This is a genomic window from Asanoa siamensis, from assembly GCF_016862555.1.
GTDB lineage: Bacteria > Actinomycetota > Actinomycetes > Mycobacteriales > Micromonosporaceae > Asanoa > Asanoa siamensis.
On the sequence record NZ_BONE01000009.1, the window covers coordinates 57,484 to 115,154 of the forward strand.

The window sequence follows — 57,671 nt, forward strand, 5'->3', positions numbered from 1 at the left end:
CGACCGCAGCGTCGCCAGCGTGTGGACGACGTCGGCGAAGATCTCGCCGACATCGCCCGCCACGATCAGCCAGTCGTCGTCGGAGCCGGGTCGGAGCCGGTCGACGATACGGCGGTTCTCCGGGTACGCGACGTGCAGGTCACTGATCGCCAGCAACGAACCGGTCACCGCAGCGTGATGGCCTGTTCCGGGCAGCTCGCGGCACCCAGTTGGGCGTCCGCCTCGAGCTCGGCGGGCACCGGGTCGACGATGACCATGGCAAGGTCGTCGTCGGACAGCTCGTACACCTCGGGTGCGTTCATGGAACAGACGCCGTGCCCCTGGCAGACGGCGAGGTCGACGGTGGCGCGCATCGTGTGCTCCTCTCAAACGGGATAACGACGGACCCGGCGGCCCGCAGCCGGGTGGCTGTAGCTGGCACCCCCGAGCCGCCGGGCCGTCACCTGCAGGGCGGCGTTGGCGCGCCGCATCCGCGCGAGCGCGACCCGATCGCCGGCCGGCGCGGTCCGCTGCACGCCGAACACCACCGTGACGGGGTCGTCGGCCTTCGGCATCCGCGGCGCGGCCAAGCGCGCGGTCGGGATCGCATAGATCAGCACGCTCCCGCCCGGGCCCAGATCGGCGGGCGTCAGCTCGCGCACCACGGCACCGATGACGCCCGCGGCGTGCCGTCCCGGCAGGAAGACGTTGGCCCGCGGGTGGGCGTCGCCCTGCCATGAGCCGGTGGCCCGGGCCTGGTCGACGAGCGGATCGAGCCGGTGTACGAACTCCGCCGCCGACACTTTCTCGGTCGTGACCTCGGCGGCGGCGAGATCGTCCAGCGGCGCGGGATCGGCGGCCGCCGCGTCGATGACGAAGCTCCAGCCCTGGCCGGCCCACAACGCCTGGCCGACGAAGTGGTCGAACCGGGGCGCCGCGATCAACCGGTGCTGGTCGTCGAGAAAGGGACCGAGACTCGGGTACGCGAGCCGGTGGCGCACGACCGCCGCGGCCACCGGATGCAGGGTGAGGGTGGCGGCGGTGATGATGCCGTGGGCGCCCTGGGTGCCGCGGACGGCGTCGAACAGCCCGCCTGCGGAGCAGGTGACGAGGTCGCCGGCGGGCGTCACGACATCGAGCGCGATAACGTTGTCGGCCACGCTCCCGTGCCGATGACTGGCGCCACCCACACCACCGGCGGCGATGGTGCCACCGACGGTGAGGTCGAGATAGTCGGGCAGCACCGGGGGCGCGAGACCCAGGGGCAGGGTGACGGCGACGACGTCCCGCCAGCGCGCCCCGGCCTCGACACGCACGCTCGAAACCGGCGGCGCGGAACCTGCCGCCGCCGACGTGGGCTCAGAGATTACGGAACCGACCGACGCCAAGGCCGTCAGGGAGATCACGACACCGCCGGCAGTCAGGGTTTGGGCGTCGACCGTGTGGCCCGCACCCCGTACCACGACCGGCACCCCCGTCGCGCGGCCGCGCCGGACCATCGCCGCGACATCGGCCGCGTGCGCCGGCTCGAAGACCGCTCGCGGCCGCCGCACCGTCTGCCGGCCGAAGTCCACCGACGCCGCGTCCAGCAATGCCGCGTCCGTGTGGAGCTGGCCCACGAGCCGGGGCACGGCTTCCCCACCCTGCCCCGGCCCGTGGGTGGCCATCTCAGCTACCGAACCCGTACGAGCCGATGATCTTCGCCTCGTTCGCGTCCGGGGCGCCGGCCGCCCGCTCGCCGAAGCCCTTCTGGAACTCCTGGAACGCCGGGAAGTCCGTCAGGGCCGCGCCTTCCGCCATCTGTCCGACGTGGACAAAAGTCACGCCATCACCCAGGCGGAAGGAGGCGTACGAGATGCCTTCCGGTGCTTTCGATGCAAGCTCCGCGAAGACGCCCTCGATCAGGCGCTGGTTGTCGTCGGCGGTGTCCGGACGCATCTCGTAGCGGATCACGAATGCCTTGCTCACGCTGACCTCTTTCGTCGACGGTCGGGTCGCGGTCAATTATCCGTGCCCTGTGGACGGAGGCTCTCCGTGACGTGCTCCGAGAGCGCCGCCACCGTCGGTTTGGCCCAGAGGATCGTCGGCGGCAGGTCCAGGCCGTACCGACGCTGCAGGCGGACCCGCAGCGCCACCGTCATCACCGAGTCGACGCCCAACTCCACCAGCGGGCGCTTCAGCTCGATGTCGGCCGCCTCCAGGTTGAGCTCGGCCGCGACCTGCTCGCGGACGTCGGCGGTGACCCGCTCACGGGCCTCGGCCTCAGGCAGGCTGCCCAGGTCGATCGTGAACCGCTGCCCGCCGACCTCGGTGTCGACCGGGTCCGCCGTGGTCAGCTCGCGGAACATCGGCAGCCGCGGCGTGTCCGCCGGCAGCGGCAGCACGTGCAGCACCGCCTGGTAGCTCGCCTGGAACCGGTCCGCGAACGACCAGGCCCGGAACGCGTCGGTGACGCTGACCGAACCCAGACCGCGGGAGTTGGCCTCCACCATCGTGGTGGCGATGTCGGCCGACATGCCGACGCCGTGCCACGCCGACCAGCCCATGCTGCGCGTCTCGTGGTGCCCGCCGCTGTTGCGGTGGGCCGCGAGCGCGTCCAGGAACGAGTTGCCCGCCGCGTAGCTGGCCTGGCCCGACAGCCGGGCGAACTGGCCGCACGAGGAGAACAGCACGAAGAAGTCGAGCGATCCCGGCGGGAAGAGCCGGTGCAGCACCATCGGACCGTTGACCTTGGGACCGAGCACGTCCCGCAGGCCCGCCAGGTCGACGTTGTCGACCAGGTCGCTGTTGACGACACCGGCGGCGTGCACGATGCCGCGGATGGGTGGCAGGCCGAGCGCGCCGGGCGCCAGCGTCGCGGCCACCTGCTCGGCGTCGGTGATGTCGAGCGCCACGACGGCGACCGTCACCCCCAGCGCCTCGATCGCGAGGACGCTCTCGATCTGCCGCCGCACCGCCGGATCCGTGACCGCCGGCCACTCCGCCCGCGGCGGCAGGCCACGCCGGCCGGCCAGCAGCAGCCGCCGGGCGCCCCGGTCGACCAGCCACTTCGCCACCTCGAGACCGAGCGCCCCGAGACCGCCCGTGATCAACACGGTGCCGGACGGCGAGCACTGCAGCGGTGTGCCGTCGGCGCTGCGCTCGATCGGGGTCAGCCGCGCCGCCTCGGCGCCGGAGTCCGTCAGCGCGATCACGTCCTCCGCGCCCGCCGCCGCCCGCATGATCTCGAGCAGCGCCGGCCCCGTGGCGGCGTCGACACCGGCCACGTCGACCGCGCCACCCCAGATCTCGGGGTGCTCGCCGGCGATGATCCGGGCGAGGCCCCAGAGCGGGCCGTGCGCGACCGACCGCTCGTCGGTGGCGTCGCGCACCCCCTGCGTCAGGCACCAGACCCGCTGCGGCGCGGCCGTACCGACCTCGACCAGTTGCTGCACGGTGCGCAACAGGGTCCGGGACACCCGCTCGGCCGCGGCTTCGAGCCCCTCACCGTCGCGGTCGAGCGCCGGCACGACCAGGACCACGCCGGGCTTCGTGAACAGGTCCGGCCGCAGGTCGACCTGACCACTGACCGGGTCAGGCTCCGGAACCACATGCACCACGGGTACGCCGGCCGCGGCGAACTGGCTGGCGAACGGCCCGGCGTCGCCGACCAGCACCACCTGCTCGATGGTGTGCGAGGCGGTGTCGGTCGGCAGCGGCCGCCAGGCGATCTCGTACACCAGGTCTCGGGGAAGGACGGCCGCGCCCAGGTGCTCGACAGCCGCGAAGCGCAGGCCGATCACCTCGCAGACGACGGTGCCGGACTCGTCGGCCACCCGGACGTCGACGGTGTCGTGCGGCGACTTCCGCGAGCGGGTGCTGTGCACGATGATCCGGGCCGGCGGTACGCCGTCGAAGGCGACCTTCTCGATCGACCGCGACATCCACAGCGTCTCCGCCCGCGGCGGCGCCACCACGACGGCACTGATGGTCAGCGCGCCGTCGATCACGTGGGCCCAACTGCTGGCCCGGTCGGCGTCGCGCTCGATGGTCAGGATGGCCAGTTGCTCGTCGTCGTCGCGGCGCAACTCGTCGAGATCCCACGGGAACGCGTACCCCTCGACGCCCATCTGCCGGAAGTTGTCGTCGACGTGCTGCCAGGAGCCGACGGGCAGGTTCGACCGCAGGGCCTCCGCGTCGACGAAGCCGCTCGGGGGCGGTGCGGTCGAGTCGAGCGCGGCCGTCGTGTGGGTGATCCACTCGTCGCCGTCGTCGGCACCGCTGGGCACGCGGGTGGCCAGCGAGATCGTCCGGCCCTCGCGGACGATCTGGACGATCCGGGGAGGTTCCACGGCAAGCGGCGTACGCAGCATCACGTCGGTCACGGTCGCCGGGCGGTCGTCGTCGCCCGCCGCGGCGAACGAGTTGATGATCGACGCCGCCGGCGTGACCTCGACGCCCACCAGGCCGTGGCTCTGCGGGTACGGCCGGCTGTCGAGGTCGAGGTAGGTCTGCCAGACCTGCCGCGACGGCGCGCCGCTGACCGTGATCCGCCCGCCGAGCAGGCTGTGGCTGGCCGGGTCGTGACCGCCGCCCAGGCCCGCCTCACCGTCGGCGCCGTCCGGGAAGATCCAGTAGGCCCGGTGCTGCCAGACCGCCGCCGGCAGGTCGAGCAACGCCCCGCCGCCGTGCTGCTTGGACCAGTCGACCACGGCGCCGTACGCGAAGAGCTTGGCGAGGTTTCCGAGCAGCGTCTCCCCCTCGGGGGCGTTGCGCCGCAGCGTCCCGGTGACGACCGCCTCGTCCAGGTCGCGCTCGTGCAGCGCCTCGCTGATCGAGTGGGCGACCACCGGATGCGACGAGATCTCGGCGAACAGCCGGTGCCCGTCGTCGATCGCCGCCGCCACCGCCGCGGCGAACCGCACCGGCTCCCGCAGGTTGGCCACCCAGTAGAGGCTGTCCCGGGGTACGCCGGACCGGGCGTCGGCCAGCGCGGTCGAGTAGAGCGGCACCGCCGGCGGCCGCGGCAACAGCGCCCGGGCCGCCGCCCCGACCTCGTCGACGACGGCGTCGACGTGACGGCTGTGGAACGCGACCGTCGAGTCGACCACCCGCATCTCGACACCGTCGGCGCGCCAGCGCTCGACGAGCGCGTCGACAGCGTCCTTGTCGCCGGACACGACGGTGGACTGTGGACTGGCTGAGATCGCCGCCTCGACGCCGTCGACGCCGACCAGCCGGCTGACGACCTCGTCGAACGGCAGGCTGGCCATCGCCATCGCGCCCAGGCCCTCCAGGCGCTGCAGGGCGGCGGCGCGGCGGCAGGCGAACCGGGCCGCCTCGTCACGACCCAGCGCGCCTGCCGCCACGGCCGCGGCGATCTCGCCGACCGAGTGGCCGATCACCGCCGCCGGCTCGACGCCCCGGCTGCGCCACACCTCGGCCAGACCGACCTGGATCGCGAACGTGAGCGCCTGGATGTGCGCGGCCGTCCACGGGCCGCCGGACACGATCGCCTCGCGCGGGGTCCACCCGAGCTCGGCCCGGAAGATGTCGCCCAGGTCGTCGATGGCGGCCGCGAAGACCGGCTCCTCGGCCAGCAGCTCGCGGCCCATGCCGGACCACTGCGCGCCGTGGCCGGAGAACACCCAGACCACCCCGGACTCCTGACCGACACCGGTACGCGCGACCGTCGCACCCGGCATGCTGCCGCCGTCGGCGACGAGGCGGAGTCGCTCCTCGAGCTGGGCGGTGGAGCCGGCCACGACGGCGGCGCGGTGGGACAGGTGCGACCGGCGGTGGGCCAGCGTGTGGCCGACAGCGGCGAGATCCGTCTCGGCGGTCAACCGGTCGGCCACCTCGCCGGCGAGCGCCCGCAGCCCGGCATCGGACATCGCCGACAGCGGGTACACCGCGGGCCCGGCCGGCGCGGTCTTCTGCTGAGGTGGCGGCGGAGGCGCCTCCTCGAGGATCAGGTGGGCGATCGTGCCACCGACGCCGTAGCTGGAGACGCCGGCCCGGCGCGTCCGCTCGCCCGCCGTCCACGGGGTGTTCTCGGCGACCAGGTGCAGGCCCGTTCCCGGCCCCGCCACCTCTGCGATCGGCTCGCGGTGCAGGCTCGGCGGGAGTTGCTGCTTCTGCAGGGCCAGCACGGTCTTGATGACGCCGGTGATGCCGGAGCCGCCCTCGACGTGGCCGACGTTCGGCTTCACCGAGCCGATCAGCAGCGGGCGGTCGGCGGGGCGACCCGGGCCGAACACGTTGGCGATGGCCTCGATCTCCTTGCCGTCGCCCATCGGCGTACCCGTGCCGTGCGCCTCGATGTAGTCGACCGTGACCGGATCGACACCGACCCGCTCGTACGCCGAACGCAGCATGTGCTCCTGTGCCTCGGCGTTGGGCGCCATCATGCCGTCGGAGCGGCCGTCCTGGAACACGACGCTGCCGAGGATGACCGCCTTGACGGGGTCGCCGTCGCGGACGGCGTCGGAGAGCCGCTTCAGCACCACGACGCCCGCGCCTTCGCCCCGCCCGTACCCGTCGGCGTCCTTGTCGAATGCCTTGCTGCGGCCGTCGGGCGAGAGCGCGCCGGTCGCCTCGAGCGCCACGTTCAGCGCCGGCGTGGCCATCAGGTTCATCCCGCCGACGATGACGACGGGCGTCTCGCCGGAGCGCAGGCTCTGGCAGCCCACGTGCAGGGCGGTCAGCGAGCCGGCGCAGGCCGTGTCGACCGCGACGCTCGGGCCGCGCAGATCGAGGAAGTACGACACCCGGTTGGCGATGCCGTAGTACGTGGTCCCGTTGACCGCGTACGCCCCGGTGCGCGGGATGTCCTCGAGCAGCCGGCGGCCGTAGTCGTTGGAGTTGGCGGCGACGAACACCCCGGTGTCGGTGCCGCGCAAGGCGAGCGGCTGCAGGCCGGCGTCGGCCAGCGCCTCCCACGACAGCTCCAGCATGAACCGCTGCTGCGGGTCGAGGTATTCGGCCTCGCGCGGGGAGATGCCGAAGAAGTCGGCGTCGAAGCCCTCGATGTCGTCCAGATAGGACCCACGCGTCGTGGTGTCCCGCATGAGGGCGGTGGCTTGTGGGCTGGCAGCGGCGTAGGGCTTCCAGCGCTTCTCCGGCATGTCGCCGATGGCGCTGCGGCCGTCGACGAGGAACCTCCAGAACCTGTCCAGTGTGGTCAGGTCCGGGGCGAACCGGCAACTCATACCGATGATGGCGATGGCCTCGTCGGTTGCGGCGTTCTGCGTCAAGTCGCGCACCTCTTCAATTCACCCGAACGGCATGGAAGGCGGGCCGCCCCTCTACCGCAACAGATTCGGCCGCGCCGCGTGGAGCGGACAACTTCTGTCGTGCGGCGCGGCCGGTCGGCGCTGGTGACGCCGCCGCAGACCGCATTCCGCAAGACGACGGGGGCGCTCGGGCGTCCATACGCTGCGGCCATGACGGAGCTCTCGACCATGTCCGGATTCGTGCCCTGGCCCGCCGAAGCGGCCGCCCGGTACGTCGCGGCGGGCTACTGGGAAGGTCGCGCGATCGGCAGCCACATCGCCGACTCGGCGCGCGCCCGGCCCGACGCGGTGTGTCTGGTCGACGGCCCGATGCGGATGACGTACGGGGAGCTGATGGCGCGGGCCGACGGCGCGGCGGCCCGGCTGGCCGGGCTCGGCATCGGTGCCGGGGACCCGGTGGTGATCCAGCTGCCCAACCGCTGGGAGCACACCGTGCTGACGGTGGCGTGCTTCCGGCTGGGGGCGCTGCCGGTCTGGACGATGCCGCAGCACCGCGAGCACGAGCTGGCGGGAGTGCTGGGCCACACGGGGGCGCGGGCGATCGTCGTACCCGATGTTTACAAGGGATTCGATCACCAGGAGCTGGCGCACTCGCTCGACGTGCCGCACGTTCTCGTCGCGGGCTCCGAGGTGCGGGCTGGCAGCGTCAGTGTCGCCGAGCTGTGTGCGCCGGGCGACGTCTCCTTCGACGCGGACCCGCCCGACGGCACGCACATCGCCACGTTCCTGCTGTCCGGTGGCACCACGGGCCTGCCCAAGCTGGCGCCGCGGACGCACAACGACCTCAGCTACTCGGTCAAGCGGATGGTGGAGCTGTGCGGGTTCGGACCGGAGACGGTGTATCTCGCGGTGCTGCCGCTGGGGCACGGCTTCGTCAACACGGGCCCGGGCGTGCTGGGCACGCTGATCGCCGGTGGCCGGGTGGTGCTGTCGCCGTCGCCGGCGCCGGAGGTGGCGTTCCCGCTGATCGCGCGCGAACGGGTGACCGCGACGTCGACGGTGCCGGCGATCGTGCAGCGCTGGCTCGCGCACGCCGGCGACGCCGACCTGTCGTCGCTGCGGCTCGTACAGGTCGGCGCGGCCCGGCTCGCGCCGGAGGTGGCGGCGCGGATCCGGCCTTCGTTGGGTGGGGCGCAGCTCCAACAGATCTTCGGGATGGCCGAGGGCCTGGTCTGCGTCACCCGGCTCGACGATCCCGACAAGATCGTGCACCACACGCAGGGCCGCCCGATCTCGCCGGCGGATGAGATCCGGGTGGTCGACGAGGCCGGCGCCCCGGTGGCGCCGGGCTCGCCCGGCCTGCTGCTGGCCCGCGGCCCGTGCACGCCGCGCGGCTACTACGGCTCGCCAGAGATCAACGCCCGCGCGTACGTGGGCGACGGCTGGTACAACACGGGCGACGTCGTGCGCCAGGTGGCGGGCGGCAACCTGGTGGTGGTCGGCCGCGAGAAGGACGTGGTGAACCGCGGCGGCGAGAAGATCACGGCGGAGGAGGTGGAGACCTTCGCGCTGCGCTTGCCGAGCGTGGCCCAGGCGGCGGTGGTCGCGATGCCGGACCACGACTTGGGCGAACGGATCTGCCTGTTCGCGGTGGCGACCCCAGGCGAAACGGTCCGGCTACCGGACATCCGCGCCTCCCTGTTGGCGTCGGGGTTGGCGCGCTTCAAGCTCCCGGAGCGCCTGATCGTGGTCGACACACTCCCTCTGACCGGCGTCGGCAAGGTCGACAAGAAGGCCCTGCGGGGCCGCCTTTAAGCCGCAGCGACCCCACCTCGTCGAGCTACCTCCAGGCGGGGTCGCCGTAGACGGACCAGCGCACGATGGTCCCGTCGGCGCGACGACAGCGACGGAGTTATGCGCCGTCGCGCCACGCCCGCCGGTTCAGTTTTATACATCAACTTCGGCTGACTGCTAGAGTTCGCGACGTGACCGAAGAGGAAAGTGTGGTCTCGGCATTGGCCGAGGGCGGGATCATTCCCGTGCTGCAGTGGGCCGCTGGGTCGGCGCACGCGCGGGCGTGGGCGGATTTCGATCCCGAAACTGGCCACGACCAGGCCGTGCTCGGATACACCGCGCACAAGCTTCTGGTCGACCGGCAGGACCGCGTATTCCGGCTGGGTCGCTACCTCCTCACCGACGGCGAAGACTCAGGCAACGAGGACACCGGTCAAGACGTACTGCGCGCCGGCTTGGCCCCGACGGAACAGGACGGTCTGCCGCACCGCGACGGCGTGGAGCGGGCGGACGTCAGCGGCTCGCCTGCGTGGCGGTTCGGTCGGTATCGGTGGTTTCCGACCGCATTCGACTTCGGCAAGGTCAACGAGCTGTCTTGGGCTAGGAAGAGCCCCACGAAGCAACGGATCGCCGCTCAGCTGAAGTCGGCGAACCCGGATCAGATCCTGCTGCCGTACACCTATGACCAGCCGCTCGGGCAGGCCCTTGACGAGATGACTCTCGGCGAGCTGATGGCGGCGAACGCCGCCGCCATGATCGATGTGATCCTCGCCCACAGCGTCGACCCGCACACCGGCGCGACCGAGCTCTACCTGGGGCGGGCGCGGCTCAACTCCGATGGCGGGCCCGCCTGGCACTGGCTACGGCCCCTGCACCGCACCGACGGCGGCGACGGCGCCCGCGCGACCGCGCCTCAGCAGACCCCGCCCACCCGTGGTGTCGAGGTCCCGGACGCGCCCGTGCGTCTGCGGCCCCGTGTCGCTGGTGGCGAGGCCTCCGGGGAGCCGACAGGCGCATGAACAGCGCACCACCGCCGCCCGCGCGGCTCGCCGACGCCGCGCGGCTGTTCAACGGGCGCCGCCTCACCCTTGCCCGGCAGGTCGCCGGGCTACGCAAGAATGGGTTGGCCGACCTCATCGGGAAGACACCGACCGCGGTCGCAGGGTACGAAAACGGCTCGAAAAGGCCGGCTTCGGCGACCGTCGCCCAGCTCGCCCTGGCGTTGAAGGTCGAGCCGTCGTTCTTCATCGGCGGTGACTCCCCTCAGAACCCGGTGCCCACGCCACACTTCCGATCGCTGCGCTCCACGACACAGCTGATCCGCGACCAGGCCCACGCCTACGGCTGCCTGGCAGCCGACGTCGCCGCGTCCCTGGAGAAGTACGTCGAGCTGCCCAGTCGTGACGTCCCGCGATACCCGGTGCCGCCGGAGGAGATCGCCGTCGGGCAACCAGAACACGCCGCCATGCAGCTCCGCGGTGACTGGGGACTGGGTAGCGGGCCGGCGGGACATCTGATCCGGCTGCTGGAGAACCACGGCGTCCTGGTGGTCTACTCCCTCGCCCAGTCCGCAGCCGTGGACGCCTTCTCCATCGAGGCCGGCAACCGACCGATCGTCCTGCTCAATCCGGTCAAGCAGGACTACTACCGGCAACGCTTCGACGTCGGCCACGAACTCGGCCACCTGGTCATGCACGGCGACTCCGAACCCGGCAGCAAGATTGTCGAGGACCAAGCCCACCGGTTCGCCGCCGAATTCCTCATGCCCGCCGACACGATTGTCGACGAGCTCCCGACCCGGGCCGACTGGACCACCCTGTTCGACCTCAAGGAACGGTGGGGCGTCAGCCTCCAGGCACTGCTCATGCGCTGCCGCCAGCTCAAGGTGATGACCGAGACCACTTACCAGAAGGCGATGGTCACCCTCTCTGCCCGCGGGTGGCGCCGCCGCGAGCCCGGCGAAGGGACCGCCACCGAACACCCGTCCCTGCTCGCGCGAAGCGTCGAGCTACTCGAAGAAGCTGGCTATGCGACCCGCACCCTCGCCGCCCAAGCGCGGGTACCGATCGACATCTTCAGTACCGCCACCGCGCGGCGGCCGGCACTAGATCAGATGCACCTGTCGCATATCCGGGCCGCTTCCACAGACAGCACTAAACCCTCCGGCGCTGATCAGGCGGCCGACGTCACGAAGCTCCATCTGGCAACGATGCAACGCGGAGAACACGTCCAACCAGAACGTCAACTCTCCTAGATCGCGGAGGGCCACATGGCTACGGGAGACATTCACACCAGCAAGAACGGCGACCGGTGGGCCAACGGGACATGGCGACCGACCGGGAAGTTGAACACGTGATTCACACGCAGAACGGAACGATCGCCGAGCGCAACACGTACCCCTGGAGCCGCGACCCGCACCGCTCGAAGGGTTGACAGGCAACTTCGCAGCAAGCCCGGCTCTCTAGGAAACCGGGCCTTCGCCTGTAAAGGCGAGCGCGCAGTGCCGAGTCAGGGGCGGTGGGCGCGCAGGATCAGCGATACACCCGGCAGGGAGCGCACCGGCAGCACCCGTTCCGCCGCTACGACTGCGCCCAACAGTGCGTTTACCGGGGCGATGGGTGGGTCGTCGATGTCGCTGCCCGTCGAGCGCGTGCGGTAGAGCGCGATCAGCGGTCTCAGCAGCACGTTCCAGCTCCACACCTCGTCGACCACCAACCCCGACCCCGCGATCACCGACGTCAAACCCGCGCGGTCGTAGCGCCGGACGTGGTTTACCGCCTCGTCGTGGGGCGACCATAGGCGCATGTCCGCCGGCACCGTGATCAGTGCCGTGCCGCCCGGGCGGAGCACCCGAAACATCTCCGCCGCCGCCACCCCGTCCTCCTCGATGTGCTCGAGGATCTCGAAGGCCGTCACCAGGTCGAAGCTTTCCGCGGCCCATGGCAGGTCGCGGGCATCCGCCACATGGGCGTCCAGGCCGCGGGCACGGGCGATCTCCACCGCCGTCGGCGAGAGGTCGGCCACCACCGTGCGCCAGCCGTGCGAGACGAGCACCCGGCTGTTGCCGCCGCCGGCCGCGCCGATGTCGAGAGCACGGCCCGGCGGCGGCCCCAGGCGGCGCAACTCCCGGGCGAGGATCCGGCGCTTCTCCCGGAACCACCAGTGCCGGTCCTCCACATCGGACAACCGCTGGATCTCCGTCGACCTCATCGACCCGCCCCGCACGAGTAGAGCATCGCGTCGGCGAAGTTCGGGATCGGCAGCATCTGCTCGGGGTCGAACTCGCTGCCGCCGTAAGCAGACGGGGGCACGACCGCGCAGTTCGACTCGACCCAGGCCACCCTCTGCTGCTGGATCTCACCACCCATGCCGGCGATCCCGCCCAGCCGCGGACCACCCGGCGCGGCCGAGACCACGAAACGGAGGTCCCCGTCGGCCACCAGCCGGTCCAGTTGCGCCACCGACGGCGCGTTGTCGGCGCCGAGATAGCCGCCCATCCCGATGACCATGTGGTCGCTCTGGATGATGAACGCACCCGCGACCAGCCCGCCGCCCTCGACCGCCAGCTTGATCTCCGCGTCGCCCGAGTTGGCCACGGCGTAGTCGAGCATCTGCCGCATCAACGGATACAGCGTCGGACCGCCGATGCCACCACCGCGCGGCGGTCCCGTCGGCAAATTCGAGAAGTCGGGCAGCTCGACACCCGGCGGCAGCAGCAGCCCCGGCGGCGGCTCCATCCCGGGCGGCGGCTCCATGCCCGGCTCGATGCCGGGCGGCAACGACGGGAACTCCACGTCCGGGCCGAGCTCACCCCGGAGCAGCGCCATGAAGGCGGTGTTCGGCGGGCCCGCGGACGGGAAACCGCCGTTGGTGCCGTGCTCGATCGCTGTGCCGGCCGACCACACGGCCGGAGTGAACAGCGCGGCGACGACACCGACCGCCAGCCCGCCCCGCGCCAGGCCCGGCCGGGCCCGCCCGAGCACCAGACCCACGACGGCGACCGCGCCCAGGCCCACCACGACCCACCGCGTCCACCCGTGCCAGTGCGCGTCGCGGCCGCTCAACGCCACCGCCCAAACCACGGTCACGGCGACACCCAACGGCAGCAGCAGCCACCCGCGCCCGGCAGAAGACCGATAACGGTTCCACAGCAAGGCGATGCCGGCGGCCGCCACCACCGCGACGGGCGGGCCCAGGAACGCGGTGTAGTAAGGGTGCCAGATGCCCTGCACGAAGCTGAACACCAGGATCGTCACCAGCAGCCAACTCCCCCACGTCAGCCAGCCGTTGTTGTCGAGGCGGTCGCCGGGCACCCGGTCCCAGATCCGGCGGTAGCCAGCCGCGCCCACCAGCGCGAGCACCAGCAGGCAGAGCGGCAGCAGCCAGGAGATCTGCCCACCGACCTCGTGGATGAACATGCGGCCGATGTCGGCGTTGCCGCCGGACATGCCGACGATGCCGAGCGCCACGTTGATGCCCGACCCGTTGTAGGTCTGCCCGAAGTCGAAGATCTTGCCGAACCCGTTGTAGCCGAACACGACGTCCAGCGCGGTGCCGTCGAGGCTCGCGCCCATGTAGGGCTTGCGACCCGGCCACACGTCGTGCAGCACCGGCCACCAGAACGAGGCGACCGTGAGCACCCCGCCGGCAGCCAGCAGGTCGGTGATCCGCCGCCGGATCGAGCCGGTGCTGGCGAGCAGGAACGCCAGCGCGAAGCCCGGCACGATGATCCAGGCTTCCATCCACTTGGTGACGAACCCGCACCCGATCAGAAAGGCCGAGAACAACAGCCATCGGGTACGACCACCCGCCGATCCACTGTAGATAGAGCGCGTAAAGGCGTACGTGGCCGCCACCATCAGCAGCACCAGCAGCGCGTCGGTGTTGTTGTCGCGGTTGATGGCCACCGTGATCGGCGTGAGCGCGAAGATGAGCGCGGCGAGCAGCGCGACGTTCTCGCCCTTCCACATCCGCACCGTGCGGTGCAGCAGGAAGACGGCCAGCACACCCTCCAGCACCTGCGGCAGGATCACCGACCAGGGCGTGAAGCCGAAGATCGCGATCGAGATCGCCTGCGGCCAGAGCGCCATCGGTGGCTTGTCGGTGGAGATGACGCCGTACGGGTCGAACGCCCCGAACAGGAAGTGGTTGAAGCTCTGCGTCATCGACTTGGCCGCGGACGCGTAGTAGGAGTTGCCGTAGTCGCTCGCCCCGATGTCCCACGCGTAGAGCAGACCGGCGAGCGCGCAGATGCCGACGAGCGCGCCGATCTGGGCCGGGCTCGCCCGCCGCCGTGGTGCTGGCGCGGGTTCACCGGTCGGCGTCGGCGCCAGGGGCGGGCGCTGGGCCACGGACGTCATCTTCAACTCCATTCGACATTGGGTGAGGCGGAGGGCGTCCAGGCCGGCTCCCGCCAGAGGTCGGCCAGCGCGGTGCGCAGCGAGAGCCGCGGCTGCCAGCCCAGTGCGGAGCGGGCGGTGCCGACGTCGGCGCACTGCCACGGCACGGCGGCCGTGCGGGCCGAACCGCCGCCGTCGTGGTGCACCTCGCCGTGGTAGCCCGCCACGGCGACGAGCGTGTCGACCAGTTCCTTCACCGCGGTGGCGCGGCCGCTGCCGACGTTGACCACCGGCGCGGTCAGCGCGTCGGCCTCGGTCGCGGCGACGACCGCGTACGCGACGTCGCGCACGTCGACGAAGTCCCGGACCGCGTCGGTCGGTCCGACGCGCACAGCGCCGATGCCCGCACCCGTGCGCGCCCGCCGGACCTGGGCCACCAGGTCGCCGGCCAGGCTGCCCGCCGGCGCACCGGGACCCACCGGGTTGGTGACCCGGAGCACCACCGCGTCGACCCCCAGCGCGCGGGCCGCTGTCACCACCCGGGTTCCGGCGAGCTTCGACAGGCCGTACGCGCCGACCGGTGCCGCCGGATCAGTCTCGACGCTGTGCCGGCCCGGCTCCACCCAGCCGTACTCGGCGGCCGAGCCCACGTGCACCAGGCGGACCGGCCGCCCGGCCGCGGCGGCGACCAGCCCGGCCGGGATGTCGATGTTGGCGGCCGCGAGGGTGGGCAGGTCGGCCCGGGTCGCGCCGGCGCAGTTGACCAGCACAGCCGGGCCGCCCGCGCCGAGCAGCGCGCCGAGGGCGGCACCGCCGGGATCCGCGAGGTCGAGGCTGTGGTGCCGCGGCGACCAGGACGGCCGGCGCCGGCCGACGGTGGTGACCCGCGCACCCCGGTCGGTCAGCGCCTGCCAGACGTGCCGCCCGAGGAAGCCGGTCGCGCCGGCCAGCAGGACGCGCATCAGGCCCCCTTCAGCAGGGTGCCCTTGACCGAGTCGAACTCGGCGTTGGCCCGGTCGTAGTCGTCGGGTCGCCCGATGTCGAGCCAGTAGCCGTCGAAGGGATATTCCCCCGGCGGCTCCGACCGGGCCAACAGATCCAGCACCAGGTCGTCGAAACCGAACGGCATGCCCAGGGTGTACGGCTCGAGCGTGCGCCGGCTCAGGCCGTACACGCCCATGCTGACCCTGTAGTTGATCGTCGGCTTCTCGACGAAGTGCACCACCCGGCGGTCGACGGTCGAGAGCACTCCGAAGTCGATGACCACTTCCCGGGCGTACGTCGCGACCGTCAGCGGGGCGTTCTGGGCGCGGTGGTGGCGCAGCACGTCGGCGAAGTCGATGTCGGTGAGCACGTCGCCGTTCATGACGAGGAAGTGCTCGGGCAGCCGGTCCAACATCGTGCGGACCGGGCCCATCGTGCCGAGCGGGGTGTCCTCGGTGACGTAGTCGACGGACATGTTCCACCGGCTGCCGTCGTTGACGAACGCCCGGATCAGGTGGCCGAGATAGCCGATCGCCAGGGTGACGCTGGAGAAGCCCTGCTGCGCGAGTTGGGCCAGGACGATCTCGAGGATGGAGAACTGGTCGCCGATCGGCACGAGCGGCTTGGGCAGCCGGCTGGTGTAGGGCCGCAGCCGCACTCCCTTGCCACCGGCGAGGATCACCGCGTGCAGGCCGCTCACCGCTCGTACCTCCCGGGCCGGTAGCCGGCGAGGTTGGCCGGGTCGCGGAACCAGGCGATCGTCGCCCGCAGGCCGGCGGCCCGGTCGACGGCCGGCGCCCAGCCGGTGCGCTCGCGCAGCTTGGTGGCGTCGCTGACGAGGCGCAGCACCTCGGAGTCCTTGGGACGGACCCGGCGCGGGTCGGCGACGACCGTGGCGTCCGCGGCCATCAGGCCGACGATCTCCGCGGCCAGGTCGCCGATCGACACCTCCGCACCGGTGCCGGCGTTGAACGCCTCGCCGACCACCGCCGAGGCGGGCGCCGCGCCGACGGCCAGGAAGGCGGCGACGGTGTCGGCGACGTACAGGAAGTCGCGCGTCGGCTCCAGTGCGCCGAGCCGGATCTCGCGGGCGCCCGCCGCGAGTTGGCTGACGACCGTCGGGATGACCGCGCGGGCCGACTGGCGGGGGCCGAACGTGTTGAACGGCCGCAGCGTCACCGCCGGCACCTCGAAACTGAGGTGGTAGGACTCGACGAGCTTGTCGGCGGCGACCTTCGACGCCGCGTACGGCGACTGCGCCTGGATCGGATGGCTCTCGTCGATCGGCACGGCGCGCGCGGTGCCGTAGGTCTCGCTGGTCGACGTGTGCACCAACCGGGTGACACCGGCCGCGCGCACCGCGTCGAGGACGTTCAGGGTGCCGAGCACGTTCGTATCCACATAGGAGCGCGGCGACTCGTAGGACCAGGGGATCGCGATCAGCGCGGCCAGATGGTGCACCGTGTCGGCGCCGCGCACCAGCGCCGCGGCCGACGCCGGGTCGCGCACGTCGCCGGGCCGCACGTCGACCTCGGCCAGCACGTCGGCGTCGAGCGCGTCCAGCCAGCCCCACGAGCCGAACGAGTTGTAGAGGACCATCGCGCGCACGCGTGTGCCCCGGCGCACCAGCGCCTCCACGAGGTGCGAACCGATGAAGCCTTCGGCACCGGTGACCGCCACGAGCTCCGCCATTCCCATACGGTCACACGCGCCGATCCGCGGCGGCTTCTCCGCACGTGCGCTGTCGATCCGCCGCCGCGGCCGGCCGCACGCAGGAAGATGTCGGCCCCGATCCCGCTGCGTAGCGTGAACAACCGATCGAGCCGCCCCCGACAGGCTCGACATCCGATCCACATAGGACCCCTGCTGGAGGTCATGTCCATGTCAGAAGCTGTGTGCCCGTACCGTCTCGACGACCAGGGCGCCGACACTCACGGTGAGACGAAGCGTCTCCGCGAGCAGGGCCCGATCGCGCGGGTCGAACTCCAGGACGGCGTGCTGGCGTGGTCGGTGCACGACTACGCGGCCGCCAAGCAGATCATGGGTGACGAGCGGTTCTCGAAGAACCCGCGGAAGAACTGGCCCGACTACATCAACGGCGAGATCTCCAACGGCTGGCCGCTGATCACCTGGGTCGCCATGGACACGATGGCGACGCAGGACGGCAAGGACCACTCGCGGCTGCGCAAGCTGCTGCTCAAGGCCTTCACCGAGCGCCGCGTGGAGGCGATGAAGCCGCACATCTGGAAGACGGTCCACGACCTGTTCGACAACATGGACGCGGCCGCCGAGAAGAGCGACGTCATCGACCTCAAGGGGCTGTTCCACGCCGAGCTGCCGACGCGGCTCATGTGCGACCTGTTCGGCGTGCCCGTCGAGCGGCGGCAGGAGGTCCTCGCCGGCGGCCACAAGAACATCGACACCCGGATCTCGGCCGAGGACGCCGAAGCCAACCTGGACCAGTGGCAGGAGGCCATCTCCGACCTGGTGCAGTACAAGAAGCAGCACCCCGGCGACGACCTCACCAGCGGCATGATCGCCGCGAAGGAGGAGGACGGCTCGCGGCTGTCGGACTCCGAGATGATCGGCACCCTGCACCTGCTGCTGGGCGCCGGCTCCGAGACGCTGGTCAACGCGCTGGCCCACTCGTCGCTGTTCCTGCTCACCAACACCGACCTGCGCAAGAAGGTCATGTCCGGTGAGATCTCGTGGGAGGACGTCTGGGAGGAGACGCTGCGGGTCGAGTCGCCCGTCGCGCACCTGCCGTTCCGGTACGCGACCGAGGACTTCGAGGTCGCCGGGGTGAAGATCGCCAAGGGCGACCCGATCCTCATCGACTTCGCCGGCATCGGCCGCGACCCCGCCATCCACGGCGAGACGGCCGACGAGTTCGACCCGCTGCGCGCGGACAAGACCCACCTGTCCTTCGGCCACGGCGTGCACTACTGCCTGGGCGCGCGGCTGGCCAAGCACGCCTGGATGATCGGCATCCCGGCGCTGTTCGAGCGCTACCCCGACATGGAGCTCGCCGTCCGCCGCGACGAACTGGTCGGCCAGGGCAGCTTCGTCGTCAACGGGCACGCCCAGCTCCCGGTCCGCCTGAAGGCGCGGGTCGCGGCGACGGCCTGACGCGCGGTTTCCCCCTCTGGGCGCCCTACGGCCACGGCGGTAGGGCGCCCATCCATCGGTAAGGAGAGTCGAAGATGTCTGATCGCACCGCGGTCGAGGACCACGGCGTCGCCCCCGAGGGTCTGCCCCTCGACGACGACTACACCGGGCCGCGCGACCTGGAGATGCACACCGTCACGTCGGCCGACGGCACCACGATCGCGTACGAGATCGTCGGCGCCGGTGAGCCGGTCGTGGTGATCGGCGGCGGCCTCAACGACCGGGCGATGTTCACCCCGTTCGCGTCGATCCTGTCCGACCGGTTCAAGGTCTACAACTACGACCGCCGCGGCCGGGGCGACAGCGGCACCGGCGACGCCAAGCGGTACACGCTCGAGCGCGAGGTGGAGGACCTGGCGGCCGTGCTGGACGCCGTCGGCGAGCCGAGCCACGTGTTCGCCAACTGCACCGGGGGCATGATCGCCATCCACGCGGCGGCGGCCGGCGTCCCGATGATGAAGCTCGGCATGTACGAGCCGCCGTACAACTCGCCCAAGGCGACCCAGGAGCAGATGGACCAGCTCGAGAAGTTCATCGCCGAGGACCGCAAGGAGGAGGCCGTCACGCTGTTCGCCCGGGACATCGTGCGGTTCATCACGCCGGAGACCCTCGAGCACTTCAAGCTCCACCCGGCGTGGCAGGCGTTCCAGACGATGGCGCCGTCGACGATCTACGATGCCATCATCAGCGCGCACCACACCAACATCCCGTTCTCGCTGCTGCCGCAGGTGACGGTGCCGACGCTGATGCTCAGCGGTCGGGACAGCTCCGCGGCGATCCAGGAGGCCTGCGGCATCGTCGCCGAGGGCATTCCGGACTGCACGCTGATCCGGCTCGAGGGCGAGGGTCACCTCTTCAACCAGAAGACCGGTGCACCGATCTTCGCGGACTTCTTCGCCTCGTGAGCGAGCAGCACGGCGGGTGCCCGGCGCGACTCACGGGCACCCGCGTCGGTTTGGACATGGCCGAGGACGTACGCAGGTGGCGGGAGGGCGGGGAACGTGGCCGGGTGACGACCGCGTTCGGCCACGAGGCGACCTACGTGGCCCGGTACGACGACGTCCGTACGCTGCTGGCCGACTCACAGACGTTCCAGATCGGCACGGTCCCGCCGCCCCCGGTGCTCGCCGAGCGCGGCTACGACCTCGAGAAGGTGGCCCGCCGCAACGCCGGCAACCTCATCGTGATGGACCCGCCGGAGCACACCCGGCTGCGGCGGATGGTCATCTCGTGGTTCACCCCGCGACGCGTGGAGCGGATGCGGCCGCTCGTCGTCGACATCATCGAGCGGGCGCTCGACGCGATGGAGGCGGCGGGTCCGCCGGTCGACCTCCTGCCGATGTTCGCGAAGACCGTGCCGGTGATGGCGATCTGCGAGCTGCTCGGCATCCAGGAGTCCGAGCGGGAGCGGTTCCGCAGCCGGGCGGCCCGGGTCGCCGGCCCGTCGAGCCCGCTGGAGGAGCTGCGCCGGCTCGGCGACGCGCAGTGGATCACCCACGAGCTGATCGCCTACCGGCGGCAGCACCCGAGCGACGACGTGATCGGGATGCTGTTGCGCGAGCACGGGCCGGGCTCCCCGGCCGACGACCTCACCGACGACGAGATCGTCGGGCTCGGCAACGCGCTGCTGGTCGCCGGGCACGAGACCACCACGCAGATGCTGGCGCTGGGCACGCTGGCCCTGCTGCGCCACCCGGCCCAGCTCGCGCTGGTGCGCGACGACCCGTCGCTGGTGGCGGGCGCGGTGGAGGAGCTTCTTCGCTACGTCGGCGTGATGCACGGCGCGTTCGTGCGCCGGGCCGCCCGTGACACCACCCTGGGCGACCTGTCGATCAAGGAGGGCGAGCTGCTGCTGCCCGCGTTGGCGGCCGCCAGTCGGGACCCGAAGCTCGTCGACGACGGCGACCGGCTCGACGTGACCCGGCCGCCGTCGAGCCACGCGGCGTTCGGCCACGGCCCGCACTTCTGCATCGGCGCGCCGTTGGCCCGGCTCGAGCTGCGGGAGGCGTTTCCGCGGTTGCTCCGGCGGTTTCCGACGCTGCGCCTGGCGGTGCCGGAGTCCGAAGTGGATTATTCCGACGACACGGTGGTCTACGGGCTGCGCAGCCTGCCGGTCACCTGGTGAACACAAACGGACCCCGAGCCCGCGTGGGCTCGGGGTCCGACGCTGTCAACGGTCAGGGGCCCATCAGACCGACGGCGTTGCCGTCGAGGTCCTTGAAGACGCAGATCTTGTTGCGGCCGGGCACCTCGACCGGGTCGAAGACCCGCGTCGCGCCGAGCTTCTCGGCCTTCTCGATCGCGGCGTCGACGTTGTCGACCGGGAAGTAGACCACGAGGCCCGTGTAGGGCGCGTCGGGGCCGGCGCTGCCGATGCCGCCGGTGGCCTCGCCGTGCTTGTCGACGATGAGCGAGTAGGAGTCGTCGAGCGTCTGCACCTTCCACCCCAGCAGCTCGGCGTAGAACGCGCGGGCGCGGTCGGAGTCGGGAGTGGACAGATCGAACCAGCCGGGGACGTTGGAGCCTTCGGGTTCCTTGATGTCTACGCTGTCTACATCAGCCATGTGGTTACTTTACAACGGCTTCCCGGCGCCCACCACTCGACGACCCGAACGATGCGGAAAGGCCGGACGCCGCTCCCCGGGGGGAGTGGAGCGGCGTCCGGCCAGGGTCGAGGTCAGCGGGTGGCTTCGACCATCTCGGCGGTCGGGTCGCGCAGTTCGGCGCTGACCTTCTCCATCAGCGTGAGGATCAGCACGCCGCCCAGCACCATCAGGCCGGCTCCGATCTGGAACGCCAGCACGTAGCCCGACGTGACGGCCAGGTTGGGCTCGGTGCCCGACATGATCTCGCCGGTCGCGTGCCGCATGGCCAGCGTGACCAGGACGGCCAGGCCGAGGGCGCTGCCGACCTGCTGGGCGGTGCTCTGCACGCCGGACGCGAGGCTGGAGTCCTGCGCGGTGACGCCGTGCAGGGCCGCGTTGGTGGCAGCGGGCATGGTGGCGCCGGCGAACACACCGAACACGATCATGCCCGGCAGCATGCCGCCCACGTAGCTGCTGTCGACGCTGATGAAGCTGGTCAGGAACAGGCCGACGCCGGCGCCGATGAAGCCGATCGCGGCGACCAGCTTGACGCCCAGCTTCGGGGTCAGCGCGGTGCCTAGGCCGATGCCGGCGCCGATCGAGAAGCCCAGCGGCAACCAGGCCAGACCGCCCTGCAGCGGCGAGAACCCGAGGATGTGCTGGGCGAACAGGGTCAGCATGAAGGTGTACGAGATGAACGCCGCCATGTAGAACAGCGAGGTCACGTTGATGACCGAACGCGTACGGTTGGCGAAGAACTCGAGCGGGATCAGTGGATGCGCGGCCCGCCGCTCGACGATGACGCACGTGAGCAGCAGGGCGACGCCGGCCAGCAGCGGGAGGATCACCCGTGCCGTGCCCCACGGGTGCTCGGCCGCCTGGAGCAGGCCGAAGACGATGGCCACGAGACCCGTGGTCAGGGTGGTGGCGCCGACGACGTCGAGCGACTGGCCCTTCGCGCGGACCATCCGGCTCTCCGAGACCAGCCGCGGCAGGATCAGCAGCACCAGCACGGCCACCGGGACGTTGACGTAGAAGATCCAGCGCCAGGACGCGAGGTCGGTGAGCAGCCCGGAGATGACGTAGCCGAGCGTGCCGCCGAGCGCGACCAGGCCGCCCCAGAGGCCCAGCGCCTTGGTGCGCTCCTTGGGGTCGGTGAACATCAGCGCGATCAGACCCAGCGAGGCCGGCGCGGCGATCGCCTCGGCGACACCCTGACCCAAACGACCGATGATCATCATGGGCTGGTTGACGGCGGCACCGCAGATGACCGACGAGACGAGGAAGATCGCCACACCCGTCAACAGCAGCCGCCGCCGGCCGTAGAAGTCGGCCAGCCGGCCACCCAGCATCAGCAGGCCGCCGGCCATCAGCACGTAGCCGTTGACCACCCAGGTCAGCCCGGCCTCCGAGAACCCGAGCGAGTCCTGGATGCGGGGCAGGGCGACGTTGACCACCGTGATGTCCAGCAAGATCATGAACTGGAGGCCACACAACAGGGCCAGCGCGCGCCAGCGGCGCGGGTCGAGCTCGGACGTCGGGGAGTCGGGCTGGACTTGCCCGTCACCTTTGCGCGACTCCGCCGGCGACACCTCGGCGGACTCCGCCGGCCGGCGCGAATTTACGGTGGACACGATCTTTCTCCCTCGATGATCGGCTCGTCAGGTGTCGGGCGCATGATCGGATGGAGAAGGCGTAGTGTCTGAGAGGTGAGTGTCTACGCTGTCCACATCCACCATGTTGACACCGTACAACACGAACGGGGAGGTTTTACAACGATGGTGCGTGCGGCACGCTCCTATCATCACGGTGACCTGCGGGCCGCCCTGGTGGAGGCCGGTCTGAAGCTCGCCCGCACGGGTGGGATCGGCGCGCTGGGCGTCCGCGAGCTCACCCGATCGGTGGGCGTGACGCCCAACGCCGCCTACCGGCACTTCGCCGACCGTGAGGCGCTCGTGCTGGCGATCGCCGTCGAGGCGCAGGACCGGCTGGCCCAGACCATGCTCGACCGGATGAAGGCGATCCGCGCCGACGCCGACCCGGCAGACCGGGCCCTGGCGCGGCTCCGCGCCGTGGGCGAGGGCTACGTCCACTTCGCGATGGCCGAGCCGGGCTGGTTCGAGCTCGCCATCCTCACCCGCGACGAACCGGGCGACGACAGTCCACAACCGACCATCGAGTCCCGGGTGGCGCCGCCCTACCAGTTGCTGGTCGACGCGCTCGACGGCCTGGTCGAGGCCGGCGTGTTGACCCCCGCGCAACGGCCCAACGCCGAGGTCGCCTGCTGGTCGACCGTGCACGGCTTCGCCGACCTGGCCACCCGCGGACCGCTGCGCGCCCAGGACCCGCCGATCCTCGACGCACTGGCGACCTACGTGGTCGACACGATCATCGCCGGCGTGGCCGCACCGCCCCGCTGACGCCGTCACCGGGCCGTCAGTGCGCGCCAGCCGCTCAGCGTCAGCCCGAGATCCGCGACCTCGGCGCGCAGGGCCGGGTTGGTCAGCGCGTCGAGCTCCTCCTCCCAGCGGTAACCCCAGGCGTAGCGCGCCCGGTCCGCGGCCGACGGCGTACCCGGATGGCAGTTGATCTCGATCACCGGCGCCGGGCCCGCCGCCAACCGGGTGACCAGCTCCCGCGCCCGGTCCAGGGTGAGGCCACCGGCCTCGTCCAGCCCCCCGTACGCCGCCGGGAACGCGAGCCCGGCAGCGCGCAGCCGGCCCGCGAGCGCGCGGCTCCAGTGCCGGATCCAGGCGCCCTGCGGGCCGCGGGCCGCACTCGTCGGCAGCCGGACGGCCGGGATCCCGCGTTCCACCGCCAGGTCTGTCACGATCCGCCCGACCGGCGGGAAGAGGTGCAGGTGCTGGTGCGTGTCGACGTGGGTCAGGGTGAGCCGCAAATCGCGGGTGAGCCGGTCGAGTTGCGCCGCGAACTCGCGGCGCACGTCGGCCGGGTCGACCCGGCCGGTGACCGCGGCCAGCAGGAACGCCCGCCAGCGCAACGGGAACCGGCCGCGCCGGTCGACCAGCGTCGGCACCTCGCGCGGCGACAGCAGCGGCGGGTCCTCGCCCACCAGCGCCAGGTGTGCGCCGACGTCGAGCGCGGGCCGGTCGCGCAGCCACCCGGCCGCCGTGCCGACCGCGGGGCCCACCGCCAGGACCGACGTGCCGGTCACCACGCCCCGGTCGTGTGCGGCCAGGACACCGCGGGACAGCTCCTCGCTCAGCCCGTAGTCGTCGGCGTTGACGATGAGCCGCCGGGTCACGTGTCGCGCCCCCGGGTGCGGGCGAACACCCAGTGCCGCAGCAGCGTGAACCGGGCCAGGGTCGCCAGCGCGTCGCCGGCCAGCAGCACCACGACCTCCGAGAGCCGGCCGATCCCCGCGCCGACCGCCCACAGCGCGGCGCTCATGAACAGCAGGCTCAGCGCGAACGCCACCCCGCCCTCGACCTGATGTCGCAGCGCACCCTTGCGGCCGCGGACACCGAAGGTGATCCGGCGGTTGGCGGCGGTGTTGATGATCGTCGAGAGCAGCAGCGCCACGGCGTTGGCGGTCACCGGCGACAGGAACTCGCGCAGCCCGAGATAGAACAGGACGTGCACCAGGCCGGTGAACGCGCCGATGGCGGCGAACCGCACGAACTGGTAGGCCAGGCCGGTCGGGACGCGGCTGCGGCGCAGGTGCGGCGGGAGCGCGACGTTGAGGTCGCCGCTGAGCTTGCGGCGGCTCATCCGGACGATCCCGCGCAGCATGTCGAACACCGTCCGCCGGACGTTGACGGAGCTGTCGGGGTCGTCGAGGCAGTCGATCGGCACCTCGTGGATCCGCAGGCTGTGCTGCTCGGCCACGCAGAGCAACTCGGTGTCGAAGAACCACTCCCCATCGTGGACGACCGGCAGCAGCGCCTGCACCACCTCCCGCCGGCCGGCCTTGAACCCGCACTGCGCGTCGGAGAAGCGCACCCCGAGGATCATCCGGAGCAGGAAGTTGTACGTGCGGGACAGTCCCGCGCGCTTCATCGACCGGCGCACGCTCGACGAGGGTGCGTGGCGCGTGCCGATCGACAGGTCACTGTGGCCGGACGCGAGCGGCGCGATCAGCGGCAGGAAGCCGTCGAGGTCGATCGACAGGTCGGCGTCCATGTAGCAGACGATGTCGGCGTCGCTGGCCGCCCAGACCTCCCGCAGCGCGAGGCCCCGGCCGCGCAGGTCGATGTGCACGTAGCGGACCTCGTCGAACTCGTCCTCGAGGCGCCGCGCGATGTCGGGGCTCGCGTCGGTGGCCCCGCTCTCGGCGATCGTGATGCGAAACCGGTACGGGAAGTGCTGCACCAGGTAGGCGTACAGGCGACGGACGCTGGCCTCGAGAACCCGTGCCTCGTTCTTGATGGGGATCACGATCTCGGTCAGCAGCGTCCGGGTCGGCGCGATCGGTCGCTGTGCGGTGGCGGTCATGCGGCGCGGCCCCTTACCTCGGACGATGTACAACCAGCGTCGGCACCGCGACCGCCCGCGGCATCCTCCACAGTGCGCGGTCTGCCGGCACTCTCGAAGACGACGGGCGGGCCGGTGATCGGCCAGACTGGCGGCGATGCGTCCGCGTCCGGGAGGGAGCGACCGTGCCGGAGTCACCCTGGCTCGACGCGTGGAACCGCGGCACCGACGTCTACGTCAGCGACCGCCACAAGGACCGCCATTTCCGAGCCATGGCCGACGGCATGATCGCGTTGCTGCCGCCCGGCGCCAAGCGGGTGCTCGACTACGGCCCGGGTGACGCGCTGTTCGCGGGCGATGTCGCCGCGGCGAGCGGCGAGGTGATCCTCTGCGAGGCCGCCGACAGCATCCGCGCGCGCCTGCACGAGCGGTTCGCGGACCATCCGGCCGTCTCGGTGATCGGGCCCGCCGGGCTCACCGAGCTGCCGGCCGGCTCGGTCGACCTGGTCGTCACCCACTCGGTGGTGCAGTACCTGACGCCGGCGGAGCTCGACGCGTTCCTCGCGACGGCCGCCCGGCTGCTCAGCCCGACCGGCCGGCTGGTGATCAGCGACATCGTCCCGTCCGGGGTGCGGCTGTTCGCCGACGCGTGGGAGCTGCTGCGGTTCGCCGCGCGCGACCGGTTCCTCGTCTCCGCCGTGGTCGCCATGGCGGGCGTGCTGGTGTCGCCGTACGCTCGGCTGAGACGGCAGTTCGGCCTCGCCCGCTACGACGAGCAGGAGATGATCCGGCGCGCCGCCGCGGTCGGTCTCACCGGCGCCCGACGCGCCACCAATCTGGGCAATGACCAGACCCGATGGGCATTCGAGGCGCGCCATCCGCACTCGTGAAACTTGGACAGACGCGACGTTCTGCCATACTGTGGCGGCTGACGCCAAATCGCGGTGGCCGCTGTTGACGGCGGTTCCCATGTCGCATTCACGATCCCAGCCCTATCCGGAGGACAGGACCATGGCTACGGCAGAGAAGCCCACCGAAAAGATCGACGCCAAGTTCACCGCACCGATTCTGGCGGACGGCGCGTTCGCCACGTACATCGAACTCGCCGGCTCCCAGGACGTGCTCGGCACGCGCAAGCCCGTCAAGGTCAGCGGCACCATCGACGGCCACCCGTTCGACGCGACGCTGATGCCGTCCGGCAACGGCCCGCACTGGTTGCCCGTCCGGGCCGCGCTGAAGAAGACCGTGGGCAAGGAGGCCGGTGCCGAGGTGCTCGTCCACCTGACGGCGCGGCGCTGAAGCTGCGAAAAGGGCCCCTCGCCGGTCGGCGAGGGGCCCTTTTCGGTCAACCGCGGAGCACGCGGGCGATCATCCCGGGCTTCATCAGCGCGGTGGGCGGATCGACCAGCCCGGCCGCGCGCAGGAACGCGGTCGACAGGGTGCCGTCGTCGCGGGTGGCGGCCGCCTGCAGGCGCGGAATGTAGGCGTTGCCCATCCAGGTCTTGAGCGTCCGCCTGCCCTCCACCTCGGGGAAGCCCAGGTCGGCACCGGCGGACATGTCCCACGGCGCGTCGATCACCTTGGACAGGCCGCGGAAGAAGGCCGCCGGCGTGGGCTCGCCGCCCTCGAGCGACTGGCGCAGCACCAGCGACTCCATCGCCGCCACGGTCATGCCCTGGCCGTAGACCGGGTTGAACACGCAGGCCGCGTCGCCCATCACCAGGAAGCCCGCGGGATGGCGGGACTGGCGCTCGTAGTGGCGGCGGATGCTGGCCGGGAACCGGAACTGCATCGGCGGGCCCATGGGCTCGGCGTCCCGCACCGCCTTGTGGATCTCCGGCACCGGCAGCGTCTCGACGTAGTCCAGGAAGCCCTTCATGTCGGTCGGCGGCCGGTCACCGAGGATGCCGGTCAGCGAGATCGCGTACCGGTCGGGCAGCCGGGCGAAGATCGCGCCCCGCCGGATCGCCGGCGTCGCGACCGGGATCAGCGCGATGTCGTCGCCGATCGGGTCGTACGCCAGCGGGCCGTGGAAGTCGCACGTGGTGTAGGTCAGGTCCATCTTGACCTGCTCCTCCCGCACCTGCGGGTAGCCGAGCTCGACCAGCCACCGAGGCGTACGCGAGCCGCGGCCCGTGGTGTCGACCACCAGGTCGGCCTCGATCAGCTCCGGCTCGCCACCCGCCCGCGGCTGGACCCGTACGCCGGTGATCCGCGACCGGTCGGCCGAGGCGACGATGCCGAGGATGTCGGTGCCCTGGCGCAGCGTGATCGACGGAAGCTGCCCGATCCGCCGGCGGATGCGGTGCTCGAGCAGCGGCCGGCCGGCGGCGACACAGGTCAGCCCCGTCTCCGCCTTCTTGATCATCTCACCGTTGAAGTACCAGCTCAGGCTCGTGCCGAAGTCACCGACCGGCACACCGATGCTGACCAGTTCGGCGGTGAAGCCCGGGAACAGCTCGTCGAGGATCTGCTTGCCGCGGGCGAGCAACGCGTGGATGTGGTGGCCCTGCGGGATGGCGCGGCGCGGGCCCGTCACTCCGTCGACGTCGTCGCGCTCGACCACGGTGACCGTGCGGTAGAAGTCGGACAGCACGCGGGCGGCCAGCGAGCCGCCGATGCTGCCGCCGAGGACGACCGCGTGGTCGCCGACATAATTAGGCACTGCGACCCTCCGGAATTGATGGCGATCTCATTTGCCGAAATCAAACTAACGACTCGTACGGGCGCGCGATTCTTTCAGGATGCTCAATGCCTCTGCTGGCCTTTCGAGCGCCCGGTGCCGGTCGCTAACGTCATCGGCGAGCCCCGAAAACGGGGCATTTCTCATTGTGTTCGTGCGCAGAGGAGCGGTTGATGGAACCATTCCGCATCGAGATTCCCCAAGCCGACCTCGACGATCTGGGGCAGCGGCTAGCGGCCACCCGTTGGCCGGCCGAACAACCCACGGTCGGCTGGGAGCGGGGCGTGCCACTCGACTACCTCAAGGAGCTCGTCACCTACTGGCGCACCACCTACGACTGGCGGCGGGCCGAGGCGCGCCTCAACGCGTTCCCGCAGTTCACCACGACGATCGACGGCACCCGGCTGCACTTCCTGCACGTCCGCTCGCCCGAGCCCGACGCGATCCCGATGATCGTCACCCACGGCTGGCCCGGCTCGGTGGCGGAATACCTGGACGTGATCGGCCCGCTCACCGACCCGCGCCGGCACGGCGGTGACCCCGCCGACGCGTACCACCTGGTGATCCCGTCCCTGCCCGGGTTCGGCTTCTCCGGCCCGACCAACGAGCCGGGCTGGACGATGCCGCGGATCGCCGGCGCCCTGGCGCGGCTGATGGCCCAGTTGGGCTACGAGCGCTACGTGACCCAGGGCGGCGACGTCGGCGCCTGGATCAACCTCACGCTGTCCGGTGTGGACTTCCCGCACGTGTGGGGCACCCATGTCAACTTCCTCGTCACCCCGCCCTCCGGTGACCCGGCCGAGATGGCGGGCCTGAGCGAGCAGGACCTGGGCCGGCTCGGCGCGCTCAGCCGGTTCGCGGCCGAGGGTTCCGGCTACATGAAGCTCCAGTCGACGCGCCCCAACACCGTCGCCTATGGACTGACCGACTCTCCCGTGGGGCAGCTCGCCTGGATCGTCGAGAAGTTCAAGGAGTGGACCGACTCCGAGAAGGCGCCCGAGGACGCGGTCGACCGGGACCACCTGCTGACCAATGTCATGATCTACTGGCTGACCGGCACGGCGGGCTCGACGGCCAACTTCTACTTCGACAACGCCGACGTGATGCCGACCGCGCCGACGCCGCCGCCCCCGCCGCCGGTGCTGCCGACGCCGTTCGGCGTGGCGGTCTACCCGCGAGACCCGGCACCGCCGATCCGGTCCTTCGCCGACCGCGGCTTCTCCAACATCGTCCACTGGGCCGAGTACGACCGCGGCGGCCACTTCCCGGCGATGGAGGAGCCCGACCTGTTCGTGGCGGACCTGCGCGCCTTCGGCCGCAAGCTACGCGGGCTCGGCTGAACGACGGCACGAGAAGGGGCCCCTGGTCGTCGACCAGGGGCCCCCGTTCTCTTTCAGGCGGCAAGCTCCACGATGGACATGTAACGGCCCACCGGCGTGACCGAGCGCGTCGCGAGACCGGCCCGCCCGGCCAGGACGTCGATCTCGTCGAGCCCACGCTCACGGCCCGCGTAGTAGGTCAGCATCCGCAGGTCCATGCCCGTGTTGACCGCGCCGGCCGCCTCCACGACCAGCACCACGCCGGTGTCCCCGGCCGCCTCGCCGCAGCGGCGCAGGATCGCGGTCGCCCGCTCGTCGTCCCAGTCGTGGATGATCGCGGAGAGCAGGTAGCCGCCGGCGCCGGCCGGGAGCGGGTCGAAGAAGCTGCCCTCGACCACCGCGGCCCGGTCGGCCAGGTCGCCGTCGAGCAGCCGTGCGCGGGCCGCCGCGGCCGGGCCGGGCAGGTCGACCACCGTCCCCGTCAGCGTGGGATGGGCGGTCAGCAGCACCTCCAGCAGCGTGCCGCTCCCGCCGCCCACGTCGACGACGCTGCCCAGCGCCGCCCAGTCGTACGCGTCGGCGATGCCGCCGTTGTCGAGGCTGATGTGGTGGCCCATCAACGCGTCGAACATCGCCGAGTGGGCCGGGTCGGCCGCGACGTCGGCCCAGAACGGTCGCCCGTAGCGCACCGGGTAGGCGGGCTCACCGGTGCGCACGGTGTGCAGCAGGTCGACGAAGGCCAGGTCGCCCTTGCCGACCCCGCCCTCGATGTCGAGCCACGCCCGCCGCCCGCCCGGATGGTCGTCGCGCATCTGCTCGCCCAGCGCCGTGAGCGTGTGGTGGCCGGCCTCGTCCACGGTGAGCAGGCCGACCACCACCAGATGCCGGAGCACCCGCCCCAGCGCGTCGGCGTGCACCCCCGCCGCCGCGGCGATCGCGGCGGCGGTGTCCCGGCCGGCGGCCACGTGGTCGGCCACCCGCAGGGTCGCCGCCACCCGGATCGCCATCGGCGTCGCGAGGTCGGCCAGTGCCCGCAGCCCCGTCACGCCGGGTGCACCGTCATCGGCAGGCCACCGCGCACCCGCAGCGACAGCATCGGCTCGGGGACCGCGCGATAGCCCGGCGGCTTGGCCAGGCGCAACTCGCGCGCGACCATCGCGATGACGAACGTGGCCTCCATCAGACCCAGGTTGTTGCCGACGCAGAACCTCGGCCCCGCCCCGAACGGGATGTACGCGTACCGGGGCCGGGACGCCGCACCGTCCTTGCGGAACCGCTCGGGCGAGAACCGCTCCGGATCCGGCCAGAACTCCGGGTTGCGATGCAGCGTGTACGGGCAGATCAGCACGTCGACGCCCGCCGGCACCGCGTACCCGCCGATGGTGTCGGGTGCCTGCGGGATGCGCGAGAGCATCCAGACCGGCGGATAGAGGCGCATGGCCTCCTCGATGACCATCGACGTGTACGGCAACCGGTGCAGGTCCGCGTAGGTCGGCAACCGGTCCCCCAGCGCGCCGACGGCCTCGTCGTGCAGCCGCCGCCACACCTCCGGATGCTCGTCGATCAGGTGGAACGCCCAACTCAGCGTGCTCGCCGTGGTCTCGTGCCCGGCCAGGCAGAGCGTGATCAGCTCGTCCCGCATCCGCTGGCGGCCGACCGCCGGGTCGCTCTCGGCCGTGGTCGACTGGATCAGCCGGCTCAGCGCGTCGTCGCCGCCCGGCCGCTCACCACGGTCGGCGACCAGCCGGTCGACCACCGTCTGCAGGTGCCGCCGCGCCCTGCGGAACCGGAGTTGGCGCGGCAGCGGCAGCCACATCGGCACGGCGCTCATCGTGACCATCTCGAACATCGCCTGGTCCTGCATGGCCTCGAACGAGCCGCCGATGTCGCCGAGACCGGCCAGGTCCGCGTCGAGCAGGGTGCGGCCGAGCACACCGAGGGTGAGCCCGGTCGCGGCGCCGGCCACGTCGACCGGGTCACCGCCGATCCGCGCCCGCAGACCGGCGACGAACCGGGCCGCCTCCTGCGCGACCACGTCGGCCTGCCGGGCGATCCGCTTCGGCGAGAACACCGGCTGGATCACCCGCCGCTGCTTGCGCCACAGGTCGCCCTCGCTGGTCAGCAGCCCGTCGCCGAGCGCCCGCTTGGCCTGGGCCAGCCCGACGCCCTTGTGGTAGTTCTCGGGGTTGTCGGCCAGCACGTGCTTGGCGTGGTCGGGATGGTTGAAGAAGAACAGCACCTTGGGCCCGATGGCGATCCGCGCGGCGTCGCCGAACGTGGCCGCGGCCGACGACATCAGGCCGAGCCGGTCCTTGTTGAGCTTCCGCAGCAGGCCGGGTGCCGCCCAGAAGGGCGGCCCGGGCGGCACCCGGCGCGTCTCGGCCAGCGTCACGTCGTCGCCTCGCTCGGCTCCGGCACGCGACCGATCTCGCTCACACCGCGGAAGTGGCCGTTGACGAAGACCAGCGAGTCGGCGTCGGCCTCCCAGCGCAGCGAGACGACGCTGCTGAGGAAGATCGTGTGGTCGCCGCCGTCGTACGTACGCCAGACCCGGCACTCGAAGTGGGCCACCGCGTCGTCGATCAGCGGTGCGCCGGTCACCTCACCGGGCGTCCACTCGATCTGGTCGAACTGGGCCAGGCCGAGCGGCCGCCACCGGTCGGCGAAGTGCCGCGCCACCTTCTCCTGCCGGTGCCCGAGCACCGAGATCCCCAGGCTGCCGGCCTCGGTGAGGATCCGGTGCATCACCGCGTCGCGGCTGACACAGACCAGCACGAGCGGCGGATCGAGGGACACCGACGCGAACGAGTTGGCCGTCATCCCGTGCGGCGTGCCCGATCCGACGGTCACCACCGTCACCCCGGTGGCGAACGTCCCGAACGCCCGTCGCAACAACTTCGAACCTGCCAGCCCGCTCGGGGACTGGAAGTCGCCGTTCATCTCGCCTCCCCTTGCGCGTAGGGCTGGAGGGCCCGCGCCAGTGCGTCCGGCACCCGGGCCGGGACCGTACGGTTGTTGGGTCCGCGCATGCACGCGACCCGCTGCCGGCCCCGGGCGACCAGCGTCTCGCCGCCGCCCGGGTCCAGCCGCACGTAGTCGAAGCCGAACTCGATCTGGGTCTGCGCCAACTCGACCAGCCGCATCCGCACCGACAGGTCGTCGAACGCGGTGATCTCGGCGAAGAACTCGCAGTCGACCTTGAGCGTGAACAGCTTCAGGTCGCCTTGGAGGTCGCTGAGCACGTCGGGCGCCCGCTGCTTGAGGAACATCTCCCGGCACCGGCCCTGCCAGCGCAGGTAGTTGACGTAATAGACGTTGCCGACGATGTTGGTCTCCTCGAACCCGACCGTGTGCGGATACTCGAAGTACTTGCTCATCGGCGGGACCACCCGTCCGTGAGCACCGCGGCCACGACCGGCTCGGCGGTGTCCCGCAGGCCGGTCACCAGCGTCGCGATCCGCAGCGTGCCGGAGGCGAGCGTCAGCCAGCCGTCGGGCCCGACCGCGGTGACCGTGAGTGGCGAGTGCACCGGCAACCCCACCTTGCGCAGGCACTCGATCGCCGACCACACCCGGGTCGCCGCGGTGTCCCGCGCCTCGCCGGTGTCCTTCATGATCTGCCCCGCCAGCCCGTCGTGCGGGCCGAGCAGGCTCGCCCACGTCGCGTCGGTCCGCGCCGTCACCGGCTCCAGGTCGCAGCCGAGCGTGCCGTCACCACCGACGCAGAGCGTGACGCCGGCACCGTGCGCGACGGAGACCGCGCGCCCGTCGCCGACCTCCGGGCGGCCGTCGGGCCGACGCCGCAGCAGCACCGGCCCACCGAAGACGCGGCCGGCGGCGATCTCGGTCCGGCTGCGCCGGGTCGCGGCCGCCTCCGGCGGGACGTCCGCCTGGTCGGGCTCGACCGCCACGCCGATCCGCGCACCGAGCAGGTCGTCCAGCGACCGCTCGAGATACGTGCCGAGCAGCGGCGCGGGCCAGGGGCCGCGTCCGTCGCCCTTGCGGACCGCCTGCAACCGCAGGCCTTCCCAGCGCTCGACGACCTCGCCGCCGGGATTCCGGACGACGATGTCGTACGTGTAGCTGTCGCCGTCCCGGGCCCGCTCCACCGCGGTGAACCGGGCCTCGCCCTTCTCCGCGAGCAGCGGACCGGCCGCCTGGACCCGCTCGATGCCCGCCGGCAGCAGGGTCGCGTGCGGCACGCAGACCTGGATGCCGTGCATGAGCGCGTCCCGCATGCCCGGGTCGCCGAGCAACAGGTCGCCCGCCAGGAAGCCGGCGAACCAGCCGTCGGCCGGCAGCGCGGCGACGTCTACGTCCACGTGCCGGGCGGCGACCCGGTGGTAGCCACGCAGGCGCTGGAACCGCTCGCCCTGGAACAGGATGCCGCCGTACAGCTCGGCCGCCGGGTCGAGCGGCACCACGGGGAGCCCCTCGACCTGGTCGGGCGGACCGTCGGCGGCCGGCGGCACACCGAACCGCAGCCGGGCCCGGAAGTGGTCGACCGCGAAACCGGTGTCGGCGGCCCGGATCGCGACGTCGACCAGATCGTCGCCGGTGACGACCGTCGCGATCCGGACCGTGACGCCACCGTCCGGCGGCACCACGATCGGCCGCAGGAACTCGACGTCCTCCATGGCCGGCGGACCGGCCCAACCCGTGAGCGCGGTGGCCACCTGGGCCATCGCCTCCATCCCGAACACCGCCGGGAACAGCAGGTTGCCGTCGAGCAGGTGGTCGGCCAGGTAGGGGTCGGTGCCGGCGTTCAGCTCGACCTCGCTGACCAGCTCGACGCCGTGGTAGTGGACCAGCGGCGTCCCGACGAACCGCAGGAGCGGCAGCGTCGGCGTGTCCCGGCGGACCGTGTCGATCCCCTCGGTGCGGCCGCTGACCACCACGACCGGCGGCGCGTCGGGGTCGGCGAGCAACCGGCGCAGCAGCCGGACGCCCTCGTCGGGCGAGATCGGCACGATGCCCTCGCGCTGGAGGGTCTCGACGACCGAGAGCCGCTCGCCCATGCCGACCCCGGACCAGACCGACCACTCCAGACAGAGCGTGCGACAGTCCGGGTACGCGGCCGCGAAGGCAGCGGTCCGGTCGGCGAGCCAGTCGTTGGCCGTCGAGTAGTGCGCCTCGCCGCGCAGGCCGGCCCGGCCGATGATGCTGCCGAACGTGACCAGCAGCTTGAGCGCGCTCCGGTCGACCGCCGCCAGCACCGCGGTCAGGCCGTCGAGCTTGGGCGCGAAGGTCGTCCGGAACGCCTCGGCGTCGAGATTGGACAGTGCCCGCGGCTCGTTGCGACCGGCGCCGTGCAGCACCGCGGTCACCGGCCCGAGCTCGGCGCGCACGGTGTCGACCGCCGCACCGACCTGTGCCGCGTCGGTGACGTCGGCCCGCACGTAACGCACCCGTACCCCCGCGGCCGTCATCCTTTCCAGGTTGGCCGCCAGCTCCGCGTCGGCACCGGGTTCGCTGCGACCGAGCAGGGCCAGCGCCGCCCCGGTGTCCCGCGCCACGGCCAGCGCGCACTCGGCCGTGATGCCCTTGCCGCCACCGGTCACGAGCAGCACGTCGGTGGCGTCCAACGGCGCGCTGTGCCGGGCCGGCGCCAGCGGCATGGGCCGCAGGGTCGGCACTCCGCGTACGCCGTCGGTGTCGTAGTGCACCTCGCTGAAGCCGGACGTGGCGGCCACCTCGGCGACCACCGTGCCCGGGTCCACCGAGCCGTCCGGGACCCGGATGACGGTCGTGCGGATCCGCGGGTTCTCCAGGCGGAGCGACTTGGCCAGGCCGGCCGCTCCCGTGCCGCGCTGGACGACCACGAACCGGTCGCACCGCACATCGGCGACGGCCGCCTGGCCGCCGTCGAGCGCCAGCGCCAGGTCGGCCTCCGTGCACTCGGCCGGCAGGATCACCAGCACGCCGCCGCCCACGCCGCCGTTCTCCAGCGCGTGCCGCAACGGCTCGGCGAGCAGGTCGTCGGCGCGCGACCAGACCCGCCACGGCTCGTCGGTCTCGGCCTCACCCCGCGGCGGCAGGGGCAGCGGGTCGAGGTCGACGGAGAACGCCCGCGACCAGGCGGCCGCACCGGCGACCGCCATGGCCGCCGGCGCCCTGTCCCCGGCCGTGTCGGCCAGTTCTTCCAGCGCCTGGGCGAGCTCCACCACGGTCGCGACCGCGAAGTTGGTCGGCGTCTGGGTGCTGGGGATCGAGAGCATCTGGGCGGCCTGGTTGACCACCTGACCCACGGTGATCGAGCTGAGGTGCAGCTCGTCCAGCAGGGTGCTCTCGTCCCGGACCATCTCGATCGGCAACTCGGCCCGCTCGGCGACGAGCCGGCGGAGCAGTTCGAGCGGCGGTTCGCCGGCGGCGACCTCGACGGTCTCCGCGGCGGCCGGCTTCGTGGCCGGGGACCGCACCTCGAGTGCCGGCGCCGCCTCGCAAGGGCTCGCGAAGAAGGAGAACTCGGCGCCGACCCGCAGCGGCCGGACCAGCCGGCCGTGGAACAGCGCCTCGTCGACCCGGCAGGCACCGATGACGTACGCGGCACCGACCGCGTTGAGCAGCCCGCTGACCGACTCGTCGTCGGTGTCCAGGGACACCGCCGGCACCCCTGTCCCGGCGGCCAGCGGACCCAGCACCCGGCCGGGACCGACCTCGATGAACAGGTCCACCTCCGCGGCCGCCCGCTCGACGGCCTGGCTGAACAGCACCGGCTCGGTGATCTGGCGGCGCAGCAGGTCCGGCACGTCGGTGTCGGGCGCCAGCACGGCGCCGGTCACCGTCGAGAAGACCCGCCGCTGCGGCGATCCGATGGCCTCGCCCGCCAGCCGCGCACCGAACGCGTCGGCCGCGGGCGCGACCAACGGCGAGTGGAAGGCGTGGGAGACGCGCAGCGGCGTCGCGGCGAGGCCCGCCTCGCCGGCCCGCCGGCCGACCACCTCGACGGCCTCGGCCGTGCCGGCCACCACCGTCTGCTGTGGACCGTTGTAGCCGCCGATCACGACCGGCAGGCCGGCGAGCAACGGGACGACGGCCTCCGGGGACGCCGCGATGCTCGCCATCGTGCCCGACGAGCTGTGCTCGGCCATCGTCCGCCCGCGCACCTCGGCGGTGCGCAGCAGCGTGTCCTCGTCGAGCGCACCGGCCCAGTGCAGCGCGGAGATCTCGCCGAGGCTGTGCCCGACCGCCACGGTCGCCTCGATGCCCAGCGCCGACAGCACGCGGAGCCCGGCCATCGAGCCGGTCACGATGCGCGGCTGGGCGACCGAGGTGGCCACCATGTCGCCCGAGGTCGGCAGTGCGGCCCTGGTCCACACCTCGTCGACCTCGGCGAACCGGCGGCGCAGCGCGCCGCCGCCGGTGCCCCGGCCCGAGCCCTGGCCCGGGAACAGGTAGCCGATCCGGCCCGGGCCGCTGGCGTGGCCGAGGAAGCACCGCTCGTCGGCGCTGACCAGACTGGTCTCGCCGGCGTCCAGCGCGTCGCGGATCCGGTGCAGCCGGGCCACGGCGTCGTCGGGCGACGACACCACGACCGCCGCCCGGAAGGGCAGGTCGCGCAGGTCGCCGTGCAGGGTCGCGGCGAGGTCGGAGAGCTGGGCGTACGCGACCGTGGCCACGAACTCGGCCAGCCGCTCCAGCCGCTCGCGCAGCTCCGCCGGCGACTCGCCGTCGACGAGCAGCAGCTCCACGTCCTGGCCGGAGGACGCCAGCCGCTCGGTGCGGCCGTCGAGACCCCGCCGCTTGCGGGGCGCGACGCCCTCCAGGACCACGTGCGTGTTGATCCCGCCGAAGCCCATCGCCGTGATGCCGGCCCGCACAGCGGGCAGGTCGGGCCAGGGCTCGGCCCGGCGCAGCACGCGCAGCGCCGGCCGCTCGTCGCCGTCGTCGCTGAGCAGCTCGTGCGGCGCGACACAGCCGATCGCCGGGGGCAGCACCTGGTGGTGCACCGCCAGCGACGCCTTGATCAGCCCGGCCACGCCGGCCGCGGCCTTGGTGTGGCCGATCATCCCCTTGATCGAGCCGATGGCGGCCGGCGCCGAGTTCGGGTCGGCCGCCCGGCGGGCCAGGGACAGCGCGGTGAGCTCGGTGGCGTCACCGACCCGGGTGCCGGTGCCGTGCCCCTCGAACAGGCCGATGCTGTCGATCCCGAAGCCGGCCCGCTCGTAGGCCCGGTCCAGCGCGAGCTGGTAGCCGCTGACCTCGGGCCGGGTGATGCCGCCCTTGCCGTCGGAGGAGATGCCCCAACCGGCGACGGTGGCGTAGACGCGATGGCCGGCCGCGCGCGCCTCGTCCTCGCGCATCAGCACCACCATCCCGCATCCCTCGCCCGGCCAGAAGCCGTTGGAGCCACGGTCGTAGACGCGCATCTCGCCGGTGGCCAGCGCGCCGGTCTTGGCGAAACCGATGATCTCGAACGGGTCGATCGACAGGTCGACGCCGCCGGCGACGGCCACGTCGACGTCGCCGTCGAGCAGCGTCTTGCTCGCCGTGGCCACCGAGAGCAGCGACGACGAGCAGGCGCCGTCGACCGTGTAACCGCCGCCCTTGAGGTCGAAGTGGTTGCAGATCCGGCCCGCGATCGTGTTGGAGAGCCCACCGGCCAGCGAGTCCTCGTCGACCGCCGGGAACGGGCTCTTGAAGGTGGCCTCGAACGAGTCGAGGAAGCCGACCAACTGGTCGTCGTCCCAGTCCTGCTCCTTGAGCGCCGCGGCCACCATCCGGCGGACGAACGGCCACCGCAGGCGCAACTGGTTGGCCCGGGCGAACTCGCCGGTGAGCGTGTTGCCCACGACCACCGCGGTGCGCTCGCGGGGCAGCCCTTCGCCCATCGGGAACCCGGCGTCGCCCAGGGCCTGCGCCGCGACATCGAGCGCGAGCCAGTGGGTCAGGTCCGTCGAACGGTAGGTGCTCCCGGCGATCTTGTAGGCGATCCGGTCGAACTGGTAGCCCTCGATCACGGCGGCGTTGCGCGCGTAGAACTTGTCCGGGGCGGCCGGGTCCGGGTCCCAGTAGTCGTCGAGCCGCATCCGCTCGTCGGGCAGGCGCCGGAAGGCCCGGCGCCCGGCGACGGCGTTCTCCCACAGCTCGCGGGGTGAGGTGGCGTCCGGATAGCGGCAGGCCATCCCGACGATCGCGACACGGGTCATGCGGAGACGACCTCCTTGCTGCTGGACTGCGGCTCCGCCGGTTCGTTGCCGTTGAGGCTGGCCGCGGCCGGGACCTCGGTGCGGTCGCGCGCCTCCTCGGCCTCGCGCTGGACCCGGGCCCGCTCGATGAAGAACAGGGTCCAGTGGAAGCCGCCACGGAGCAGACAGACCGCGGCGGTGGCGAAGAAGATGCCGTACGCGATGCCGAAGCCGGTGATCAGGCCGTAGGTGACCGCCACGCCGGCGCCGAACGCGATCTGGGCCGCGGGGCGCGACGGCGTCGTACCCGGGTCGGTGATCATGTAGTTCGTGAACAGCACGAACGCGACGCCGGTCATCATCGCCAGGCCGGCGGGGATGGACGTGTCGAGCAGCAGCCCGCGGACGACGGCCTGGAGCGCGAACGCCGTGACCCAGCCGAGGATCAGCCACATGCGACCGGTCAGCTTACCGTTGATCATGGTGCCGCCGACGATGATGACCGCCGGGATCACCCAGTCCCACGCACCGTAGAGGTACTCGGTGAAGTGGTAGGGCGGGGCGACGCTGGCCCACGGGAAGACCAGCAGGATGATCGCGATGCCGAAGTTGGACGGGTTCATGTAGTGCCGCATCCGGCCCCGGATCGGCGCCTGGAGCACCCACTTGGCCCCGATCGCGACCGCGACACCGAAGAGCATCGCCCATAGCTGGTCGTTGACGTAGATCAGCATGTTCAGCGCGAGGCTGGTGATGTGGGCCGGGTAGAGGAACTCGACGACCCCGCGCAGGCCGTTGCCGCGGAAGCGCGGTGCCCGGCCCTCGACGCGGGCACCGATGACCTCGAGCCCCATCTCGATCGCGTAGCCGGTGAAGATGGCGATGAACGGCCAGGTCCACGGCTGCTCGAAGCCGAAGACGGTGAAACCGAGGATGTTGAAGACGGTGATCGAGATCGCGAAGTTGCGGAGCGCTTTGATCACCTTCGGGTCGTGGCGCGGCGGGTTGACGGTGCGGTCGGCCATGTCGGTCACCTCTCCTGGGCCTGGGCGCCGAGCTCGAGCGAGTGCCAGCCCGGGTTCATCGAAAGCTGTTGCTGCCGCAGCTGACCGGTGCGGTCCCGCCAGGTCAGCTCGACCGTGACCGGTCCGCTGACGTCCTTGCCGAGTCCGATGTGGACGTCTTGGCTGCGCTTGCCGCCGTGGCCGCTGCCACCGTCGACGCGGCCGAGCAGCACCCGCCCGTCGGAGGTGGTCACCCGCACCTGGGCGCCGACGACCGGGGAGCCCACGGCCGGGTCGGTCGTGGCGGCCGGGTCGGTCGTGCTGGTTGGTTCGGTCGTCGCGGCGCCGGCCGGGTGGGTCAGGCGCAGGCCCAGGAAGGCGCCCGCGTCCGGGCTCTCGTTGTGGTAGAACACCGGCTCCTCCCACTGCCGGGCCACCGCGAAGTCGAGGCGCCCGTCACCGTCGGCGTCGCCGGTCGCGATGCCCCGGGTCGGCACCGGAACGTCGAGCCCCAGCTTCGGTGCGAGGTCGAAATAGCGGCCGCTGTCGGACTTGACGAAGAAGTGCAGTCGTTGGCTGCCGCCGATGTCGTCACCGGAGCGCACGTGCGGCCACCAGGTGGTGTCGCTGAGCAGGCCGTCGTTCGCCATCGCGAGCTCCTGCAGCTGGGGCCAGCGGTTGACGTCGCCCTTGACGAAGCCGGTGGTCTGCGCGACGACCAGCTCGCCGCTGTTGCTGAAGTCGGCCAGCTTGACGTCCCAGCCCCAGCCGGACCAGGCCAGGCCCAGATCGGCGCTCCTGTCGGCGAACGGCGCCTTCCCGTCCTGGAAGTGCGCCCGCAGGTTGTCCCGGTCGCTCGCGTCGGAGACGAAGGCGAAGTGGCTCTCCTCGAGACCGAACGTCGTCGCGATGTTGCTGACGTACATGTCGTAGAGGCCGTCGCCGTCGAGATCGCCGAAGTCGACGCCCATGCCCTTGAAGGAGTCGCCGCCCACCCGCTTGGACTTGGGCACGAACGGCTTGCGCACCTCCTTGACCGCGGAGAACGAGATCCGGCCCGGCGTGGAGCGGTTGTAGAGCAGCCGGTCGGGCCCGAAGTCGTGGGCCACGTACAGCTCCGGAAGCTGGTCGCCGTCGAAGTCGTTGGCACCCGACGCGAGCGCCCAGCCCTTCGAGATGTCCCGCGGCAGGACGTCGCTGACCATCTCGTACGTGGCGGTCGGCGCGGACCCGGCCGTGCCGCCGGTCCACCGGAAGAAGTAGTCCTCACCGCCGTTGAAGGCGTTGGACATCGACTGGTTCATCGCGACGCCGGTGCTCTTGGTGTCGTCGAGCACCGGGCCGTGCGGGAAGTAGTTGCCCACGAAGATGTCGGGGTGGCCGTCGCCGTCGAAGTCGTCGACCGCCACCGTGTTGGTGTTCCACAGCGGCCCGCTGTAGCGCGAGCCGGCCGACTGCGGCGCGAGCTCGACGGCCTGGAACGACGACGTGGTCAGCGCGGTCGCGCCGGCCTTGGCGAGGTAGAGGATCGGTGTCCGGCCCCAGAGGTAGACCAGCAGGTCGATCCGGCCGTCCTCGTTGAAGTCGCCGGGCACGCAACCCATCGGCGCCATCGGCTCGAGCATCGGCAGCGGCGCCGGGTCGAGCGCGAACGGCGCGTAGCGCACGTTGCCGAGCCCCGGCACCGGCGTGACCACCACCTGGTCGATGCGCGGGTCCGTGATGCACAGGTCGTTGGGCAGGCCGTCACCGTCGAGGTCGTTCATGGCGACCCCGGCACCGACCGAGGAGATCCACGCGTCGATGTCCTTGTAGTCCTGGTTGACCGTACGGATGGCCTGTTGCCGGAACCCGCCCGGCAGCGCGATCGAGCTCGACCGGAAGGCGAACCCGCTGGCGAGCTCGTCCAGGTCCCCGGCCGACGCGCTGGGCAGCCGGCCCAGCTGGAAGAGGACCGCGACCAGGACCAGCGCCGCGATCGCGGGCAGCCGCCGACGCAGCCACGAGGCTTTCTGAGACATCTAACCTGACCTCCGATAGACGAACTCCTGTGCGTCCGGCAGATCCCGGATTTCGCTTCGGCAATGACATTTCCGAGCCACCGTCGCGCGCATCGAAATGCGATCCCCGCGCCGATACCGGTGAGCGCCGGTTTCCATTCCTAGCCCTCCGACCAGGGGAGACTCCCCACTCACTGGCTGGTGAGTGCGCTGCAATCGAGCCTCGCAGGGGGGCCTGGCGATGTCTTCTTCGGCTGTGCGCCGGGGTTCTTCGTTCGTGCGGTACGGGCGTTATGCAGGCAACATCCGGCATTCACGCGAATAGATTCGACGTGAATAGCTCAACAAGTCGAGCGAGCTACGGAAGGTGCCACGCGCCGACGGTCCGGGCAGCAGCGAAGCTGGCCCACGCGACGGTCTCGACGAGCGCGGCGTCGTCCGCCCGCTCGGCCCGGAACGCGCGCACCGTCTCCTCGTCGACCTGATATGACGCGAGCGCGACGAGCAGCGCGAGCCGGCCGGCCGAGCGGTCGGGGCCGGCCAGGCCCGCGACCGCGTCCTCGCACCAGTCGCGGCTGAGCCCGGTCTCCTCGCCCCGCCAGGTCGCGAGCCTGCCCCGCACGAGCGCGCGCACCGCGGGCGACACCGACCGGGCACCGGCGGCCTCGAAGGCCGCGGCGGCCCGGGCCACGGCGTTGGCGACCGAGGGCTGCCCGGCCGCCCAGGCCGCGTCCGGCGGCAGCAACGCCTCGGCCAGCAGCGGCAGCGACCGCCCCGCCGGATGCTCCTCGCGCAGGCTGGCGGAGAGCAGCCGGCTCACGCCGCGCTTCATCCGCCGCTTGGCCCGCGGGCCGAGCTGTGGCGGCAGCAGGAAGCTGGTCAGGAACACGTTCACCATGCGGCTCAGGTAGTGGAAGGCGACCACCACGCCGACCAGCTCGGCGCGCTCCGCCGCCGTGAAGGCCGGCTGCACCGCGGGGAACTCGTCGGGCCGGTGGGCGAGGCGCGCCCACGCCGCCAGCCCACGGACCCGCGGATCGGCCACGTCCTCGACCCGGTCGGCGACGATCGCCTCGGCATCGTCCTCGGTGGACAGGTCGTACATGCCGGTGCTGTGCATGTCGACGCAGTAGGGGCAGATGTTGGCGACGGACACCGCGGCCGCCACCGCCTCCTTGGCCAGCCGGTCGACCGCACCACCGGTCATCAGCGGCTCGCGCATCAACATCCAGTAGGCGGCCAGCGCCTCCGGCGCCGGCGAGTGCAGCAGCAACGGCGGCACCACGAGCCGCATCTCCTGGGCGGCCTGCTGGTAGACCTCGGCCACCAGCCCGCCGGGCGCGGGCGCCGGCACCGGCACCGGCGTCACGTACTTGACCTGACGCTGGACGACGGAGGAGACGACTCTGCCGGCGACCATGGGTTCCTCCCGGGATCGGTCCTGGCACCAGCATCACGCCGGACCGGGAGGCTCCCCCACTCCGAACGTGCCCACCCGCCGCGCCGCGGCCATGGCGGCCCACGCCGCGATCTCGACGATCTCGCGATCGCCGGCCCCGACGGCGCGCAGCCGCTCGATGTCGCGGTCGGTCGACTGGTACGACGCGAAGGCGGCCAGCAGCGCCAGGCGGCCGGCCGGCCGGTCGGCGCGGGGCAACGTGTCCACCGCCGTGGCCAGCCAGCCGCGGTTGGGGCCGGGCGGCTCGCCGTGCCAGGTCTCCAGACGGTCGACGACCAGCGCGCGGGCCGAGGCGGGCACCGCGCGCAGACCGGCCCGCTCCATCGCGGCCGCCGCCCGCGCCAGCGAATCTTCGACCACGGGGCTGCCGGCCGTCCACTTGAGATCGTCGGGGGTCGGCGCCGTGGGCAGCAGCGCCAGCGAGTCACCGGGCGCCGGGTCCCGGCGGCCCAGCCCCATCATCCGGCCGAACACGCGGCGCACCAGCGCGCGGGAGCCGCCGGGCAACCGGTCGGGGAACGGCGACGCCGGCAGGAAGAGGTTGACCATCCGGTTGATGTAGTGGAACACCACGGCGACGCCGAGCACCTCGGGCAGCGCGTCGGCCGGCACGTCGGGCACGCCGCCCGGCTGGCCGCTGCCGCGCGCCCACTGTGCCAGCCGGCGCCGGGCCGGATCGGCGATCTGGTCCAGCCGGCCACCGGCGACGACGGCCGCCTCACGCCCGCGGGCGAGCCCGTGCAGCGCCGAGCTGTGCACGTCCACGCAGTAGGGGCAGGTGTTGCCGAGCGACACCGCGGTGGCGACGAGCTCCTTGGTGGCCCGGTCGACCGTGCCGCCGGCGACCAGGGTCTCGCGCAGCACCGACCAGCACGCGGCCAGCACCTCGGGCGCCGGCGAGTGCAGGCTGACCGGCGGCGCCAGCATCCCGAAGTCGCCCTCGACCTGTGCGTAGACCCGGGCCACCAGGCCGCGCGCGGTGCCGATCGGCACCGGCGTGACGTGCCGGACGGTCGCCGCCGCACGCCGGGTGCCGTGGATCATGATCACGCCCATCGGTTCCCCCTCTCCGCGACCACAATGGCCACCGCACGGCGCCGGAGCGATATCCGAGAATGCCGCGGGCGGGAGCGCACGCTCGAAGAAGGCGGACGGTCAAAAGCTGACTACCGTCGGCTACCGACGATTGGAGCTCCCATGTCTGCTGTCACGGCGCCGACGCGGCCAGGTCCGCTCGCCTTCCTCAACGTCCGTCACCATCGGGCCGCCCTCAACGCCTTCATGTTCGTGGTCGTCGCGCACTGGGCGGAGCACCTCGTGCAGGCGTACCAGATCTATGTGCAGGGTCGGCCGCGGCCGCAGGCCCGCGGCGTGCTCGGGCAGTTCTACCCGTGGCTGGTCACGTCGGAGTGGCTCCACTACGGCTACGCGATCGTGATGCTCGTCGGCCTGTTCCTCCTGCTGCCCGGCTTCGTCGGGCGGGCCCGGACCTGGTGGACGATCGCGCTGGTCATCCAGTTCTGGCACCACATCGAGCACCTGCTGCTGCTGATCCAGGCGCAGGCGGGCACCACGTTCTTCGGCGCCGCGGTGCCGACCAGCGTCCTCCAGCTCGTGATGCCCCGCGTCGAGCTGCACCTGTTCTACAACTCCGTCGTGTTCATCCCGATGGTGATCGCGGTCTACCTGCACCTGCGGCCCAACCGCCGGGAGGCGGAGGCGATGACGTGCAGCTGCCGCCCCCAGGTCGCCGTGCCGGCCGCGTCCCCCGCGTGACGTGCTCCGCCGAGGCGGGGCACTGCTGCTCCTGATCTTCTGTTTCGCGGTCGCCGGCGGCACGCCGGCGACCGCCGACGGTGGGCTCGTCGCCAGCGACCCGGCCGCGGGTGCCGTGCTCGACTCGGCACCCGCCAGCGTGTCGCTGACGTTCTCGGCCGCACCCGACGCGGCCAGGTCCCACGTCGCGGTCATCGGCGGCGACGGTGTCGCGCTGACCGCCGACGCGCCGCGCGCCGGGTCGCGGTCGACGCTGACGCTGCCGTTCACCGCAAAGGGGCCCGGAAACCTGACCGTGGCCTACCACGTCGAGTTCACCGACGGTGGCCAGACCAGCGGCAGCCTGCGGTTCAGTGTCGGCACCGGGGTCGCGCCGCCCGCGCCGTCGGAGGCCGAGCGTGCCGCGACCGACGACGCGATCTCGGCCCACGCCCACACGATCGACCCGCTCAGCGGATTCCTGCTCGCCGTCGACGGTGCGGCCGTGCTGGTGGTCCTCGCGCTCCTCTACCTGCGCCGGCCCTACGCGGCGCCCAGCAACTGACCCACACGGAAGGGGGCCCTCCATCTGGAAGGCCCCCTTCTTCGCGCGTCAGCCGCGGTGGGCCACGAAGGCGTCCGCGATGCGCCCGCGCCACACGGCGAACGCCGGCAGGTCTCCGTCGGGCGGCAGGTCGATCCGCGCCTCGTCGGTCACCTTGGCGGCGCTGGCCGCCGACATCCCGCACAACAGCTCGCTGGCCAGCTCGTTGTGCGGCTGCACGAGGTTGGCCTTGACCCGCGCCGCGGCCGCGAATGCCGCTCCCTGCATCAGCTCCGGCTGGTGGGCACCCGCGGCCTCCCACAGGCGCCGCAACTCGTCGCCGGTGGCACCGCCGGCGTAGCAGGCGGCTAGGCCGACGCCGGCCCACAGGTCGGGCTGCCGGTCCGCGGCGAACTTGCCGATCAGGGCGGCGGCCACCCGGGGGTCGGCACCGGCCACGAACCAGGAGGCGCGGCCGATGCCCTGGTCGATCGCGTTGTTGGCGTAGGACCGCCCGTCGTGCGGCCACGGGAACGCGGGGTCGCGGTGCTGGTCGTGCACGTAGCGGTCGGTGGCGAAGTAGGCCTGGTGGAAGCCGAAGCCGTCGAGCACCAGCCAGCGCAGCAGCGGGTCCGGGGCGTACAGCGTCGACCAGCGGAACTTGGGCAATCGGGCCATGGCCCATCCGACGCCGACGTAGACCATGTAGACGTGGTCGGCGGCGCGGCCCGCCAGGAACCGCTCGACGTGCCGGCCGCCACCGAGCGGCAGGCCGTCCCGAACAGCGAGCGCCATCGCCGCACCCTCGTACGCGAAGCCACGAAAGCCCATCGGCACGCGCTCGAGCGGCTCCTCGGCGTCGGTCGGGTGCTTGGCCTCGGCCGCGTACGCGTAGCCGGCGAGGAACGTGCGGCCCACCGTCTCCAGCCGCTCCCGCCCCTCGGCGGACTTGACGTGGAACCCGCGCACGTCCATGCGGGTCGCGGCGACGCCGGGCGTGAGCACCCTGCGCCGCATGGTTCGCCAGATACTCATCGGGTCCTCCCCGCGTCGTGAAGGTGGCTGGCGAGGTGGGCGCGGATCCGGTCGCGCCACACCTCGTAGTCGGGATCGGCCGAGGTCGGCAACCCGCCTTCCGCGACCTGGTCGGCCAGGTCGGCGGCGTCCCCGGCGGACAGGCCGGCCAGCACCGTCACGCCGACCTCGCTGTGCGGCGGGACGAAGCCGGCGAACGTCCTGGCCTTGGCGGCGAAGACCGCGCCCTGGCCGAGGGTGTCGCGGTGCGGGCCGGCGGCCGCCGCGAGCCGGCGCAGGCCCTCCGCGTCGGTGCCGCCCGCGAAGGTGGCGGCGAGGCCCACCCCGCTCCACAGGTCGGCGCGCCGGTCGGTTCCGAAACGGTCGACGGCCGCCGCGACGTCGTCGGGCTGTCCACCGTGGATGAACCAGAGCGCGCGCCCGATGCCCTGGTCGGCGGCGCGCGGGAAGTAGTCGGCCCGGCCGAGCCAGGGATAGGCCGGCAGGCGTTCCTGTCGGGTGACCCAGCGCGCGGTCTCGAAGTAGGCCCGGTCGAATCCGTAGCCGTCGACCGCGAGCCAGCTCATCGTCGGGTAGTAGGGAGTGCCCGTCAGGTCAGGCAGGACGTTCTTCCACAGCGGGCGGGGCAGGCGGGCCATCGCGAACCCGATGCCGATGTAGGTGAGGAAGGTGTGCGGCAGCCCGGGACCGCGGAGCAGGTCACGGGCCTGGTCGCGGCGCCCGCCGGGCAGCGCGTCCCGGACGGTCAACGCCATCGCGGCGCCCTCGTAGGCGAAGCCGCGCATCTCCTGGTCGACGAGCTCGAGCCGGCGTTCGAGCTCCCACTGGCTACGCACCTCGATCCCCCACTCGAACCCGCAGATCACGGACTCGGGAATCGCCTCCAGCCGCCGCGTCGCCGTGGTCGGCGTGACGGGAAAGCCGCGGCGCTCGAACGTGACGTCAACCAACGACGGTGTCAGGGCCAACCGGCGCACTGCGCCCAGCATCGGCATGTCGGTCTCCTCTGGCAGATTGCTTCCATCGTGCGGGACCCCATCCCGGCCGGGCGTCTTCGTTCGTGCGCGCCCCTGTCCTGGGCACGCCGGGAGAACGAGCCGCCGGTCCGACCGCCGGAGAATATTCGCGTCGATTCGGAAAGCCCGTCCTGCGCGGTTTCAGGAGGCAATGGTGGACGAAGATCCTGTCAAGATCCTCACGATCGAGGCATTCGCCGACACGATCGTGCCCGGCGAGAAACGGTCGCCGGACGACCGGGCCGTGGCGGGTGCCGCACCGGGCGCGGGCGCGGTCGAGGCCGGTGCCCTCGACCTTCTCCGGCTTCCCGGCGGTGGGCTGGCGGAGGCGCTGGATTCGCTCGCGGTGACGGTCAACGAGCACGCCGCGGAATACGCCCGGGGAAAGGGGCTGGTGCTCGACGACAGCGTGCCGCCCTTCGTGGCCCTGCCATTCGACCACCGCACGGAGCTCGTCCGCATCCTTACCGATCCGGCCCATCCCGAGAAGCAGATGTGGGTGAGCCTCGCCCTTTTCTGCAACATGGCGTTCGACAGCGCGGCACACCTGCCGACCGCGCAAGCGTTCGCGGACGGTCATCCCGGCCTGTTGGGCATCGGTTACTTCCCACCCGACACGACGGGCGAATTCCGCTTCCCTGACTTCAGCTACGGCCGCCAACTGGCGAAACACCATCCACACACGACCGCGACGGGAAGCCCGGCATGAACACCATCGAATCAACCGACGTCCTCGTGATCGGCAGCGGCTTCGGCGGCGCGATCGCGGCCTACCACCTCGCCGCCGGCGGCGCGAAGGTCGTCGTGCTGGAGCGCGGGCCATGGCTGCGCGCCGACGAGTTCGACCACGACTTCGAGCTCGGCAAGTCGTACACCCGGATCTTCGACTTCGTGGTCGGCGACGGCATGAGCATCCTGGGTGGCAACTGCGTGGGCGGCGGCAGCGTCGTCTACTTCGCCACGATGCCGCGGGCGCCGCGGTTCGTCTTCGAGCGGCGGGGCAGCATCGGCCGGCGCATGTGGCCGGCGTCGATCGACCGGGACGTCCTGGACCCGTGGTACGACCGGGTCAGCGACGCGCTGCCGATCACCCAACAGTCGTGGGACCGCGTGCCGTACGCCGGTGGGCTCTGGGCGGCGGCCTGCGACCACGCGGGGCGGACGGCCAACCCGGCACCCTCCGCTATCGACCTCGACCTATGCACGAACTGTAACTGGATGATGGCCGGCTGCCGCTTCGACGCCAAGCGGTCGCTGCTGCTCAACTATCTGCCGGCGGCCCTTTCCCACGGTGCCGAGATTCGGCCGCTGCACGAGGTGCAACACCTGACCCGGAACGCCGACGGCAGTTATCGCGTGCACTACCGGCACGTCGACGACGACGACTACCGGATTCTGCACGGGGCCGGCGAGATTGACGCGAAAATCGTCGTCGTGGCCGCCGGAGCGGGCGCCACTCCGGTCATTCTGCAGCGTTCCGAACCCCATCTCGGGACGATGCCGCGTGCGGTCGGCCGCTATTTCTCCGGAAATGGGGAACGGCTCAACACCGCGATTTACGACGAGGACCGCGTACGCGATGTCCTCGGTTTGCAACGGTCCGACGGAAAGGCCTATTCCGCCTATCAGATCGGCCGAGGCCCGACGGTCGCCAGTTGGGACAGACTCGACGGTTCACTTCCCGAGTACGAGCGCTTCTCGCTCGAACAGCTCTATTTCCCACCCGGCCTCGGCACCATCCTCGCGCAGGTCCCCGGCGCGACCGGACCGAGTTGGTTCGGCGTGGAGAAGAAGGAGATGCTGCGCCGCTGGCAATCGTGGTTGACCATCTTCACGATGTCCGAGGACGACAACGAGGGGGTTTTCGGGCCACCGCCGGAGACCGGCAACGCCCACCGCCTCTCGCAGCAGATGCTCGGGGTCGGTCCGTTGCGCTACGAGCCGACGGCCAACACCTGGCGCGGCTGGCGGGCCTCGGACGCCGAGGTGAAGGACATCCTGGAGCGCGACGGCCTGGCCCGGGTGGCGCCCTGGACCAACGACCTGGTCGGCGCGTACACGGTGCACCCCCTGGCGTCCTGTCGCATCGGCGACGATCCCGCGACGTCGGCCCTGGACGATCGGCACGAGTTGCGCGACCACCCGGGAATCTTCGTGACCGACGGGTCGGCCGTGCCGGCGGCGCTCACCGTCAACCCGGCGCTGACGATCGCCGCGCTGGCCGAGCGGGCCATGCCCGGGATCGTGGCGGCGGCCCGCGCTCGCGGCGTCGCGGTGGCCTACACCGGCGGCCTGCCGACCGGCGTGCGGGCCGGCGTCGGGCCGGGCGCGATGCCGGCGGCCGCGGCCAAGGTATGACCCACCGGGGCGGACGCAGACGAACGCCGAATTTCGGACTCATTTGTTGTTTGCGCAAACTCCGGACGCGTTATCGGACATTATCGCTATCCACCGCACGCGCTCCCATGCATAGGTCCCTACTCCGTGATTGCGCTCCGTATCCGTCTGAATCGCGACTGTTGCGGGCGGCCGGACGATCGACTAACGTCGACGTGGATTCGGGCGCATTGCGAGGGGACTGTGAGCAGGGCAGCTACACCGGCAGCACGGAGGCAACCGGGCGCTGACGGTTTCCCGCAGTGACTTCAATTGCAATTCTCGATAAGAGACGTTGAGGTCTCCAGGGGGAATGCGCACCGGAAAACGGTCGAGGAAATTACTGCGAACTCTGGGGAGGGGATCGTGGGGGACCCGGTCGAGGAAGCTGCTAAGCGCGCCATCGAGGCCATGCGTGAGAATCTGAGCGAGCAAATCACGGTGGATGACATGGCGCGCGCCGCGATGTTCAGCAAGTTCCATTTCACGAGGATTTTCCAGCGGGCAACCGGAGTCTCACCGGGCCGATTCCTGTCGGCCCTGCGGCTCCAGCGGGCCAAGTACCTGCTCGTATCGACGTCACTGAACGTAGCCCACATCAGCCTGCGGGTCGGCTACAACAGCGTCGGCACGTTCAGTTCCCGCTTCAGCAAGAGCGTCGGCATGTCGCCGACGGCGTACCGCAAACTGGCCGGCTACGCGCCGCACATCCAGGTCGCGCCGAACCCGACCGGCCCGGCCTCGACCGCGTGCGTGCACGGTCAGGTCCAGCCGGCCGACCCCGACGACGGCAGCCTGGTCTTCATCGGCCTCTTCCCGGACCGGGTCCCGGAGGGCCGGCCCGTGCGGTGCAGCATCCTCTCCGGGCCCGGCCTGTTCCATTTCACCTCGGTGCCGCCCGGCACCTGGTACCTGCTGGCCCAGTCCGTCGACGGCGACCCCGAGGAGATCGCGCCGAACCCGCACCACCAGTCGATCTCGGTGGCGACGCACGGTCCGCTCACCATCTCGCACGACACCGTGCTCAAGGTCGACGTCCAGCTCCAGCCCGCTACGGCCTTGGACCCACCCGTCCTGCTCGCCCTGCTCGACGCGCGCAAGATCGCGCTCAGCGTCCTGGCGGCCCAGGAGAAGGCGCGGGCGGTGACCGTCCTCCCGACGCGTCTGCTGCCCCGGCCCGCGGCGACCCGCTCGGCCGCCTGACCGCACCATCGCTCGCCCGTGCCGTGCCCGCCGGCACGGGCGGGCCCGGTACGGGGGCGCGGACGGCGGGTTCGACCAGGACCTGCATCCTTCTGGGGGGATCGATGCGCATTTCTTGCCTGAGCAGGCAGACGGGCCTGCCCGTCGCGACCATCAAGTTCTACCTACGTGAGGGCCTGCTGCCGCCGGGCACGCCCACCGGCCGCAACCAGGCCGACTACGACGAGGGACACCTACGCCGGCTACGGCTCATCCGGGCGCTGACCAACGTCGGCAAGCTCGACCTCTCGACCGTCCGCCAGCTCCTGGCGAGCATCGAGGACGACGAGCTGAGCCTGGCCAGTCTCTACGGCGTCATCCACTCCTTTCCCGACGACGCCGCGCCCCCGAAGCTCAACGGGCTGGCCGACGCCACGGCCGACGTCGACAAGCTGATCGACGACCTGGGCTGGTCGATCTCGCCGGACGCCGCCGGCCGGGACAGGCTGGTCCAGGTCGTCGCGGCGCTGCGCCAACTCGGGTGCGACTGCGGCATCCAGTTCTTCGCCCCCTACGCCACCACCGCCGAACAGCTCGTGGCGGCCGAGATGGACCTGCTGCGCCCGGAGAGCGAGGGGATCGACCGGGCGGCGGCCGTCGTGCGCGCGGTGCTGCTCGAGGTGGCGTTGACCGCGGTGCACCGGTTGGCCCGGGAGCACTACGTGACCAACCGTTTCGGCCCGGCCGACGACGAACCGCCCGGTGCGGGGTCCGCACCGGGCTGACGTCGCGCGGAGAGTTCCTACCGGGGCAGGTTTGCGAACTGTCCCGGCTTGCGGCCGTCACCGGCCGGGCCCCGGTACGCCTGCGCGATGGTGAGCCACCGCGTCGCCTCCGGACCGGTCGCGGTGACCGCGAGGTCGGCGGGGTGCCGCCGGCGGGTGACCAGCAGGCAGAAGTCCTCGGCCGGGCCCGTGACGCGCTCGGTCGCGTCGGGGGGACCGAACTCCCACACGCGCCCCGACGGGGCCGTGATCTCCCACCGGAACGCCACCTCCGGCACCTCCAGGCCACGGGCGAGGTAGCCGAAGTCCCAGGTGCGCACCGCGAAGCCCACCAGGTGTCCGATGCGATCCGTGCGGGTGCGGCGCACCCGCAGGGCGTCGGCGACGTCCTGGCCGTGGCCGAACAGCTCCATCATGCCCGCCGACGCGAGCACCGCGACGGGCAGCGGCCGCACGAGCCAGGGCACGAGCTGGTCGAGCGGCAGGGCGCCGAGCGCCTTCTCCGCGGTGGCGCGCTCGGTGCGCCAGCGCTCCAGCAGCACCGCGGGTGGCTCGGCGAGGTACTCCGCCAGGGCGCGGTCGACGTTGGTGTTGAAGTCCGGCGAGAGTTGGCCGAGCAGCGCCCGGAACCGCTCGGGGTCCGATGCGGACAGTGCCGCCAGCCGGAAGGTCGCGGCGAGGTGGGCGATCTGGTGCGCGACGGTCCAGCCCGGGCTCGGCGTCGGCGTCGCCCAGGCGGCGGGCTCCAGATCGGACACGAGGTCGTCGATCTCGTCACCCTCCGCGACGAGGTCGGAGATGACACTACGTAGTTCGGTCACGCGATGGCCTCCTTGTCGGGATCAGGCTCACCGAGCATGCGCCGGCCCGAAGCGCGCTGTCTTCTCCCGAAATGCCGACGCCGCGCATTTCAGGAGAACGGAATGCGGACCCCGCGGAACTAGCGTCGGCGGTGTGTCGATGGGGCACTCAGGTCACGCCAGGAATCGAGGGATAACAATGACCACCAGTTCCTCCGCACCCCCGGCCACCGGCGTCGGCGGGGCCGAACAAGCCGCGATCGCCGCAGTTCCCAGCCGGCTGGTGCAGGCCTGGGCCGCACAGGACGCGCGCGCGTTCGCCGACCTGTTCGTCGAGGACGGCACGATGCTGCTGCCGGGCGTCTACCGCAAGGGCCGCGCCGACATCGAGGCGTTCATGACCGGTGCCTTCGCCGGCCCCTACCGGGGCACGCGGGTGACCGGGACGCCGGTGGACATCAAGCCGCTGGGTGCCGGGGCGGTCGCGCTCATCACGGAGGGTGGCGTGATCCCGGCAGGCGAGACAGCGCTGCCGGACGCGTCGGCGATCCGGGCGTCGTGGATCCTCGTCAACCGTGACGGCGACTGGCGGCTCGCCGTCTACCAGAACTGCCCGCGCGACCCGGCCTGACCCGCGCACATACGGAAGGCGGCGCCGATGACCGGCGCCGCCTTCTCGTCGGTTCAGACCTTGGGCGGGTCGAACAGGGTGGGAAACTTGGCGGCCAGGCCGAGGTCGCCCTTGGTCTTGAGGCGGCCGCGCATCACGAGCATGACCGCATGGGCCTGGCCGGTGACGAGACTGAGGAAGTCGACGCCACCGATGGAGAGCGTGAGGTCGGGAGCGAGGTAGTGGCCTTTGCGGACCGAGCACCGGCCGCCGGCCACCGTCATCTCGTAGTCGTCGGTGCGGCCGTCGGGGCGGTCGCCCACGCGCCAGTGGATGACCGCGTTGAGTGCGCCCGCCCGGTCCGAGCGGAACACCTCGGGCATGTTGCTGAAGATCTCGTCGAGTACGGCGGGACGCCGGTCGCCATGCATGAGCCGCCGCAGCTCGGGGGTGCTCGTCCGCTTGACGAACGCGCCGAGCTCCCGTGGGCCCATCGTCGTCGGGTCGGTCATGGTGATTAGGGTGGCCGATCCCGTGCGGCCCCGACATCTCCGAGGATGCCTCATCGCCTAAGCGTCGCCCGTACGCATAAATTAGTAATTAATGTTGACATCCGCTCGTCATGAGATGCACGATCGTCGAAACATTCCGCCGGGCGAAGGACTCCGATGTGAACCGATCTGCGCTCACTGCCCTGCTTGCCGTCGCGACCGCCGTCACGGCCGGTCCGCTGGCCGTGTCAACGCCGGCCGCGGCCGCCACGCCACAGCCGGTGCTCAGCCCGACGCCGTACCTGGGCTGGAACACCTACTACGGGCTCGGCGGCGACCCGACCGAGGCCGAGGTCAGGGCGTCCGCCGACTTCCTGGTCAGCAGCGGCCTGCGCGACGCCGGCTACCGCTACGTCTGGATCGACGGCAACTGGGCCGCGCCGACCCCGCGCAACGAGGCCGGCGACCTCGTCGCGAACCCCGCCCAGTTCCCCAACGGCCTGGCCGGTCTCGTCGACTACATCCACGGCAAGGGCCTCAAGGCCGGCATCTACACCGACGCCGGGCCCTACATCCCCGGGAAGTGCGGGCTCGGCAGCGGCGGCCACTACCAGCGCGACGCGGACCAGTTCGCCGCGTGGCGGTTCGACGCGGTGAAGGTCGACTACCTGTGCGGCATCGCGGCCGACCTCGACCCGAAGACCGTCTACACCGAGTTCGCGACGGCGTTGCGGAACAACGCGAGCGGCCGGCCGATGCTGTTCAACCTGTGCAACCCGGTGACCTCGCCGGACTGGGGCAACTACCCCGAGGAACAGCAGTCGACCCACTCCTGGTCGTACGCTCCGGCCATCGCGCAGTCCTGGCGCACCTACACCGACGTCGGCTTCCAGGGCGACATCAAGTTCAAGGACGTGCTGCGCAACTACGACGCGAACGCCCGCCACCCCGAGGTCGCCGGGCCGGGACACGTCAACGACCCCGACTACCTGGGACCCCAACTCGGCATGTCCGACGAGGAGTTCCGTACGCAGATGACGCTCTGGTCGGTGGCCGCCGCGCCGCTGATGATCGGAAGCGACCTCCGTACGCTCAGCCAGGCCTCGCTCGACACGCTCAAGGACCCCGACGTGCTGGCGATCAACCAGGACCCGGCCGTGGTGCAGGCGGTCCGCGTCGGCCCCGCCGGGGCGACCGAGACGTGGGTCAAGCGACTGGCGAACGGCGACCGGGCCGTGGTCCTGCTGAACCGGGGCGACACCCCGCGGACCCTTACCACCACCGCGTCGGCGGTCGGTCTGAGCGGCGGGCGCGTCCGGCTCGCGAACGCCTGGACCGACCAGGTCACCGAGAGCGCCGGCACGATCAGCGCGGCGGTCCCGGCGCACGGCGCGGCGCTGTTCCGCGTCAGCAAGGCCCGCGGCGGGCCGGGCGTCCCGCACGTGACCGCCGGCCTGCCCGTCGTGACCGATGTGGATGGTCGACCGGCGCCGGTGGTCGCCGGTGGCGACGAGGTCCGCGTCGAGGTCGCCGTGCGCAACGACGGCTCACTGCCGGTGTTCACGCCGGCCGTCCGGCTCGCGGCACCGGCCGGGTGGACCGTCCGCGCGCAGGGCCGCGCTCCGCTGCTGATCGCGCCCAGGGGCAGCGCCACGCTCGTCTTCGCGGTGACGCTGCCGGCCGGCGCCGCTCCCGGCACCGCCGACCTGACCGCCACCACGACGTACGACGCGCTCGGGCACGGCCGACAGCGACGCACGACGACCGCCGGCGTGGTGGTCGCGCCGGCCGCACCGGACGGCGAGGTCGTCCTGTCGCACCACGCCTGGATCAGCGCCACCAGCGGTTGGATGAGCCCGACCGTCGACGCCAGCGTCGGTGGCTGGTCGCCGATCAGCATGCTCGGCCAGGTCTACCCGACCGGCATCGGTGTCGCGTCGCCGTCCACGGTCCGCTACTACCTCGGTGGTGGCTGCGGCCGGCTGGCCGCGACCGTCGGCATCGACGACGCGGTCCGCGACGTCGGCCCGGAAGGCGCCACGTCGACCTTCCAGGTGGTCGGCGACGGTCGCGTGCTGTTCGACAGCGGCGTGCTCACCCGTGACGACGTCCGCCAGGTCGACGTCGACCTGACCGGTGTGCGGGTCCTGGACCTGGTCGTCGGCGACGCCGGGGACGGTGGCTACAACGACCGCGCCGACTGGGCGGGCCTGACCGCCAGTTGCTGAACCGCCGCACGCGCACCCGGGTGGCGATCGGCCACCCGGGTGCGATCCTGTGAACCATGGAACTGCGCAGGGACGGGCGCGCCTGGCGGATCGGCACCGCCGCCGACGTGGCCTGGCTGGCGGGAAAGACGACCGACGGCCTGACCATCACCGCGGCGGTGCCGCCGGTCTTCGCGGCCTACGCGACCTGCCACCCGCCCGACGGCGTCTCCTATCCCGCCCACGAACGGGCCCTCGTCACAGAACTCGCCCGGCACACGACGGACCAGCCCTGGTGGCTCGGTTACCTCGACACCGGCGCCCACGACGTCGTCTTCCCGCAGGCGCCGCGGGTGGACCTCTACTGGCGCTGGGGCTACGTGCTGGTCGAGGCGGGCCCCGAGCAGGCGCTCACCTGGCGGGCAGGCCACATGCGCGGCGACGGGCCGCTGCCCGACCTCTTCTTTCCCAGTGACCACTCGTGGCTCGTCTCGGCGCTCTGGGACGACACCTGGACCGCCTTCGGTGGCAGCGCTGAAGTCGTCGACGCCCTCCTGGGCAACCCCTTGGTCAACGCCCGCACCGTCGGCCTCGACGAGGACGCGGTGCCGCCGGGTCTGACCCGCGAGTGACTCGACCCGAATAGGTTGGGAGACATGCGGCTACGACGGGTGTACGACGAGACGGGGCCCGACGAAGGCACGCGCGTCCTGGTCGACCGGATCTGGCCGCGCGGTGTGCGCAAGGGCAGCTTCGACGACTGGCTCAAGGAGGTGGCCCCCTCGACGGAGCTGCGCGAGTGGTTCGGGCACGACCCGGCCAAGTTCGCCGAGTTCCGGCGCCGCTATCTCGCCGAGCTGAAGGACCCGGGGCACGCCCGCGCGCTCGACCAGCTTCGCGACCTCCAGCACCAGGGGCCGGTCACCCTGCTCACCGCGACGAAGGACGTCGCGCACAGCCACGCCCAGGTGCTCGTCGACCTGCTCAGCTAGGCTCGACGCTGAACTCGTACTCCTGGCCCGGCCGGTACGCGGCACCGAACTCGAAGTTCTCGAACGAGACCCCGCCGGGGATCGGCGACTGGCTCGCCCAGTAACAGGCGCGGCCGTTGACCAGCACCTCCAGGTCGGGGTCGGGATCGGCGGCCCGCCAGGTCTGCACCGCGGTGCGCCCCTCGTAGTGCCAATGTGGAGCGGTGCCCTCGGCGTACGCGACGGTGGTCGGCGCCGCCTCGTCGGTCGTCGCCGACACCACCACCGCGCCGTCCGCGTCGCGCCCGAGCGCGTCGAGGCCGAACCGGGCGTGCGCCGTGAACCGGTCGCCGGTGAAGCCCGGCCACAGCTCCGCCGGCGTCACCGGGCCGGAGGCCAGGTGCAGCCGGCGCAGCCGCGCCCAGTTGCCCATCGTCGCCGTCAGCGTCAGCCGGGCCAACGGCACCGAGTCGGGGTGGTGGAATCCCGCCACGGCGACCGCGTACGGGCGGTCGGGCCGGAACCGCAGCCGCACGTACACGTGCGCGCCGTTGTCGAACCGCTCGACCGGCACGTAGACCGTCAGCTCGCCGGACGGCTCGACCACGCCGGGCGAGAGCGGCCCGAACGCGTCGGTCGGCGCGGCGGCGCTGCCCATCCGCTTGCCCCGCTCCCCGTCGAGCGCACTCCACTCGAGCTCCGAGAAGCCGCGCTCGGTCGCGCCGACCGGCGTCGGCTCCACCGCGATGAAGTTGACGACGCGCAGCGGCCCGTGGCCCAGATAAGGCGCGTAGACCCGGAGCAGCCCGC

General features: G+C 71.8%; 49 protein-coding genes (2 of these 49 only partly in view). 20 read left to right on the forward strand and 29 right to left on the reverse strand.

Annotated features, from left to right (window positions below):
- The 5 genes in view from Asi02nite_RS08105 to Asi02nite_RS08125 are tightly spaced (at most 47 nt apart) and all read right to left on the reverse strand, a layout consistent with a single transcriptional unit that may run on beyond the window.
- A protein-coding gene (locus Asi02nite_RS08105) for a metallophosphoesterase family protein (RefSeq protein ID WP_373312190.1) crosses the window boundary here: on the reverse strand, positions 1–195 show its beginning. Its footprint begins 654 nt before the window's first position; 195 of the gene's 849 nt are visible here — the first part of the coding sequence; its start codon is at positions 193–195; the stop codon falls past the left edge of the window.
- Positions 165–353, reverse strand: coding sequence for a ferredoxin (locus Asi02nite_RS08110; protein WP_203711548.1), 189 nt, complete (start codon positions 351–353; stop codon positions 165–167). The genes Asi02nite_RS08105 and Asi02nite_RS08110 overlap by 31 nt, the downstream gene beginning before the upstream one ends.
- Positions 354–365: 12 nt before the next feature.
- Positions 366–1,646: an FAD-binding protein gene (locus Asi02nite_RS08115; RefSeq protein WP_203711549.1), complete on the reverse strand. Its 1,281-nt coding sequence runs from the start codon at positions 1,644–1,646 to the stop codon at positions 366–368.
- A gap of 1 nt (position 1,647) precedes the next feature.
- Positions 1,648–1,932 (reverse strand): hypothetical protein, encoded by a 285-nt coding sequence (locus Asi02nite_RS08120; protein WP_203711550.1) that lies wholly within the window; start codon positions 1,930–1,932, stop codon positions 1,648–1,650.
- 47 nt (positions 1,933–1,979) lie between these two features.
- Positions 1,980–7,214, reverse strand: a complete 5,235-nt coding sequence (locus tag Asi02nite_RS08125) for a type I polyketide synthase (protein ID WP_203711551.1) — start codon at positions 7,212–7,214, stop codon at positions 1,980–1,982.
- A gap of 189 nt (positions 7,215–7,403) precedes the next feature.
- On the opposite strand from Asi02nite_RS08125, the gene Asi02nite_RS08130 reads away from it, so the two are divergent.
- The 3 genes from Asi02nite_RS08130 (at position 7,404) to Asi02nite_RS08140 (ending at position 11,241) form a co-directional block, all read left to right on the forward strand.
- Positions 7,404–9,008: a (2,3-dihydroxybenzoyl)adenylate synthase gene (locus Asi02nite_RS08130; RefSeq protein ID WP_203711552.1), complete on the forward strand. Its 1,605-nt coding sequence runs from the start codon at positions 7,404–7,406 to the stop codon at positions 9,006–9,008.
- 170 nt (positions 9,009–9,178) lie between these two features.
- Positions 9,179–10,006 (forward strand): hypothetical protein, encoded by an 828-nt coding sequence (locus tag Asi02nite_RS08135; protein WP_203711553.1) that lies wholly within the window; start codon positions 9,179–9,181, stop codon positions 10,004–10,006.
- Complete coding sequence (locus Asi02nite_RS08140; protein ID WP_203711554.1) at positions 10,003–11,241, forward strand: helix-turn-helix domain-containing protein; 1,239 nt, start codon at positions 10,003–10,005, stop codon at positions 11,239–11,241. The genes Asi02nite_RS08135 and Asi02nite_RS08140 overlap by 4 nt, the downstream gene beginning before the upstream one ends.
- Positions 11,242–11,495: 254 nt before the next feature.
- Here the strand turns inward: Asi02nite_RS08140 and Asi02nite_RS08145 are convergent, their stop codons facing one another.
- The 5 genes from Asi02nite_RS08145 to Asi02nite_RS08165 are packed head-to-tail and all read right to left on the reverse strand — an operon-like array spanning position 11,496 to position 17,002.
- The gene (locus Asi02nite_RS08145; RefSeq protein ID WP_203711555.1) at positions 11,496–12,197 is read right to left on the reverse strand and encodes a class I SAM-dependent methyltransferase; all 702 of its coding nucleotides are present in this window, start codon (positions 12,195–12,197) and stop codon (positions 11,496–11,498) included.
- Positions 12,194–14,347: an ArnT family glycosyltransferase gene (locus Asi02nite_RS08150; RefSeq protein ID WP_203711556.1), complete on the reverse strand. Its 2,154-nt coding sequence runs from the start codon at positions 14,345–14,347 to the stop codon at positions 12,194–12,196. The genes Asi02nite_RS08145 and Asi02nite_RS08150 overlap by 4 nt, the downstream gene beginning before the upstream one ends.
- Before the next feature lie 2 nt (positions 14,348–14,349).
- Positions 14,350–15,288: an NAD-dependent epimerase/dehydratase family protein gene (locus tag Asi02nite_RS08155; RefSeq protein ID WP_203711557.1), complete on the reverse strand. Its 939-nt coding sequence runs from the start codon at positions 15,286–15,288 to the stop codon at positions 14,350–14,352.
- Positions 15,288–16,010 (reverse strand): sugar phosphate nucleotidyltransferase, encoded by a 723-nt coding sequence (locus Asi02nite_RS08160; RefSeq protein ID WP_239126563.1) that lies wholly within the window; start codon positions 16,008–16,010, stop codon positions 15,288–15,290. The genes Asi02nite_RS08155 and Asi02nite_RS08160 overlap by 1 nt, the downstream gene beginning before the upstream one ends.
- Positions 16,007–17,002 carry a GDP-mannose 4,6-dehydratase gene (locus Asi02nite_RS08165; RefSeq protein WP_203711558.1) on the reverse strand — a complete coding sequence of 332 codons (996 nt, stop codon included), beginning with the start codon at positions 17,000–17,002 and terminating at the stop codon, positions 16,007–16,009. Before Asi02nite_RS08165 ends, Asi02nite_RS08160 begins: the two co-directional genes overlap by 4 nt.
- A gap of 189 nt (positions 17,003–17,191) precedes the next feature.
- Between Asi02nite_RS08165 and Asi02nite_RS08170 the strand changes: the two genes are divergently transcribed.
- The 3 genes from Asi02nite_RS08170 to Asi02nite_RS08180 all read left to right on the forward strand — a co-directional run bounded on the left by Asi02nite_RS08170 (position 17,192) and on the right by Asi02nite_RS08180 (position 20,603).
- Positions 17,192–18,439, forward strand: a complete 1,248-nt coding sequence (locus Asi02nite_RS08170) for a cytochrome P450 family protein (protein WP_203711559.1) — start codon at positions 17,192–17,194, stop codon at positions 18,437–18,439.
- Between the two features lie 74 nt (positions 18,440–18,513).
- Positions 18,514–19,383, forward strand: a complete 870-nt coding sequence (locus tag Asi02nite_RS08175; RefSeq protein WP_203711560.1) for an alpha/beta fold hydrolase — start codon at positions 18,514–18,516, stop codon at positions 19,381–19,383.
- Between the two features lie 104 nt (positions 19,384–19,487).
- Positions 19,488–20,603, forward strand: a complete 1,116-nt coding sequence (locus tag Asi02nite_RS08180) for a cytochrome P450 (RefSeq protein ID WP_239126564.1) — start codon at positions 19,488–19,490, stop codon at positions 20,601–20,603.
- Positions 20,604–20,655: 52 nt separating this feature from the next.
- Here the strand turns inward: Asi02nite_RS08180 and Asi02nite_RS08185 are convergent, their stop codons facing one another.
- Positions 20,656–21,042: a VOC family protein gene (locus tag Asi02nite_RS08185; protein WP_203711561.1), complete on the reverse strand. Its 387-nt coding sequence runs from the start codon at positions 21,040–21,042 to the stop codon at positions 20,656–20,658.
- Positions 21,043–21,155: 113 nt separating this feature from the next.
- Positions 21,156–22,697 (reverse strand): MFS transporter, encoded by a 1,542-nt coding sequence (locus tag Asi02nite_RS08190; RefSeq protein WP_203711562.1) that lies wholly within the window; start codon positions 22,695–22,697, stop codon positions 21,156–21,158.
- A 144-nt stretch (positions 22,698–22,841) separates the two neighbouring features.
- Here Asi02nite_RS08190 and Asi02nite_RS08195 point away from each other — a divergent pair, with 144 nt between their 5' ends.
- A complete protein-coding gene (locus tag Asi02nite_RS08195) occupies positions 22,842–23,483 on the forward strand; it encodes a TetR/AcrR family transcriptional regulator (protein WP_203711563.1) in 642 nt (213 codons plus the stop codon).
- Positions 23,484–23,488: 5 nt separating this feature from the next.
- Here Asi02nite_RS08195 and Asi02nite_RS08200 read toward each other — a convergent pair whose 3' ends face one another.
- Positions 23,489–24,328 (reverse strand): ChbG/HpnK family deacetylase, encoded by an 840-nt coding sequence (locus Asi02nite_RS08200; RefSeq protein ID WP_203711564.1) that lies wholly within the window; start codon positions 24,326–24,328, stop codon positions 23,489–23,491.
- Entirely contained in the window at positions 24,325–25,518 is a 1,194-nt protein-coding gene (locus Asi02nite_RS08205) for a glycosyltransferase (RefSeq protein ID WP_203711565.1), read from the reverse strand. The genes Asi02nite_RS08200 and Asi02nite_RS08205 overlap by 4 nt, the downstream gene beginning before the upstream one ends.
- A gap of 164 nt (positions 25,519–25,682) precedes the next feature.
- On the opposite strand from Asi02nite_RS08205, the gene Asi02nite_RS08210 reads away from it, so the two are divergent.
- Together Asi02nite_RS08210 and Asi02nite_RS08215 are read left to right on the forward strand one after the other, a co-directional pair.
- Complete coding sequence (locus Asi02nite_RS08210) at positions 25,683–26,387, forward strand: class I SAM-dependent methyltransferase (RefSeq protein ID WP_203711566.1); 705 nt, start codon at positions 25,683–25,685, stop codon at positions 26,385–26,387.
- A gap of 121 nt (positions 26,388–26,508) precedes the next feature.
- Complete coding sequence (locus Asi02nite_RS08215; RefSeq protein WP_203711567.1) at positions 26,509–26,796, forward strand: DUF1905 domain-containing protein; 288 nt, start codon at positions 26,509–26,511, stop codon at positions 26,794–26,796.
- Positions 26,797–26,842: 46 nt separating this feature from the next.
- Here the strand turns inward: Asi02nite_RS08215 and Asi02nite_RS08220 are convergent, their stop codons facing one another.
- Positions 26,843–28,162: an FAD-dependent oxidoreductase gene (locus Asi02nite_RS08220; protein WP_203711568.1), complete on the reverse strand. Its 1,320-nt coding sequence runs from the start codon at positions 28,160–28,162 to the stop codon at positions 26,843–26,845.
- A gap of 191 nt (positions 28,163–28,353) precedes the next feature.
- Here Asi02nite_RS08220 and Asi02nite_RS08225 point away from each other — a divergent pair, with 191 nt between their 5' ends.
- On the forward strand, positions 28,354–29,520 hold the full coding sequence (locus Asi02nite_RS08225; protein ID WP_203711569.1) for an epoxide hydrolase family protein: 1,167 nt from the start codon (positions 28,354–28,356) through the stop codon (positions 29,518–29,520).
- 53 nt (positions 29,521–29,573) lie between these two features.
- On the opposite strand, the gene Asi02nite_RS08230 is transcribed toward Asi02nite_RS08225, so the two are convergent.
- From Asi02nite_RS08230 to Asi02nite_RS08270, 9 genes are all read right to left on the reverse strand, one after another.
- Complete coding sequence (locus tag Asi02nite_RS08230) at positions 29,574–30,545, reverse strand: methyltransferase (protein WP_239126565.1); 972 nt, start codon at positions 30,543–30,545, stop codon at positions 29,574–29,576.
- Positions 30,542–31,891: a cytochrome P450 gene (locus tag Asi02nite_RS08235; RefSeq protein WP_203711570.1), complete on the reverse strand. Its 1,350-nt coding sequence runs from the start codon at positions 31,889–31,891 to the stop codon at positions 30,542–30,544. Before Asi02nite_RS08235 ends, Asi02nite_RS08230 begins: the two co-directional genes overlap by 4 nt.
- Entirely contained in the window at positions 31,888–32,439 is a 552-nt protein-coding gene (locus tag Asi02nite_RS08240) for a flavin reductase family protein (RefSeq protein WP_203711571.1), read from the reverse strand. Before Asi02nite_RS08240 ends, Asi02nite_RS08235 begins: the two co-directional genes overlap by 4 nt.
- Entirely contained in the window at positions 32,436–32,876 is a 441-nt protein-coding gene (locus Asi02nite_RS08245) for an acyl-CoA thioesterase (RefSeq protein ID WP_203711572.1), read from the reverse strand. Before Asi02nite_RS08245 ends, Asi02nite_RS08240 begins: the two co-directional genes overlap by 4 nt.
- Positions 32,873–38,647: a type I polyketide synthase gene (locus Asi02nite_RS08250; RefSeq protein ID WP_203711573.1), complete on the reverse strand. Its 5,775-nt coding sequence runs from the start codon at positions 38,645–38,647 to the stop codon at positions 32,873–32,875. The genes Asi02nite_RS08245 and Asi02nite_RS08250 overlap by 4 nt, the downstream gene beginning before the upstream one ends.
- Positions 38,644–39,651, reverse strand: a complete 1,008-nt coding sequence (locus Asi02nite_RS08255; RefSeq protein ID WP_239126566.1) for an RnfABCDGE type electron transport complex subunit D — start codon at positions 39,649–39,651, stop codon at positions 38,644–38,646. Before Asi02nite_RS08255 ends, Asi02nite_RS08250 begins: the two co-directional genes overlap by 4 nt.
- A 5-nt stretch (positions 39,652–39,656) precedes the next feature.
- Positions 39,657–41,651, reverse strand: coding sequence for a CRTAC1 family protein (locus Asi02nite_RS08260; protein WP_203711574.1), 1,995 nt, complete (start codon positions 41,649–41,651; stop codon positions 39,657–39,659).
- A 337-nt stretch (positions 41,652–41,988) separates the two neighbouring features.
- A complete protein-coding gene (locus tag Asi02nite_RS08265) occupies positions 41,989–43,050 on the reverse strand; it encodes a carboxymuconolactone decarboxylase family protein (protein WP_203711575.1) in 1,062 nt (353 codons plus the stop codon).
- 33 nt (positions 43,051–43,083) lie between these two features.
- A complete protein-coding gene (locus tag Asi02nite_RS08270) occupies positions 43,084–44,145 on the reverse strand; it encodes a carboxymuconolactone decarboxylase family protein (protein ID WP_203711576.1) in 1,062 nt (353 codons plus the stop codon).
- Positions 44,146–44,286: 141 nt separating this feature from the next.
- Between Asi02nite_RS08270 and Asi02nite_RS08275 the strand changes: the two genes are divergently transcribed.
- Positions 44,287–44,865 (forward strand): hypothetical protein, encoded by a 579-nt coding sequence (locus tag Asi02nite_RS08275; RefSeq protein WP_203711577.1) that lies wholly within the window; start codon positions 44,287–44,289, stop codon positions 44,863–44,865.
- A 1-nt stretch (position 44,866) separates the two neighbouring features.
- Entirely contained in the window at positions 44,867–45,409 is a 543-nt protein-coding gene (locus tag Asi02nite_RS08280) for a copper resistance CopC family protein (protein WP_203711578.1), read from the forward strand.
- 48 nt (positions 45,410–45,457) lie between these two features.
- Here Asi02nite_RS08280 and Asi02nite_RS08285 read toward each other — a convergent pair whose 3' ends face one another.
- Positions 45,458–46,423 carry a DUF1702 family protein gene (locus Asi02nite_RS08285; protein WP_203711579.1) on the reverse strand — a complete coding sequence of 322 codons (966 nt, stop codon included), beginning with the start codon at positions 46,421–46,423 and terminating at the stop codon, positions 45,458–45,460.
- The gene (locus tag Asi02nite_RS08290; RefSeq protein WP_203711580.1) at positions 46,420–47,418 is read right to left on the reverse strand and encodes a DUF1702 family protein; all 999 of its coding nucleotides are present in this window, start codon (positions 47,416–47,418) and stop codon (positions 46,420–46,422) included. Before Asi02nite_RS08290 ends, Asi02nite_RS08285 begins: the two co-directional genes overlap by 4 nt.
- Before the next feature lie 172 nt (positions 47,419–47,590).
- Between Asi02nite_RS08290 and Asi02nite_RS08295 the strand changes: the two genes are divergently transcribed.
- The 4 genes from Asi02nite_RS08295 (at position 47,591) to Asi02nite_RS08310 (ending at position 51,782) form a co-directional block, all read left to right on the forward strand.
- Positions 47,591–48,148, forward strand: a complete 558-nt coding sequence (locus Asi02nite_RS08295) for a DUF5987 family protein (RefSeq protein WP_203711581.1) — start codon at positions 47,591–47,593, stop codon at positions 48,146–48,148.
- Positions 48,145–49,797 (forward strand): GMC family oxidoreductase N-terminal domain-containing protein, encoded by a 1,653-nt coding sequence (locus Asi02nite_RS08300; protein ID WP_203711582.1) that lies wholly within the window; start codon positions 48,145–48,147, stop codon positions 49,795–49,797. The genes Asi02nite_RS08295 and Asi02nite_RS08300 overlap by 4 nt, the downstream gene beginning before the upstream one ends.
- A gap of 384 nt (positions 49,798–50,181) precedes the next feature.
- The gene (locus Asi02nite_RS08305; RefSeq protein ID WP_203711583.1) at positions 50,182–51,018 is read left to right on the forward strand and encodes a helix-turn-helix domain-containing protein; all 837 of its coding nucleotides are present in this window, start codon (positions 50,182–50,184) and stop codon (positions 51,016–51,018) included.
- 104 nt (positions 51,019–51,122) lie between these two features.
- Positions 51,123–51,782 carry a MerR family transcriptional regulator gene (locus Asi02nite_RS08310; protein ID WP_203711584.1) on the forward strand — a complete coding sequence of 220 codons (660 nt, stop codon included), beginning with the start codon at positions 51,123–51,125 and terminating at the stop codon, positions 51,780–51,782.
- A 17-nt stretch (positions 51,783–51,799) separates the two neighbouring features.
- Here the strand turns inward: Asi02nite_RS08310 and Asi02nite_RS08315 are convergent, their stop codons facing one another.
- On the reverse strand, positions 51,800–52,603 hold the full coding sequence (locus tag Asi02nite_RS08315) for a TIGR03084 family metal-binding protein (RefSeq protein WP_203711585.1): 804 nt from the start codon (positions 52,601–52,603) through the stop codon (positions 51,800–51,802).
- A gap of 178 nt (positions 52,604–52,781) precedes the next feature.
- On the opposite strand from Asi02nite_RS08315, the gene Asi02nite_RS08320 reads away from it, so the two are divergent.
- Positions 52,782–53,213, forward strand: a complete 432-nt coding sequence (locus Asi02nite_RS08320) for an SgcJ/EcaC family oxidoreductase (RefSeq protein WP_203711586.1) — start codon at positions 52,782–52,784, stop codon at positions 53,211–53,213.
- A gap of 53 nt (positions 53,214–53,266) precedes the next feature.
- Here Asi02nite_RS08320 and Asi02nite_RS08325 read toward each other — a convergent pair whose 3' ends face one another.
- On the reverse strand, positions 53,267–53,704 hold the full coding sequence (locus tag Asi02nite_RS08325) for an SCP2 sterol-binding domain-containing protein (RefSeq protein WP_203711587.1): 438 nt from the start codon (positions 53,702–53,704) through the stop codon (positions 53,267–53,269).
- Between the two features lie 158 nt (positions 53,705–53,862).
- Between Asi02nite_RS08325 and Asi02nite_RS08330 the strand changes: the two genes are divergently transcribed.
- Genes Asi02nite_RS08330 through Asi02nite_RS08340 form a run of 3 tightly spaced genes read left to right on the forward strand, consistent with a single transcriptional unit; the run spans position 53,863 to position 56,882 of the window.
- Positions 53,863–55,911, forward strand: coding sequence for an NPCBM/NEW2 domain-containing protein (locus Asi02nite_RS08330; RefSeq protein ID WP_203711588.1), 2,049 nt, complete (start codon positions 53,863–53,865; stop codon positions 55,909–55,911).
- Between the two features lie 56 nt (positions 55,912–55,967).
- Complete coding sequence (locus Asi02nite_RS08335) at positions 55,968–56,522, forward strand: hypothetical protein (protein WP_203711589.1); 555 nt, start codon at positions 55,968–55,970, stop codon at positions 56,520–56,522.
- Positions 56,523–56,546: 24 nt separating this feature from the next.
- Positions 56,547–56,882 (forward strand): DUF488 domain-containing protein, encoded by a 336-nt coding sequence (locus Asi02nite_RS08340; RefSeq protein WP_203711590.1) that lies wholly within the window; start codon positions 56,547–56,549, stop codon positions 56,880–56,882.
- Here Asi02nite_RS08340 and Asi02nite_RS08345 read toward each other — a convergent pair.
- Positions 56,875–57,671 carry the 3' portion of a hypothetical protein gene (locus Asi02nite_RS08345; protein WP_203711591.1) on the reverse strand. The gene runs 85 nt beyond the window's last position, so only the last 797 of its 882 coding nucleotides appear in the window; its start codon lies off the right edge, out of view — the gene reads right to left on this strand; the stop codon is at positions 56,875–56,877. The two genes, Asi02nite_RS08340 and Asi02nite_RS08345, sit on opposite strands and share 8 nt — an antisense overlap.

Bases quoted from the DNA above. Each gene is read 5' to 3' on its own strand.
- Asi02nite_RS08150 (WP_203711556.1), bottom strand. From the start codon at position 14,347: ATGACGTCCGTGGCCCAGCGCCCGCCCCTGGCGCCGACGCCGACCGGT.
- Asi02nite_RS08270 (WP_203711576.1), bottom strand. From the start codon at position 44,145: ATGGGCGTGATCATGATCCACGGCACCCGGCGTGCGGCGGCGACCGTC.
- Asi02nite_RS08165 (WP_203711558.1), bottom strand. From the start codon at position 17,002: ATGGCGGAGCTCGTGGCGGTCACCGGTGCCGAAGGCTTCATCGGTTCG.
- Asi02nite_RS08290 (WP_203711580.1), bottom strand. From the start codon at position 47,418: ATGCCGATGCTGGGCGCAGTGCGCCGGTTGGCCCTGACACCGTCGTTG.
- Asi02nite_RS08285 (WP_203711579.1), bottom strand. From the start codon at position 46,423: ATGAGTATCTGGCGAACCATGCGGCGCAGGGTGCTCACGCCCGGCGTC.
- Asi02nite_RS08325 (WP_203711587.1), bottom strand. From the start codon at position 53,704: ATGACCGACCCGACGACGATGGGCCCACGGGAGCTCGGCGCGTTCGTC.
- Asi02nite_RS08295 (WP_203711581.1), top strand. From the start codon at position 47,591: ATGGTGGACGAAGATCCTGTCAAGATCCTCACGATCGAGGCATTCGCC.
- Asi02nite_RS08300 (WP_203711582.1), top strand. From the start codon at position 48,145: ATGAACACCATCGAATCAACCGACGTCCTCGTGATCGGCAGCGGCTTC.
- Asi02nite_RS08215 (WP_203711567.1), top strand. From the start codon at position 26,509: ATGGCTACGGCAGAGAAGCCCACCGAAAAGATCGACGCCAAGTTCACC.
- Asi02nite_RS08140 (WP_203711554.1), top strand. From the start codon at position 10,003: ATGAACAGCGCACCACCGCCGCCCGCGCGGCTCGCCGACGCCGCGCGG.
- Asi02nite_RS08130 (WP_203711552.1), top strand. From the start codon at position 7,404: ATGACGGAGCTCTCGACCATGTCCGGATTCGTGCCCTGGCCCGCCGAA.
- Asi02nite_RS08275 (WP_203711577.1), top strand. From the start codon at position 44,287: ATGTCTGCTGTCACGGCGCCGACGCGGCCAGGTCCGCTCGCCTTCCTC.
- Asi02nite_RS08335 (WP_203711589.1), top strand. From the start codon at position 55,968: ATGGAACTGCGCAGGGACGGGCGCGCCTGGCGGATCGGCACCGCCGCC.
- Asi02nite_RS08155 (WP_203711557.1), bottom strand. From the start codon at position 15,288: ATGCGCGTCCTGCTGGCCGGCGCGACCGGCTTCCTCGGGCGGCACGTC.
- Asi02nite_RS08225 (WP_203711569.1), top strand. From the start codon at position 28,354: ATGGAACCATTCCGCATCGAGATTCCCCAAGCCGACCTCGACGATCTG.
- Asi02nite_RS08175 (WP_203711560.1), top strand. From the start codon at position 18,514: ATGTCTGATCGCACCGCGGTCGAGGACCACGGCGTCGCCCCCGAGGGT.
- Asi02nite_RS08250 (WP_203711573.1), bottom strand. From the start codon at position 38,647: ATGACCCGTGTCGCGATCGTCGGGATGGCCTGCCGCTATCCGGACGCC.
- Asi02nite_RS08265 (WP_203711575.1), bottom strand. From the start codon at position 43,050: ATGGTCGCCGGCAGAGTCGTCTCCTCCGTCGTCCAGCGTCAGGTCAAG.
- Asi02nite_RS08255 (WP_239126566.1), bottom strand. From the start codon at position 39,651: ATGGCCGACCGCACCGTCAACCCGCCGCGCCACGACCCGAAGGTGATC.
- Asi02nite_RS08170 (WP_203711559.1), top strand. From the start codon at position 17,192: ATGTCAGAAGCTGTGTGCCCGTACCGTCTCGACGACCAGGGCGCCGAC.
- Asi02nite_RS08205 (WP_203711565.1), bottom strand. From the start codon at position 25,518: ATGACCGCCACCGCACAGCGACCGATCGCGCCGACCCGGACGCTGCTG.
- Asi02nite_RS08340 (WP_203711590.1), top strand. From the start codon at position 56,547: ATGCGGCTACGACGGGTGTACGACGAGACGGGGCCCGACGAAGGCACG.
- Asi02nite_RS08320 (WP_203711586.1), top strand. From the start codon at position 52,782: ATGACCACCAGTTCCTCCGCACCCCCGGCCACCGGCGTCGGCGGGGCC.
- Asi02nite_RS08260 (WP_203711574.1), bottom strand. From the start codon at position 41,651: ATGTCTCAGAAAGCCTCGTGGCTGCGTCGGCGGCTGCCCGCGATCGCG.
- Asi02nite_RS08145 (WP_203711555.1), bottom strand. From the start codon at position 12,197: ATGAGGTCGACGGAGATCCAGCGGTTGTCCGATGTGGAGGACCGGCAC.
- Asi02nite_RS08245 (WP_203711572.1), bottom strand. From the start codon at position 32,876: ATGAGCAAGTACTTCGAGTATCCGCACACGGTCGGGTTCGAGGAGACC.
- Asi02nite_RS08115 (WP_203711549.1), bottom strand. From the start codon at position 1,646: ATGGCCACCCACGGGCCGGGGCAGGGTGGGGAAGCCGTGCCCCGGCTC.
- Asi02nite_RS08240 (WP_203711571.1), bottom strand. From the start codon at position 32,439: ATGAACGGCGACTTCCAGTCCCCGAGCGGGCTGGCAGGTTCGAAGTTG.
- Asi02nite_RS08195 (WP_203711563.1), top strand. From the start codon at position 22,842: ATGGTGCGTGCGGCACGCTCCTATCATCACGGTGACCTGCGGGCCGCC.
- Asi02nite_RS08185 (WP_203711561.1), bottom strand. From the start codon at position 21,042: ATGGCTGATGTAGACAGCGTAGACATCAAGGAACCCGAAGGCTCCAAC.
- Asi02nite_RS08110 (WP_203711548.1), bottom strand. From the start codon at position 353: ATGCGCGCCACCGTCGACCTCGCCGTCTGCCAGGGGCACGGCGTCTGT.
- Asi02nite_RS08310 (WP_203711584.1), top strand. From the start codon at position 51,123: ATGCGCATTTCTTGCCTGAGCAGGCAGACGGGCCTGCCCGTCGCGACC.